48 protein-coding genes (2 of these 48 running past the window's edge) are annotated in these 57,671 nt (G+C 71.4%); 15 read left to right on the top strand and 33 right to left on the bottom strand.

Features of this window, described 5'->3' with window-relative positions; translation table 11 throughout:
- Positions 1-1,895: the 3' portion of a transglycosylase domain-containing protein gene (locus ACIBVQ_RS03340; RefSeq protein ID WP_399175299.1), read on the top strand. Its footprint begins 442 nt before the window's first position; only the last 1,895 of its 2,337 coding nucleotides appear in the window; its start codon lies off the left edge, out of view; it ends in the stop codon at positions 1,893-1,895.
- A gap of 41 nt (positions 1,896-1,936) precedes the next feature.
- Here ACIBVQ_RS03340 and ACIBVQ_RS03335 read toward each other — a convergent pair whose 3' ends face one another.
- A complete protein-coding gene (locus tag ACIBVQ_RS03335) occupies positions 1,937-3,193 on the bottom strand; it encodes a serine hydrolase domain-containing protein (protein ID WP_399175297.1) in 1,257 nt (418 codons plus the stop codon).
- A gap of 703 nt (positions 3,194-3,896) precedes the next feature.
- On the opposite strand from ACIBVQ_RS03335, the gene ACIBVQ_RS03330 reads away from it, so the two are divergent.
- The 3 genes from ACIBVQ_RS03330 (at position 3,897) to ACIBVQ_RS03320 (ending at position 6,356) form a co-directional block, all read left to right on the top strand.
- Complete coding sequence (locus ACIBVQ_RS03330; protein WP_399175295.1) at positions 3,897-4,481, top strand: class IV adenylate cyclase; 585 nt, start codon at positions 3,897-3,899, stop codon at positions 4,479-4,481.
- A 144-nt stretch (positions 4,482-4,625) separates the two neighbouring features.
- Complete coding sequence (locus ACIBVQ_RS03325) at positions 4,626-6,005, top strand: amino acid permease (RefSeq protein ID WP_399175292.1); 1,380 nt, start codon at positions 4,626-4,628, stop codon at positions 6,003-6,005.
- Between the two features lie 24 nt (positions 6,006-6,029).
- Positions 6,030-6,356 (top strand): PadR family transcriptional regulator, encoded by a 327-nt coding sequence (locus ACIBVQ_RS03320; protein WP_399175290.1) that lies wholly within the window; start codon positions 6,030-6,032, stop codon positions 6,354-6,356.
- 7 nt (positions 6,357-6,363) lie between these two features.
- Here the strand turns inward: ACIBVQ_RS03320 and ACIBVQ_RS03315 are convergent, their stop codons facing one another.
- Positions 6,364-7,305: a chorismate mutase gene (locus tag ACIBVQ_RS03315; RefSeq protein ID WP_399175288.1), complete on the bottom strand. Its 942-nt coding sequence runs from the start codon at positions 7,303-7,305 to the stop codon at positions 6,364-6,366.
- A 332-nt stretch (positions 7,306-7,637) separates the two neighbouring features.
- On the opposite strand from ACIBVQ_RS03315, the gene ACIBVQ_RS03310 reads away from it, so the two are divergent.
- The 6 genes from ACIBVQ_RS03310 (at position 7,638) to ACIBVQ_RS03285 (ending at position 15,482) form a co-directional block, all read left to right on the top strand.
- The gene (locus ACIBVQ_RS03310) at positions 7,638-9,779 is read left to right on the top strand and encodes a protein kinase (protein ID WP_399175286.1); all 2,142 of its coding nucleotides are present in this window, start codon (positions 7,638-7,640) and stop codon (positions 9,777-9,779) included.
- Between the two features lie 51 nt (positions 9,780-9,830).
- Positions 9,831-11,954 carry a protein kinase gene (locus ACIBVQ_RS03305; RefSeq protein WP_399175284.1) on the top strand — a complete coding sequence of 708 codons (2,124 nt, stop codon included), beginning with the start codon at positions 9,831-9,833 and terminating at the stop codon, positions 11,952-11,954.
- A gap of 50 nt (positions 11,955-12,004) precedes the next feature.
- Positions 12,005-12,880: an AraC family transcriptional regulator gene (locus tag ACIBVQ_RS03300; RefSeq protein ID WP_362916531.1), complete on the top strand. Its 876-nt coding sequence runs from the start codon at positions 12,005-12,007 to the stop codon at positions 12,878-12,880.
- A gap of 10 nt (positions 12,881-12,890) precedes the next feature.
- Positions 12,891-13,571: an AzlC family ABC transporter permease gene (locus ACIBVQ_RS03295; protein WP_352009015.1), complete on the top strand. Its 681-nt coding sequence runs from the start codon at positions 12,891-12,893 to the stop codon at positions 13,569-13,571.
- The gene (locus tag ACIBVQ_RS03290) at positions 13,568-13,882 is read left to right on the top strand and encodes an AzlD domain-containing protein (RefSeq protein ID WP_362916533.1); all 315 of its coding nucleotides are present in this window, start codon (positions 13,568-13,570) and stop codon (positions 13,880-13,882) included. The genes ACIBVQ_RS03295 and ACIBVQ_RS03290 overlap by 4 nt, the downstream gene beginning before the upstream one ends.
- A gap of 106 nt (positions 13,883-13,988) precedes the next feature.
- On the top strand, positions 13,989-15,482 hold the full coding sequence (locus ACIBVQ_RS03285; RefSeq protein WP_399175281.1) for a protein kinase: 1,494 nt from the start codon (positions 13,989-13,991) through the stop codon (positions 15,480-15,482).
- Positions 15,483-15,493: 11 nt separating this feature from the next.
- Here the strand turns inward: ACIBVQ_RS03285 and ACIBVQ_RS03280 are convergent, their stop codons facing one another.
- Genes ACIBVQ_RS03280 through ACIBVQ_RS03270 form a run of 3 tightly spaced genes read right to left on the bottom strand, consistent with a single transcriptional unit; the run spans position 15,494 to position 17,437 of the window.
- On the bottom strand, positions 15,494-16,426 hold the full coding sequence (locus tag ACIBVQ_RS03280; protein WP_352009460.1) for an RluA family pseudouridine synthase: 933 nt from the start codon (positions 16,424-16,426) through the stop codon (positions 15,494-15,496).
- Positions 16,419-17,054, bottom strand: coding sequence for a signal peptidase II (lspA, locus tag ACIBVQ_RS03275; protein ID WP_362916537.1), 636 nt, complete (start codon positions 17,052-17,054; stop codon positions 16,419-16,421). Before lspA ends, ACIBVQ_RS03280 begins: the two co-directional genes overlap by 8 nt.
- A complete protein-coding gene (locus ACIBVQ_RS03270; protein WP_352009011.1) occupies positions 17,018-17,437 on the bottom strand; it encodes a TraR/DksA C4-type zinc finger protein in 420 nt (139 codons plus the stop codon). The genes lspA and ACIBVQ_RS03270 overlap by 37 nt, the downstream gene beginning before the upstream one ends.
- A 472-nt stretch (positions 17,438-17,909) precedes the next feature.
- Between ACIBVQ_RS03270 and ileS the strand changes: the two genes are divergently transcribed.
- Entirely contained in the window at positions 17,910-21,083 is a 3,174-nt protein-coding gene (gene ileS, locus ACIBVQ_RS03265) for an isoleucine--tRNA ligase (protein WP_399175279.1), read from the top strand.
- Positions 21,084-21,200: 117 nt separating this feature from the next.
- Here ileS and ACIBVQ_RS03260 read toward each other — a convergent pair whose 3' ends face one another.
- The 18 genes from ACIBVQ_RS03260 to mraZ all read right to left on the bottom strand — a co-directional run bounded on the left by ACIBVQ_RS03260 (position 21,201) and on the right by mraZ (position 42,237).
- On the bottom strand, positions 21,201-22,766 hold the full coding sequence (locus tag ACIBVQ_RS03260; protein WP_399175277.1) for a hypothetical protein: 1,566 nt from the start codon (positions 22,764-22,766) through the stop codon (positions 21,201-21,203).
- Between the two features lie 58 nt (positions 22,767-22,824).
- Positions 22,825-23,682, bottom strand: coding sequence for a DivIVA domain-containing protein (locus ACIBVQ_RS03255; protein WP_352009008.1), 858 nt, complete (start codon positions 23,680-23,682; stop codon positions 22,825-22,827).
- A 48-nt stretch (positions 23,683-23,730) separates the two neighbouring features.
- A complete protein-coding gene (locus ACIBVQ_RS03250; RefSeq protein WP_386190056.1) occupies positions 23,731-24,000 on the bottom strand; it encodes a YggT family protein in 270 nt (89 codons plus the stop codon).
- A 103-nt stretch (positions 24,001-24,103) separates the two neighbouring features.
- Entirely contained in the window at positions 24,104-24,607 is a 504-nt protein-coding gene (locus tag ACIBVQ_RS03245; protein ID WP_352009006.1) for a cell division protein SepF, read from the bottom strand.
- 120 nt (positions 24,608-24,727) lie between these two features.
- Positions 24,728-25,432, bottom strand: a complete 705-nt coding sequence (locus ACIBVQ_RS03240) for a YggS family pyridoxal phosphate-dependent enzyme (RefSeq protein WP_399175275.1) — start codon at positions 25,430-25,432, stop codon at positions 24,728-24,730.
- A gap of 90 nt (positions 25,433-25,522) precedes the next feature.
- Complete coding sequence (ftsZ, locus tag ACIBVQ_RS03235) at positions 25,523-26,926, bottom strand: cell division protein FtsZ (RefSeq protein ID WP_399175273.1); 1,404 nt, start codon at positions 26,924-26,926, stop codon at positions 25,523-25,525.
- A gap of 224 nt (positions 26,927-27,150) precedes the next feature.
- Positions 27,151-27,819, bottom strand: a complete 669-nt coding sequence (locus ACIBVQ_RS03230) for an FtsQ-type POTRA domain-containing protein (protein WP_362778560.1) — start codon at positions 27,817-27,819, stop codon at positions 27,151-27,153.
- A 31-nt stretch (positions 27,820-27,850) separates the two neighbouring features.
- On the bottom strand, positions 27,851-29,257 hold the full coding sequence (gene murC, locus ACIBVQ_RS03225; protein ID WP_352009003.1) for a UDP-N-acetylmuramate--L-alanine ligase: 1,407 nt from the start codon (positions 29,255-29,257) through the stop codon (positions 27,851-27,853).
- Between the two features lie 271 nt (positions 29,258-29,528).
- The gene (gene murG, locus ACIBVQ_RS03220; RefSeq protein ID WP_352009002.1) at positions 29,529-30,617 is read right to left on the bottom strand and encodes an undecaprenyldiphospho-muramoylpentapeptide beta-N-acetylglucosaminyltransferase; all 1,089 of its coding nucleotides are present in this window, start codon (positions 30,615-30,617) and stop codon (positions 29,529-29,531) included.
- A 14-nt stretch (positions 30,618-30,631) separates the two neighbouring features.
- Positions 30,632-31,942 (bottom strand): putative lipid II flippase FtsW, encoded by a 1,311-nt coding sequence (gene ftsW / locus ACIBVQ_RS03215; RefSeq protein ID WP_352009001.1) that lies wholly within the window; start codon positions 31,940-31,942, stop codon positions 30,632-30,634.
- A complete protein-coding gene (gene murD / locus ACIBVQ_RS03210; protein ID WP_362916547.1) occupies positions 31,939-33,345 on the bottom strand; it encodes a UDP-N-acetylmuramoyl-L-alanine--D-glutamate ligase in 1,407 nt (468 codons plus the stop codon). The genes ftsW and murD overlap by 4 nt, the downstream gene beginning before the upstream one ends.
- Positions 33,327-34,385, bottom strand: coding sequence for a phospho-N-acetylmuramoyl-pentapeptide-transferase (gene mraY, locus ACIBVQ_RS03205; RefSeq protein WP_352008999.1), 1,059 nt, complete (start codon positions 34,383-34,385; stop codon positions 33,327-33,329). The genes murD and mraY overlap by 19 nt, the downstream gene beginning before the upstream one ends.
- On the bottom strand, positions 34,382-35,821 hold the full coding sequence (murF, locus tag ACIBVQ_RS03200) for a UDP-N-acetylmuramoyl-tripeptide--D-alanyl-D-alanine ligase (RefSeq protein WP_399175270.1): 1,440 nt from the start codon (positions 35,819-35,821) through the stop codon (positions 34,382-34,384). The genes mraY and murF overlap by 4 nt, the downstream gene beginning before the upstream one ends.
- 12 nt (positions 35,822-35,833) lie before the next feature.
- Positions 35,834-37,378 carry a UDP-N-acetylmuramoyl-L-alanyl-D-glutamate--2,6-diaminopimelate ligase gene (locus ACIBVQ_RS03195; protein WP_362916594.1) on the bottom strand — a complete coding sequence of 515 codons (1,545 nt, stop codon included), beginning with the start codon at positions 37,376-37,378 and terminating at the stop codon, positions 35,834-35,836.
- 40 nt (positions 37,379-37,418) lie between these two features.
- Positions 37,419-39,230: a penicillin-binding protein 2 gene (locus ACIBVQ_RS03190; protein WP_352008997.1), complete on the bottom strand. Its 1,812-nt coding sequence runs from the start codon at positions 39,228-39,230 to the stop codon at positions 37,419-37,421.
- Positions 39,231-40,042: 812 nt separating this feature from the next.
- Positions 40,043-40,516: a hypothetical protein gene (locus ACIBVQ_RS03185; protein ID WP_362916551.1), complete on the bottom strand. Its 474-nt coding sequence runs from the start codon at positions 40,514-40,516 to the stop codon at positions 40,043-40,045.
- Between the two features lie 70 nt (positions 40,517-40,586).
- Entirely contained in the window at positions 40,587-41,579 is a 993-nt protein-coding gene (gene rsmH / locus ACIBVQ_RS03180) for a 16S rRNA (cytosine(1402)-N(4))-methyltransferase RsmH (protein ID WP_386189973.1), read from the bottom strand.
- 226 nt (positions 41,580-41,805) lie between these two features.
- On the bottom strand, positions 41,806-42,237 hold the full coding sequence (gene mraZ / locus ACIBVQ_RS03175; protein WP_352008994.1) for a division/cell wall cluster transcriptional repressor MraZ: 432 nt from the start codon (positions 42,235-42,237) through the stop codon (positions 41,806-41,808).
- A gap of 509 nt (positions 42,238-42,746) precedes the next feature.
- Here mraZ and ACIBVQ_RS03170 point away from each other — a divergent pair.
- The 3 genes from ACIBVQ_RS03170 to ACIBVQ_RS03160 are packed head-to-tail and all read left to right on the top strand — an operon-like array spanning position 42,747 to position 47,382.
- On the top strand, positions 42,747-43,724 hold the full coding sequence (locus ACIBVQ_RS03170; RefSeq protein WP_352008993.1) for a MoxR family ATPase: 978 nt from the start codon (positions 42,747-42,749) through the stop codon (positions 43,722-43,724).
- Entirely contained in the window at positions 43,721-44,977 is a 1,257-nt protein-coding gene (locus ACIBVQ_RS03165) for a DUF58 domain-containing protein (protein ID WP_399175266.1), read from the top strand. The genes ACIBVQ_RS03170 and ACIBVQ_RS03165 overlap by 4 nt, the downstream gene beginning before the upstream one ends.
- Positions 44,974-47,382 carry a transglutaminaseTgpA domain-containing protein gene (locus tag ACIBVQ_RS03160; RefSeq protein ID WP_399175264.1) on the top strand — a complete coding sequence of 803 codons (2,409 nt, stop codon included), beginning with the start codon at positions 44,974-44,976 and terminating at the stop codon, positions 47,380-47,382. The genes ACIBVQ_RS03165 and ACIBVQ_RS03160 overlap by 4 nt, the downstream gene beginning before the upstream one ends.
- A 225-nt stretch (positions 47,383-47,607) precedes the next feature.
- Here ACIBVQ_RS03160 and ACIBVQ_RS03155 read toward each other — a convergent pair whose 3' ends face one another.
- From ACIBVQ_RS03155 to ACIBVQ_RS03120, 8 genes are all read right to left on the bottom strand, one after another.
- A complete protein-coding gene (locus ACIBVQ_RS03155; RefSeq protein WP_352008990.1) occupies positions 47,608-48,006 on the bottom strand; it encodes a DUF3040 domain-containing protein in 399 nt (132 codons plus the stop codon).
- 147 nt (positions 48,007-48,153) lie between these two features.
- Positions 48,154-49,392: a DNA polymerase IV gene (locus ACIBVQ_RS03150; RefSeq protein WP_362778577.1), complete on the bottom strand. Its 1,239-nt coding sequence runs from the start codon at positions 49,390-49,392 to the stop codon at positions 48,154-48,156.
- 45 nt (positions 49,393-49,437) lie between these two features.
- Positions 49,438-50,196 carry a methyltransferase domain-containing protein gene (locus tag ACIBVQ_RS03145; protein WP_352008988.1) on the bottom strand — a complete coding sequence of 253 codons (759 nt, stop codon included), beginning with the start codon at positions 50,194-50,196 and terminating at the stop codon, positions 49,438-49,440.
- Between the two features lie 229 nt (positions 50,197-50,425).
- Entirely contained in the window at positions 50,426-50,836 is a 411-nt protein-coding gene (gene nusB / locus ACIBVQ_RS03140) for a transcription antitermination factor NusB (RefSeq protein ID WP_352008987.1), read from the bottom strand.
- The gene (gene efp / locus ACIBVQ_RS03135; protein WP_352008986.1) at positions 50,836-51,396 is read right to left on the bottom strand and encodes an elongation factor P; all 561 of its coding nucleotides are present in this window, start codon (positions 51,394-51,396) and stop codon (positions 50,836-50,838) included. Before efp ends, nusB begins: the two co-directional genes overlap by 1 nt.
- A gap of 26 nt (positions 51,397-51,422) precedes the next feature.
- Positions 51,423-52,493, bottom strand: a complete 1,071-nt coding sequence (locus ACIBVQ_RS03130) for a M24 family metallopeptidase (RefSeq protein ID WP_399175261.1) — start codon at positions 52,491-52,493, stop codon at positions 51,423-51,425.
- A 118-nt stretch (positions 52,494-52,611) separates the two neighbouring features.
- A complete protein-coding gene (locus ACIBVQ_RS03125) occupies positions 52,612-53,907 on the bottom strand; it encodes a dicarboxylate/amino acid:cation symporter (RefSeq protein ID WP_399175259.1) in 1,296 nt (431 codons plus the stop codon).
- 236 nt (positions 53,908-54,143) lie between these two features.
- Positions 54,144-55,184, bottom strand: coding sequence for an LLM class F420-dependent oxidoreductase (locus tag ACIBVQ_RS03120; protein WP_399175257.1), 1,041 nt, complete (start codon positions 55,182-55,184; stop codon positions 54,144-54,146).
- A 197-nt stretch (positions 55,185-55,381) separates the two neighbouring features.
- Here ACIBVQ_RS03120 and ACIBVQ_RS03115 point away from each other — a divergent pair, with 197 nt between their 5' ends.
- A complete protein-coding gene (locus ACIBVQ_RS03115; RefSeq protein WP_352008982.1) occupies positions 55,382-56,284 on the top strand; it encodes an endonuclease/exonuclease/phosphatase family protein in 903 nt (300 codons plus the stop codon).
- A 2-nt stretch (positions 56,285-56,286) separates the two neighbouring features.
- Here the strand turns inward: ACIBVQ_RS03115 and ACIBVQ_RS03110 are convergent, their stop codons facing one another.
- Positions 56,287-56,865 (bottom strand): nucleotidyltransferase family protein, encoded by a 579-nt coding sequence (locus tag ACIBVQ_RS03110; protein ID WP_362778585.1) that lies wholly within the window; start codon positions 56,863-56,865, stop codon positions 56,287-56,289.
- Positions 56,862-57,671, bottom strand: the 3' portion of a protein-coding gene (locus ACIBVQ_RS03105) for an XdhC/CoxI family protein (protein ID WP_352008980.1). 297 nt of this gene lie beyond the right edge of the window; the window shows 810 of its 1,107 coding nt (coding positions 298-1,107); its start codon lies beyond the right edge, outside the window — the gene reads right to left on this strand; its stop codon occupies positions 56,862-56,864. The genes ACIBVQ_RS03110 and ACIBVQ_RS03105 overlap by 4 nt, the downstream gene beginning before the upstream one ends.

Genomic DNA, 57,671 nt, shown 5'->3' with positions numbered 1-57,671 from the left:
ACATCCTGGTCGAGAGCGCCGAGACCGACGCCGAACGGGACAGGGCCCGCGAGCCGAGCCTCAGACGTAAGATCACCGAGCTGCGCTACGCGCTGGCCATGGAGGACAAGTACTCCAAGGCGGAGATCCTGGAGCGCTATCTCAACATCGCCTACTTCGGCGCCGGGGCCTTCGGGGTCGAGGCGGCCGCCCAGCGGTTCTTCTCCGTCTCGGCCGCCGACCTGACCCTGAAGCAGGCGGCGACGCTGGCGGGGGCGGTGCGGACGCCGTACTCGACCGACCCCTCTCTCGGTCCGCAGCGCAGGCACCGCCTGCGGGAGCGCAGGGACATCGTGCTCGACCGGATGGCCCAGCTCGGCGACATCCCGGTGGCGCAGGCCGAGGCGGTCAAACGCACCCCGCTGGACATCCGCATGCGGCCCGAGCCCGGCGGATGCGCCGGGAGCGCCTACCCCTACTTCTGCCTCTACGTCCACAAGGAACTGGTGACCAACCCCGCCTTCGGCCCCACCAGGGCCGCGCGGGAACGGCTGCTGGCCAGGGGCGGCATCGTGCTGCGCACCACCCTCGACCCGACGGCCCAGCGGGCCGCGCAGCGCGCCGTCTCCTCCCACGTCTCGCCGAAGGACACCGAGGTCGCCGCGGAGGCCATGGTCGAGCCGGGAACCGGCCGGATCAGGGCGATGACGGCCAGCAAGAGGTACGGCGTCAACTCGGGCAACGCCAAGAACGGCCCGAGCACCACCTACAACCTCCCCGCGGACATGGCGCACGGCGGCGGGCAGGGCTTCCAGGCGGGGTCGACCTTCAAGGCGTTCACCCTGGCGACCGCCCTGGCCAGGGGCTGGCGCTTCGACGACGGCTTCATGACACCGGGCAGGTTCGTGCCCTCGGGGGGCTACTTCGACTGCCGGGGACACCGGGTGAACGACCCGCACAGCCAGATCTTCAACGCCAGTGGCGAGGGCAGCGGTGGGCCGCAGAGCATCTCGACGGGCACCTGGAAGTCGGTGAACATCTTCTACATGATGCTGGAGCGCCGGGTCGGCCTGTGCCAGGTGGTCAAGACCGCCAAGGCGCTCGGCGTGGTCCGCGCCGACGGCACGCCGCTGCGCGAGGTGCCGACCTTCACGCTCGGGGTCAACGAGATGGACCCGGTGACGGTCGCGGCGGCGTTCGCCGCGTTCGGCGCGCGGGGCCGTTACTGCAGGCCGATGGCGATCGTCGACATCGTCGAACGGGACGGCACGCACGTCCCGGTGCCGCCGAGCTGTGTGCAGGCGATCGAGCGTGACGTGGCCGACGCGGTCAACCACGTGCTGTCCGGGGTGTTCAGCAAGGGAACCATGACGGGGCAGGACATCGGGCGCGACGCGGCGGGCAAGACCGGCACGAACAACGGCTACACCTCCGCCTGGTTCGCCGGATACACCCCCGACCTGGCCGCCGCGGTCAGTGTCGGCGACATCAGGGGCGCCTACCGCTACCCGCTGCGTGACGTGACGATCGGCGGCGAGTACTACGGGCAGGTGCAGGGCGCCTCCCTGCCGGGCCCCATCTGGGTCTCCTCCATGGAGGCCGCCCTGCGCGACGTCGAGGCGTCCTCCTTCCACCACCCGGACATGTCACGCTTCGGTGGTGGATACACCCCGGGCATGGACAAACTGCTGGAGGCCGAGAAGAAACGCGACGGCCGGAACGGGGGCGGTGACGGGGACGGCGGGGCGGACGGGCAGGACGCCGGGGAGCCGGACGAACGGCACAGCCTCGGCGCCGACCACGGCTACCGGGGCGGCAGGGCCCACTGGAGGAAACCCCGCCACCAGCAGCGGCAGCAACAGCCGCACCGGCGGCAGCGACATCACCGGCCCGGTCCCGGCCACCGGGCCCGCTGAGGGGCCCCGGGGCCGCCCCCGCACGGGACGGCCCCGAAGGCCTACCTCTTGACCAGGACCTGCTGGGTCGGGAAGGGCACCAGGGCCGTTCCGCGGGCCAGGGCGGCACCGGGACCGCACAGCGCCCGCAGCATGTGATCACCGAGCGCCTGGTCGATCGGATGCTGCTGCGGAATCCCCTGGGCGTCGAGGCGCTGGTACTTCATCAGGTTGATCCCGAGGGAGATCTGGCGGCGGCCGTCCTGGCTGGACAGGGAGAAGGTGCCCATGCCGAAGACCCCTCCGTCGTGGCCCCAGAACCGGCCGCAGGGCAGATCCTGGGCGTAGACGCCCAGACCGTAGTTCACCAGGACGTTGCCCTGACCGTCGGTGACGGGCACCGTGGTCTGCATCTGGGCGAGCTGGGCCTTGGGCAGCAGCCTGCCTTCGAGCAGCGCCCGGTAGAACCGGTCGAGGTCGCCGGTCGTCGAGACGACGGCGCCCGCGGTGTACGCCCACGACATGTCGTAGACGCTGTAGTCACGCGGCGGGTCGATGAGCCCGTAGAGCGACTCGTAGGCCTTGGAGTGCGGCCCGGGGATCACCGGCGTGCGGGGGAAGGAGGTCTCGCGCAGCCCGGCCCTGTGGATGACCTCACGGGTGATGTACCGCTGCGCCGGTTCGCCGGTCACCGCCTCCAGCAACAGCCCCGCGATGACGTAGTTCGTGTTGGAGTAGGACCAGCGCTCCCCGGGCTCCCCCGTCGGCTGGGCCTGCAGGCCGAGCCTCACCAGTTCCGCCGGCGCGATGGAACGGAAGCGCCCCTCGTCCAGGCTCGCGGCCGACCCCTGGGCCAGGGAGGGGAAGGCGCCCAGGACGTAGTCGCCGATGCCACTGGTGTGGTTGAGCAGCATCCGCACCGTGACCCTCCGCCCGAGGTCGGCGGGAAGCAGCCTCGGCAGATGACGCGCGACGGGCGCGTCCAGGTCGAGGCGCCCCTTCCCGGCCTGCTGGAGGATCGCGACCGCGGTGAAGGTCTTGGTGATGCTGCCGACCCGGTGGCGCATGCCCGGCCGTACCGGTCTGCCGGTTTCCACGTCGGCGACCCCGGCCGCCCCGTCCCACGCCTGCCTGCCGTTCCGGACGCTGGAGTAGAGGCCGTACATGCCCGCGTCACGGACCGCGTTGAGGGTCGCCTCCAGTCCCTCGCGGTCGAGACCCTGCGGCGCCACCGGGCCGGGCTCCGGCGGCCCCGCCGCCTGCGCGGGCAGGGCGGCGCCCGCCACGAGCGCGGCGCTCAGCCCAAGCCCAACGATCACAACCCCACGACGCCTCATGAAGGCCGCCATTCGCCATCTCCTCGGAACCGGGAACACGACCTCATCACGATCACAAAATCACCGCCCCGGGGCCTCCCCTTTCTGGACGAATTGACGTTCGTTCTCAGGAATGACAATCGCCGCCGAACGACCGCGTACCGGTCCGCCCGCGACTCGTCGCGTGTCTGGCCGAATGCCGTGGCGGGCGAAACGGATGCCACCGGCCTCGTGGCCGGTCACCGGTTCACCACGGGTGGCCCCGCATCGTCGGCGCGGGCGGCGATGCGCACCTCCCACGGCGTCCGGGACCGCGCACCGAGCGGCGGCCTCTCCTCGAAGCCAGAGAAGCCGCGAGGGCAGAATCCGCTTTCTCCTCCCGGATATTCCGCCCGGTCAAAATCGAAGACTCCCACCGTGCAATCGGTGCACGACGGGAAAAGGAAAACACGTATACGTGGTGACACGGCCCCGCCCCGTACTTCACCGTTTACCTCCGGCCAGGAGAGCCAGGAGAGCCAGAGGAAACCGCCGGGACCATCGGATTCACGCGACGTCCGGCACCCGGTCTGGAGTCGCTCCGCCCTCCCATGGCCGTGAGATCCTGCTGATCTTGAGAACGGACGGGTTCCCCGGGCGAGCCCCATCAGACCGCCTACCGCAGGGACCCGCGCGTCCGGACGACCGGCACCGGAGGAAAGAGACCATGAAGCACGAGTACGAGGCCACGTTCCTGTCCGTCGAAGTCGCCGGCCTCCGGACCAGGCTGATCTCCCTGGGGGCCGTCCAGGTGTTCCCCCGCACCCTCCTGACCAGGAAGATCTTCGAGAGCGACGTCTTCGGCGACGGCCAGTGGCTCCGGCTGCGCGACGAGGGGGGCCGTTCGACCCTCACGCTCAAGCAGGTCACGGACGCCACCGTCATCGACGGCACCGTCGAGGTCGAGACCGAGGTGGGCGACGCGCGGGCCATGGCCGAGATCCTGCGGCGTCTCGGCCTCCGGGAGGCCCGCTACCAGGAGAACTACCGGGAGGAGTGGAAACTCGGCGACGTCGTCTTCGACATCGACACCTGGCCCGGCCTGCCGACCTTCGTCGAGGTCGAGGGGCCGGACGAGGCCGCGGTCCGCCAGGCCTCGGCCCTGCTCGGATTCGACTACTCCACGGCCCGTTTCGGCAGTGTCGACGTGATCTACCGCAGCGAGACGGGCCGGGACATCCTCTCCGAGCCCACCCTCCTGTTCTCCCCGGAGGACCGGCAGGAGAGCGCCGGGCCCTCCGCGAAAGACTGACCTCCCGGAAACCCTCGCGCAGAACGTGAGAGCGAGGGGAGGCCGGCGTCCTTCTCCGGCCTTCGGGGCACCCGGCGCGAACACCCTGAGCGACGATTGGATACTGTCCGTAACGTCGTTTCCTGGTGACTGGCGGGGGGACCCATGAAGACGGACGAGGGCTACGTCCACGCGCTCGGCAATCGCCAGGTGCAGATGATCGCGATCGGCGGCGCGATCGGCGTCGGCCTCTTCCTCGGGGCGGGCGGGCGGCTGCAGGCGGCCGGTCCCGCCCTTGTGCTGTCGTACGCCGCCTGCGGGCTCGTGGCCTTCTTCGTCATGCGGGCCCTGGGCGAACTGGTGCTCTACAAACCGTCCTCCGGGTCGTTCGTCGAGTACGCAGGCGACTTCCTGGGCCCGTGGGCCGCCTTCGCCAGTGGCTGGATGTACTGGGTCAACTGGGCCTTCACCGGCATCGCCGAACTGACCGCCATCTCCACCTACGTGGGACTGTGGGCCCCGCACTTCCCCCGCTGGCTCACCGCGCTCATCGCGCTGGCGTCCGTGCTGATCGTCAACCTGCTGTCGGTACGACTCTTCGGCGAGCTCGAGTTCTGGTTCGCCATGCTCAAGGTCCTGGCCATCTGCGCCTTCCTGGTCGTCGGCCTGGCCCTGGTCGCCTTCGGCACCTCGCTGGGCGGCGGCACCGCGGGCCTGGGCAACCTCGTCGCGCACAAGGGCTTCTTCCCCAACGGCTTCCCCGTGGTCCTGATGAGCATGCAGTCGGTGATCTTCGCCTACTCCGCGATCGAGCTGGTCGGCATCGCCGCCGGTGAGACGAAGAACGCCAGACAGGTCATCCCGAGGGCGATCAACGGTGTGATCTGGCGGATCGCGATCTTCTACGTCGGCTCGGTGCTGCTGCTGGCCATGGTCCTGCCGTGGACCGCGTACGGCCCCGGCCAGTCGCCGTTCGTGACGGTCTTCGCCGCTCTCGGCGCCCCCTGGGCCGCCGACGTCATGAACCTCATCGTGATCACCGCGGCCCTGTCGTCGTGCAACTCCGGCCTGTACTCCACGGGACGCATCCTGCGGGCCATGGCCGTCAAGGGCGAGGCCCCGGCGTTCGCGGGCCGGATCGGCTCCCGCCACGTCCCCTACGGGGGCATCCTCATCACGGCGAGCGTGTTCGTGGCCGGGGTCGTCCTCTACTACTTCGTTCCGGAGCGCGCCTTCAACATCGCGACCGCGGTCGCCTCCCTCGGCGTCGTCACCACCTGGGGGACCCTGCTGCTGTGCCAGATCCGCCTGCGTGAGGCGGCCGGGAAGGGCCTGCTCGTGCGCCCCTCCTTCCGGATGCCGGGCGCGCCGTACACGGGCTGGGGCAGTCTGGCCTTCCTCGGCCTGGTGGTGCTGCTGATGCCGTTCGCCGACGACGACCAGCGGGTGGCCTTCTTCTGCGTCCCGCTGCTGGTCGCCGGGATCGCCGCCGGGTGGCGGATCGTCGGCTCGCGCCGTTCCACCGGAACACCTCTTGATCAATAGTACGTTGCACGATATATATCGACCGTGGGCTTACGCGAGCAGAGCTATCTGATCCTGCTGGCCCTCTCACAGGGGCCTCTGCACGGATACGGCGTGACCAAGACGGTGCGGGAACTGTCCGAGGAACGGGTACGACTCGGCGCGGGCACGCTGTACGGCGCCCTGGACCGGCTGGCCACGGACGGTCTGGTGACCATGGCGGGCGAGGAGGTCGTCGACGGCCGTCACCGCCGTTACTACGACCTGACGGAGCGCGGCCGCGAGATCCTCACCGAGGAGACCGCCCGCCTGATCCGCCTCACCGCGACCGCCCGCCGCCGTCTCGCCCTCCGTCCCACGCCTGAGCCGTGAGTCCCGGTCAGTCCCGGCGCGTCCCGGCGCGTTCCTCGGCGAGGTGGAGCCCCGCCTCGATGACGGCGTTCATGATGGGGGCCAGGCGCTCCTCACCGAGGGTGGGGGCGCGGCGGGCCATCTCGGCGACGAGACGGCGCTCACGGTCCATGTCGCGCCCCGCGAAGCCGCCGACGGGCTTGAGCCGCTGGATGGTCCCCGCCAGCTCGGCGCGCCGTTCCAGCAGGACGGCCAGGACGGCGTCCACCCGGTCGATGGCGCCACGCGCCTCGGGCACCGAGCGCGGCGTCTCCCTGCGGACGACCACGCCGACGATCCGCGCGACCTCCCCGGCGTCCAGGGCGGCCTGTTCCGGAGCGCCGGGGTCGAGCAGGAGGCCGTCGGCCCCCGCGGCGACCGCCGCCGCGGCCAGCGAGGGGTCCTCTCCGAGGCCGACCAGCACCGGGCGGCCCGAAGTCCGCCGCGCCGCCCGCATCAGGGCCAGGTCCAGGGTCGTGTCCGCCTGGTGCGTACGGCTGCCGCTCTCGCACAGCACCACCTGGTCGTTGCCCTCGGCCACGCAGTAGTCGGCGATGGCCAGCCACTCCTGGAGGGTCGCGGCGGGCCCCCGCTGCACGAGCACCGGGAGCCCGAGTCTGGCCACCGCCCTGACCAGCTGGAAGTCCTGCATCCATGCCGCACCGATCACGATCCCGTCGGCGTGGGCCGCGATCTCCGGCAGATCGGCCGCGGAGAAGGGCTCGACCAGCAGCGGCCCGGACCACCCGGCGCGTGCCTCGGCCACGGTCTGGGCCGCGGGCACCCGCCCGTGGTGGTCGCGCAGGCTGATCCAGCGGGCGTCGGCACCCTCTCCGCCGATCACCACGGCCGGTCCCGCTCCCACGCTGAGCGTCCCCACCCGTACGGCTCCGCGTTCCAGGTTTCGCTCCAGGTCTGCGGTCAACGACATCTCGGCTCCCATGCTCAGCCGGCACGCATCCCCGGGCCGGCGAATCGTAAGAAACAAAAAAGGCAGAGACCTTGTCTCTGCCTGGTGCCGGCTCCGAACGGTCGCTACGTCACGCTGTCACGACCGGCTCCCCGGAGCCGGCTCGGTAAACACGAAGTAGAACGTCATGAAAACGACGATAGGGCATCCTCGCCCCAGGCGCCACTCGCAGGCCAGGGGGCTGCAGGGGGGGGGAGGGAGATCCAGATCTCCGGAGAGTCGATCACCCTCCTCGGCCTATGAGAGTATTCGGTGGTTCCGGAAAGGGGCCAAGAGAGGGGGAGGTGCGATCGATGGCCGAAGCACAGCCTGAGGGACGTCGCGTCGCCTCCCGTTACCACCTGCTCGAACCCATCGGCCGTGGTGGCATGGGCATCGTCTGGCGGGCGCACGACGAGTTCCTCGACCGTGAGGTCGCCGTCAAGGAGGTCCGCTACGCCGACATGCTCGGCGAGGACAGCCAGGAGGACTTCAACCGCCGCACCAAGCGGGAGGCCAGGGCGGCGGGACGGCTGACGCACCCGAACGTGGTCGTCGTCCACGACGTGGTCGAGGAGGACGGCAGGCCCTGGATCGTCATGCAGCTGGTCGAGTCCCGCTCGCTCGGCAAGGTGCTGCGCCAGGAGGGGCCGCTGCCGTACCGGCGGGTGGCGGAGATCGGGTCGCAGGTGCTTGAGGCGCTGCGCGCCGCCCACGCCCAGGGGGTGCTGCACCGGGACGTCAAGCCGGAGAACGTGCTGCTGGCCGACGACGGCCGGGTGGTCCTGACCGACTTCGGCATCGCGACTCTGGAGACGGAGACCGCGCTGACCATGACGGGGATCGCGGGCACGCCCGCGTTCATCCCGCCGGAGCGGATCAAGACCGGCACCGCGCAACGCGAGTCAGACCTGTGGTCCCTCGGGGCGACGCTGTACGCCGCCGTGGAGGGCAAGCCCCCGCACGATCGGGGCGGGGCGCTGCCGACCATGCACGCGGTGCTGAACGACGAGCCGGAGCCCCCCGTCCACGCCGGGCCCCTGGCGCCCGTGCTTGAGGGGCTGCTGCGCAAGGACCCCGAGCTGCGGATGTCCTACGACGAGGCGGCCCGGCTGCTGCGCCAGGTGGCCGAGGGGCCTCAGGAACGGCGGCAGCCCGCGAGGACGACCGTCATGCCCGCCGTCGCGGGTGAGGCGGGTGCCGAGACCGATCCGGACATCCGGTACCGCCCGGAGGGGGTGCCCGCGACGGGGCTGAAGCTGGGCTCCGCCGCGCCCGCCCCGGCCTCCCCCGCGGAGGAGCCTCCGACGCAGGCGCGCAGGGACCGGCCATCCGGCACGGGACAGGGAGCCGCCGCGCAGGGAGCGCGGAAACCGGCCGCCGAACCCGCCCAGAAGGCCCCGCGGCAGGCCGTGCCGAAGGCTTCGCAGCAGGCCCAGCAGGCCGCCGCGACGCGGAAGGTCACGCCGAAGCCCGCCGCGAAGCCGGTTTCCGCGACTCCGGCGCCGCCGCGTGCCCAGGCCGGGAAGGTGGCTCAGCCGCCGCTCTCCAAGCCCTCGGCCAGACGTGAGCCCGCACCGGTACGGCCGCCGGTCCCCGTCTCGCGGCCCGAGCCCTCCTCCGCTCCCCCCGCCGTTCCGCCCGTCACTCCGCCGCCCTCGGCGGCGGAGTTCTTCCCCACGTCGCCCTCCGGGGCGGGGAAGCCCTCCTGGAGCTGGGACTCCATGCCACCGCTGCGGCGGTGGTCGCTGCTGCTGGTGCCCGTACTGGTGATCATCGTGCTCGTCGCGGGTTATCTCGGAATGCGCTACGGCAGGGAGGTCGGGCTGCCGGAGCCCAGGACGAGTGAGTCGAGTGAGACCGTGGGGGCGGCCGACCGGCCCGCGGAGACGACCACCGAGCCGATCTCCGAACACTCCCCCTCCCAGAGCGCGAGTCCCAGCCCCGTCGAGAGTCCCACCAAGGACGACGAAGACGATGAGGACGACAAGAAGGAAGACAAGGAGAAGGACTCCGGGCTTCCCGAGGGCTGGCGCACGCACAAGGACTCCAACGGGTTCTCCGTCGGCCTGCCCAAGGGGTGGGACGTCGACAGGCGCTCCGGCCCTTCGGTGTGGTTCCGCGGCCCCGACCGGGTGAGCTACCTGCTGATCGAGTACACCAACACTCCCAACTCCGACCCGAAGAAGGACTGGGAGGACCAGGAGCGCTACAGCAGGGGCAACTTCAACGGTTACAAGCGCATCCGGATCGAGAAGGTCGACTACATGAAGAAGGCCGCCGACTGGGAGTTCACCTGGGACACGAGCGCCGGTAAGGCGCGGGTGATCGACCGGGGCTTCGTGACCGAGGGCGGCAGGGGTTACGCCATCTACTGGCACACCATGGCCGACGAGTGGGACAAGAACCTCGCCCTCTTCAGGGGATTCACGGAGACCTTCTCCTCGAAAAAGTAGGCGAGCCTCCCGACCGGCTACGATGCGTGGGTTTGGGAGGGGCTGGAGAGAATGACCGAACGGAAGGTCGCGGGCCGGTACCGCCTGCTCGAACCCATCGGCGAAGGCGGGATGGGCGTCGTCTGGCGTTCCCACGACGAGCTTCTCGACCGGGTCGTGGCGGTCAAGGAGGTTCGTTACCGCGGGATCGACGAGGCCGCGCGGGCCGACCTGAACCGGCGGACGATCCGGGAGGCCAGGAGCGCCGGACGGCTCGACCACCCCTCTGTGATCATCGTGCACGACGTGGTCGAGGAGGAGGGCAGACCCTGGATCGTCATGCAGCTGGTCCGTTCGCGCTCCATGGGCGAGGTGGTGCGCCGGGGTGGGCCGCTGCCCCCGTCGCGGGTCGCCGAGGTCGGGCTGCAGGTGCTCGGCGCGCTGCGGGCCGCGCACACGGCCGGGGTGCTGCACCGGGACGTCAAGCCGGAGAACGTGCTGCTCGCCGATGACGGCCGGGTGGTGCTGACCGACTTCGGCATCGCCTCGATGACCCAGGAGACCGGGATCACCCGCACCGGGGGGATGGTCGGCACCCCGGCCTTCCTGCCCCCGGAGCGGCTGCACGGCATGCCCGCCACCCCCGAGTCGGACCTGTGGTCGCTGGGGGCGACGCTGTACGCGGCGCTTGAGGGACGTCCGCCGTTCGAACGGCCGACGGCCGCGGCGACCATGATGGCGGTCCTGAACGGCGAGCCGAGCCCCATGTCGCACACCGGCTCCCTCGTCTCGGCGATCCTCGGCCTGATGGCCAGGGAGCCCGCGGCCCGGCTGACCGCCGACGCGGCCGAGGCGCTGCTCACCCGCGCCTGCACCGAGGCCCCGGGGGGCGCGGCGGGTACGGACGACCGCCCTCCCCAGGCGGGCCCGGCCCCCCGGCACGGCCGCCCCCACACGGCGGAGGCGCCCCACACCGGCAACGACGCCTTCCCCCACCCGAACGAGGGCCCGTACACGGGAGGGCACACAGCCGATCCTCGCCACGGCGGCGAGCCCTGGCGGCAGGCGGCACCCCAGCCCGGCCCGCAACCGATGCCGCAACCAGGACCCCAGCCGGGAACGCGGCCGGGCGCGGCCCCGTGGGACGCCTCCCCGTGGACCGGGCAGCCGGCCGGGCAGCCGGTGGGACCGGGACAGGCGGCCTCGTGGCACACCGGCCAGGCCGGGGCCTCTCACGGCGACCCGTCGTCCGCCGGGCAGGCGCCATATCCGGGAGATCCGGCACATTCCCCCTACCGTGACGACGCGACCCGGGTCGGGCGGCCGTCCTACCCCAACGACCCCTTCCAGGCCTATCACCCGGGTGGCCAGGCTCATCCCGGCGATCCGTCCTCGCACGGCCAGGGCGGACACCCGCTGCCCGAAAACCCGTTCGGCGGCCCCCTTCCCGGCCTCCCCCACGGCACCGAACCGGCCTACCAGGGGCCCGGCAGACGGCGGGGCAGGCGTGCCGCGCCCGGCTCGCAGGCGTCCCCGCGACGGCCGGCCGTACGACGGGCGGTTCTGATCGTGGGGATACCGGTACTGGTCGCGGGGTTCGGCGCCGGAGGGTGGCTGCTGGCGGACAACTTCGGCGCCGGCCGGACCGCGACCCCGACGCCCCCCGCCACCTCCGCCCCGTCGATTCCGTCCGCCAAGCCGTCGAAGAGCCCGCGCCCGTCCCCCACCGCCTCCCCAACGGTGCGCCCGTCCAGGCTGCCCGAGGGCTGGCAGTACTACAAGGACCCGGTGATGGGCTTCACCATGGCCCTGCCGCGCGGCTGGACGAGCAAGCGCTTCTCCGGGCGTGACCGGGTGGAGTTCAGGAGGCCCGGCTCGTCCGCCCTGCTGTGGATCGAGTCGACCGCCGATCCGGAGAAGGACCCGGTCAAACACTGGGAGAACCTTGAGAAGGACCGCGTGGTCAAGAAGCTCTGGCCGGGCTACGAACGCATCGGCATAACCCCGCTGCGATACCGTGGTGTGGAGGCGGCCGACTGGGAGTTCACCTACCTGAAGAACGGCGTCCGGACACACGTCCTGGACCGGGGGTTCCACACGATCACGGGCCGTCCTTACGCGATCTACTGGGAGAGTCCTGAGTCCGAGTGGGACCGGGCGTTCTTCGACAGGTTCACCGAGACCTTCCGTCCGTGACCGGCCGGGGGTCGGGCCGGGAGACACCACTGGAGACACGACCGCGGTCCTTGGAGACGGAGACGGGGCTGGAGCCGGGGAGCGGAAGCCTGGAGGCGGCACGCTTCTGGCGCAATCCGGCGCTGCCCGGGGTCGATCTGCTCAAGGCGAGATACGTGACCCATCGGTTCACCCGGCACGCCCACGCGGGCTACGCGATCGGGGTGATCCTGACCGGGATCGAGGAGTTCGACTATCGGGGCGCCCGGCACCGCGCGGGCGCGGGAAGCGTGGTGCTGGTCGACCCCGACCAGGCGCACAACGGTCACGCGGGTGAGCCGGACGGCTGGGCGTACCGGATGCTCTACCCCTCCGTCGAGGTCCTGTCCGGGATCGCCGAGGAGCTGCTCGCCGGGCGGGGCACGCCGTACTTCCCCGAACCCGTCGTCTCCAGCGCGCGTGGTGCCGCGCTGCTCAGGAGGGCGCACGACGCCGCCGAGCGCGGCGACAGCCTGGCCTCCTCGACGCTGGCCCGTACGGCCTTCGGCACGCTGCTGCGCCTGCACGCCGCCCGGCGTCCGCCGGAGACGCGCTCCGTCGGCAACGACCTGGCCGTACGGCTCGCGCGGGAGATCCTGCACGAGAGGCTCATCGATCCGCCCACGATCGAGGACCTGGCGCTGGCCGTGAAGGCGAAGCCGTTCGGGCTGATCAGGGCCTTCAAGGCGGTCACCGGGCTGCCGCCGCACGCCTACCTGAACACGCTGCGGGTCAGCCGGGCGCGTGGCCTGCTCGACGCCGGGGTACCCGCGGCCCAGGTCGCCGCGGACGTCGGTTTCACCGACCAGGCGCATCTGACCAGGCATTTCAAGCGGGTCGTCGGTGTCCCCCCGGTCGCCTACCAACGTGCAGGAACGTACAAGACCGAGGCAGAAAACTCCACATAACCTCACCATCATGGAAATATCCACTCGTTCCTCAGCGACAAGGGACGGACTGGGAGTGGGGATCGCGGTCGGGCTGTCCGGCGTCGCGTTCGGCGCCAGCGCGGTCACCGCGGGGCTGAGCGTCGCCCAGGCATGCGTGCTGAGCCTGTTCGCCTTCACCGGAGCCTCACAGTTCGCCCTGGCGGGCGTCATCGCGGGCGGCGGCAACCTCGTCGCGGGCACCGCGGGCGCCCTGCTGCTGGGGGCCCGCAACAGCCTGTACGGCCTGCGCATGGCCGACGTGCTCGGCGCCAGGGGCGGTGCCAGGTTCGTCACCGCCCACGGCGTGATCGACGAGACGACGGCGGTCGCCCTGGCCCAGCCCGACGAGGAGTCGGCCAGGACGGGCTTCCTCGTCACGTTCGCCAGCCTCTACCTGACCTGGAACCTCACCACCCTGCTCGGCGCGGCGGGCACCTCCTGGGTGGCCGATCCCGCGCTGCTCGGCCTCGACGTGGTCGGGCCCGCGACCTTCCTGGCGATCCTGTGGCCCAGGCTCACCGGCGGCGGCCGGGAGACCGGCGCGCTACGACTGGTCGCGGGGACGGGCGCCGCGATCGCACTGGCCGTGACTCCCTTCGCCCCGCCCGGGGTTCCCGTGCTGATCGCCGCGACCGCCGTACTCGCGGTGACCCTGAGGAGGCCCCGATGAGTGCCGTGTGGTGGGCCGTGATCGCCACCTGCGCGGGGTGCTACGCGCTGAAGCTGGCCGGAATCTCCGCGCCGCGCAGGCTGCTCGACCACCCCAGGGTGCAGCGTTTCGCCGCGTTGGTCCCGGTCGCGCTGCTCGCCGCGCTGATCGCGGTGCAGATGTTCGCCCACGGTCAGTCGCTGCATCTGGACTGGCCGCGCACCGCCGGGCTGGGCGCCGCCGTCGTCGCGCTGCTGCTGCGCGCGCCCTTCCTGGTGGTGCTCGCCGGCGCGGCCGTCGTCACCGCGGCACTGCGGTGGCTGATCGGCTGAGCGGGAACCGTACCCGGAGCGTGACGGTGATCCCCGGCGCCGACTATTGCGGTGATCTGCGTAGTTCATCCTGAATACCGGGACACATCACGGGTAGACGAGGCCCATGTCCGACTCTGGAGAGGTCATCGGCACGCGTTACCGGCTGATCGCACCCATCGGCCGCGGGGGAATGGGCACGGTCTGGCGGGCGAAGGACGAGGTACTCGGCCGTGACGTCGCGGTCAAGGAGGTCATCCCCTCTCCCGACCTGACCGGCCCGGAGCGTGAGGTCTTCACGATCAGGACGCTCAGGGAGGCGCGGGCCGCAGGCAGGATCGGCCATCCCGGCGTCGCGACGGTCTACGACGTGATCGAGGAGCGCGGACGGCCGTGGATCGTCATGCAGCTCGTCGAGTCCAGGACGCTCGGGGCGGTGGTCCGTGAGGACGGGCCGCTGCCCGCCTGCAGGGCGGCCCGTGTCGGGCTCGACGTGCTCGGGGCGCTGGTGGCCGCCGGTCACGCGGGTGTGCTGCACCGCGACGTCAAACCGGACAACGTGCTGCTGGCCAGGGACGGCCGGGCCGTGCTGACCGACTTCGGCATCGCGGTGCTCGAAGGAGACTCCTCCGTCACCAGGACGGGCGCCCTGATCGGCACCCCGGCGTTCATCGCGCCGGAACGGGCGGGCGGAGGACCTGCGGTGTTCGCCTCCGACCTGTGGTCACTCGGGGTGACGCTCTACGTGGCGGTCGAGGGACGCTCCCCCTTCGAACGCGCCCACCCGCTGGCCACCCTCAGCGCGGTCATGCACGAGGAACCCGCCCCGATGCGGCTCTCCGGGCCGCTCGGGCCGGTGATCCACGGACTGCTTCGCAAGGACCCCGCCGAGCGGATGTCCGCCGAGGAGGTGCAGGTCGGCCTGCGCTCCATCGTGAACGGAATCGCCCCGCAGGAGACGATGCCGATCGACCTGCCCGTCCCCGCGCCGCCTTCACCGCCCTCACCGTCCTCACCGCCGGAGACCGGACCGGTGGCCGGGCCCGCGGGCGTGGCCGTGACCGGACAGGCCGCCGCGTCCGGCCCTCCTGCCCCCCGGAGACGGCGGAGAGGGGCGGCGGTCGTGGCCGCGGCGGCGCTCGCGGTCACCGCCACCGCGAGCGCGGCGGCCTGGGTCGCCATGAACTCCGTTCCCCCGGCGACCCGGGGACCGGTCACCCCGGCCGGGGTCTCTCCGAGCGGACGCACCCCCGCGACGAAGCCGGAGCAGGCACGGCTGCCGGCCAGGAAGGACCCCGCCCCCGAGCGGACGCAGGAGAGCGACGAACGCCGCACCGTCCCCGAGGCGCCGCCCGAGAAGCCACAGAACCCACAGAGCCCGGAGAAGCCCGAAAGGACCGAGAAGCCGAAGCCGAGCGAGTCCCCCGCCCCCCCGAAGAAAGAAAAGCCCCTAAAAGATGACAAACCAGACAAGGGTGAGGACGAGGGCCAGGAGGCCGGTCCGCCCGAGGAAGGCGGCCAGGACACTCAGGAGCCTGCCCCCGAGGACGACCAGGAGCAGGAGCCGGTGGGCGAGGTGGCCCCGGGCGACGCCCTGAACGCCCTCGCCGTGCTCTCCTGACCCCTACCTGGCTACCGGGACTCTTCGCCGACGACCTTCAACGCGTGCGCGAGATCGTCGGGATAGTCGGTGGTGAAGGTCATCCACTCGCCCGTGACAGGGTGTTCGAAGGCCAGGGAGACGGCGTGCAGCCACTGGCGGGAGACACCGAGCCGCGCGGCCAGCGTGGGGTCGGCGCCGTACATCATGTCGCCGACGCACGGATGGCGCAGCGCCGACATGTGGACCCTGATCTGGTGGGTCCGCCCGGTCTCCAGCTTGATGTCGAGCAGCGAGGCGGCCCGGAAGGCCTCGATCGTGTCGTAGTGGGTGACCGAGTCCTTGCCGCCCGCCACGACCGCGAAACGGCCGTCCCCCGCCGGGTGGCGGTCGATCGGCGCGTCGACGGTGCCGCGCAGCGGGTCGGGGTGCCCCTGGACCAGCGTGTGGTAGCGCTTGTCCACGGTGCGCTCCTTGAAGGCCCGCTTCAGCCGTGAGTAGGCGTGCTCGCTCTTGGCCACGACCATCGCGCCGGTGGTGTTGGCGTCCAGGCGGTGCACGATGCCCTGACGTTCGGCGGCGCCGCTGGTCGCGACCCGGTGCCCGGTGCCGAGCAGGCCGCCGATCACGGTCGGCCCGGTCCAGCCCGTGGTCGGGTGGGCGGCCACCCCGATCGGCTTGTTGACCACGACGATGTCGTCGTCCTCGTAGACGATCGTCATTCCGGGGACCGGCTCGGCGACCGGGGTGGGCGCGCTCGGCGGAGGCGGGAGCGTGACGTCCAGCCACGCGCCGGCGTGGACCCGGTCGGACTTGGCCGCGGGCGAGCCGTCGACCAGCACGTCCCCGTCGACGATCAGCTCCGCCGCACGGGTGCGCGACAGCCCGAACAGCCGGGACAGGGCCGCGTCGAGGCGTTCGCCCTCAAGCCCGTCGGGGACGGGAAGACTCCGCTGTTCAGCCATCATTCCTGCTCTCCGCCCTGTCCTTGGAACCTTCCTCGGCCTTGTGGGTCTCCGGCGCCGTCTCCTGCCCGCCGTCGCGCGTGCCGTCGAGCTGGTAGCCCCGCCAGGCGAGGAAGACCGCCAGGATCCCGCCGCAGACGATCGCCGAGTCCGCGACGTTGAACACCGGGAAATGGCTGGGGAAGACCTCGACGAAGTCGACGACGTGCCCCTGCAGCCCGCCGGGAGCACGGAAGAGCCGGTCGGTCAGGTTGCCCAGCGCCCCGCCGAGCATCAGGCCGAGTGTGACGGCCCACGGCAGGCTGCGCAGCTTGCGCGCGGTACGCAGGATGGCCACCACGACGCCGGCCGCGATGATCGTGAAGACGATGGTCATGCCGGTGCCGATGCTGAACGCGGCCCCCGCGTTGAAGATCACCCGGAACTGCAGCAGCCCGGGGATCAGTACGAGCGGGTCCTTGCCCTCCAGGGTCCGCAGCACGGCCGTCTTCGTCGCCAGGTCAAGGCCGTAGACGACCACCGCGAGAGCCGCCAGCAGCGCGACACGCCGCCTCCTGGGCGGAGGCGTCCGCGAGCCGGCGGCCTCTCCCGTCAGCGCCGCTCCTCCCGCTGCTTGCAGGCCACGCACAGCGTCGCCCTCGGGAACGCCTGAAGGCGCTCCTTGCCGATCGGCTTGTGGCACGATTCGCACACTCCGTAGGTCCCTGCGTCGATCCGGGCGATCGCCCGTTCGTTCTGCGCGACCAGGTCGCGCGAATTCAGGGTAAGGGCGATCTCACGTTCCCGCTCATACGTCCGGGCGCCCGCGTCCGCCTGATCGTCTCCGGCTCCGTCCGTGACGTCACCCGAGGCGATCTCGCTCTCGGCCTTGAGGATCTCCTCGTTCAGCTCGTCGATCTCCACGCTCAGCCTCGTGCGGACCTCGGCGAGCTCCTCGGCCGTCCAGGTGACGGTGCCGCCGTTCCCCGACGGGGCTACCGCGCTCTCGTCCGCGCGTACGGTCGCGGCCATGGCGGCCTCCTTGCTCGATCGGACCGTATCCGGTGTGGTAAACGGTGCGGGCAGCTTAGGTCCCCCATAACGGAACGGCAAACGACCCGCCGGGATGTTTACCACTCCCGTAACATCCGGTCCCCCTCACCGGATTCCGCCCGCGCCTTGACATCGCAGGAGAAAATCGGGAAGTTTCGCGCGGGGACGTACGTTAGGGTGTGAGCCTGCAAGGCGTTGATGGGGACGAGTACCTCCGAGCCCCTCGCACGAGCGACCCGGGGACGGTGCGAGCCCGGGGCGATGCCCGGAGGGAAGATCACCCCTGAGCCGCCGGAGGAACGGCCGCGCGAACGCGCCGCCCAGTAGAACCGGCAGCAGACTCAAAGGAAGAGGGCCTTCTCGCGAAGGTCAAGGAGGGTGGTACCGCGGGGCCGTACGGTCTCGTCCCTCCACGCCACTGCCAGCACCAGCGTGGAGGTCCAGCCCGGTCATGTCCGCCTATTTCCGCTCTCTTCCCGCGCAGGTCGATCTGCCCGCGCTCGAACACGAGGTGCTCGGCCGCTGGCGGGACGGCAAGGTCTTCGAGCGCTCGGTCGAGCAGAACGCCGACGGCCCCAACTGGGTCTTCTACGAGGGCCCGCCGACCGCCAACGGCATGCCCGGCGTGCACCACGTCGAGGCCCGCGTCTTCAAGGACCTCTTCCCCCGCTACCGCTCCATGCTCGGCTACAACGTGCCCCGCAAGGCCGGCTGGGACTGTCACGGCCTGCCGGTCGAAGTCGGCATCGAGAAGGAACTCGGCCTGTCCGGCAAGAAGGACATCGAGGCGTACGGCATCGCCGAGTTCAACGCCAAGTGCCGCGAGTCGGTGCTGCGGCACGTGGACGCCTTCGAAGAGCTGACCGAGCGCATGGGCTACTGGATCGACCTCTCCCAGGCCTACCGCACGATGGACCCCTCCTACGTGGAGTCCGTCTGGTGGTCGCTCAAGGTCATCTTCGACAAGGGCCTCCTCAGCCGCGCCTTCCGGATCACGCCGTACTGCCCGCGCTGCGGCACCGGCCTGTCCGACCACGAACTCGGCCAGCCCGGCGGCTACGAGACCGTGACCAGCCCGTCGGTCTACGTCCGCATGCCCGCGACCTCCGGCCCGCTGGCCGAGCTCGGCGCCTCGCTGCTGATCTGGACCACCACCCCGTGGACGCTGGTGTCCAACACCGCCGTGGCCGTGCACCCCGAGGTGACCTACGTCGCGGCGCGCCCCGCGGGCTCCGACGAGGTGCTGGTCGTCGCCGAACCGCTGCTGACCGCGGCTTTGGGCGAGGGCGCCGAGGTGCTGGCCTCCTTCCTGGGCGGCGACCTTGAGCACACCACCTACTCACGCCCCTTCGACCTGGTCGACATCCCCGGCGCGCACTACGTGGTGCTCGGCACCTACGTCACCACCGAGGACGGCACGGGCCTGGTCCACCAGGCGCCCGCCTTCGGCGCCGACGACATGACCACCTGCAACCGGTACGGCCTGCCCGTGGTCAACCCGATCGGCCCCGACGGGCGTTTCCTGGACGACGTACCCCAGGTCGGCGGCCAGTTCTTCAAGGACGCCGACGAGGGCCTGACCGCCGACCTGCGGGAACGCGGCCTGCTGTACCGGGGCGATCACTTCGAGCACAGCTACCCGCACTGCTGGCGCTGCCACACCGCGCTGCTGTACTACGCGCTGCCCGCGTGGTACATCCGCACCACCGCGGTCAAGGACCAGATGCTCGCCGAGAACGAGAAGACCAACTGGTACCCCGAGACGATCAAGTGGGGCCGCTTCGGCGAGTGGCTGCGCAACAACGTGGACTGGGCGCTGTCCCGGTCACGTTACTGGGGCACGCCGCTGCCGCTGTGGGTCTGCTCGGCCGACGACTCCCACATCACCTGCGTCGGCTCGATGGAGGAGCTCGGCAGACTGGCGGGCCAGGACGTCTCCGCCCTCGACCCGCACCGCCCCTACGTGGACGACGTGACGCTGCCCTGCCCCACCTGCGGGGCCGAGGCACGCCGGGTACCGGACGTGATCGACGCCTGGTACGACTCGGGCTCCATGCCCTTCGCCCAGTGGGGCGCGCCGTACCGCAACGAGGAGATGCTCACCCAGGCCTACCCCGCGCAGTTCATCTGCGAGGCGACCGACCAGACGCGTGGCTGGTTCTACTCGCTCATGGCGGTCGGCACGCTGGTCTTCGGCAGGTCGTCCTACGAGAACGTGCTCTGCCTGGGCCTCATCCTCGCCGAGGACGGGCGCAAGATGAGCAAGCACCTGGGCAACGTGCTGCAGCCCATCCCGCTGATGGACAAGCACGGCGCCGACGCGCTGCGCTGGTACATGGCCTGCTCCGGCTCCCCCTGGGCCGCCCGGAGGGTCGGGCACGGCGCCCTTGAGGAGATCGTCCGCAAGGTCCTGCTGACCTACTGGAACACCGCCTCCTTCTTCACCCTCTACGCCAACGCCGAGTCCTGGTCGCCGTCCCAGCTCCCCGAGGCCCTGCCGTACGGCGAGCGCCCGCTGATCGACCGCTGGGCGCTGGCCGAGTTGCACCGCACGGTGGCCGAGGTCACCGCGTCGATGGAGGAGTTCGACACCGCCAGGGTCGGGCGGCGGCTGGCCGACTTCCTCGACGACCTGTCCAACTGGTACGTACGCCGCTCGCGCCGCCGTTTCTGGTCCGGCGACACCTCGGCGTTCGCCACGCTGTACGAGTGCCTGGAGACCGTCACCCGCCTGATGGCACCGGTGACGCCGTTCGTCACCGACTACGTCTGGGACGTGCTCCGCGACGCCGGGGCCCCCTCCTCCGTCCACCTGGCCACCTGGCCCGCGGTGAAGGAGGAGCTGCTCGACGGGGAGCTGTCGGAGCAGATGGCTCTGGTGCGCCGCCTGGTCGAGCTGGGCCGTTCGGCCCGGGCCTCCAGTGGGGTGAAGACCCGCCAGCCCCTCGGCCGCGCGCTGGTCGGGGCCCGTGGCTGGGGCGCGCTCTCCCAGGAGCTGCGCGACCTGATCGCCGACGAGCTGAACGTGCAGCGGCTTGAGGACCTCGGCGCCGTCGGAGCCGATCTGGTCTCCTTCACCGTCAAGCCCAACTTCCGGGCCCTGGGCAAGCGGTTCGGCTCGCAGACCAAGCTGGTCGCCTCGGCCGTCGGCGCGGCCGACGCGGCCGGGCTGGCCCGCGCGCTGCGCTCCGGATCGGCCGTCACGGTCGAGGCCGGCGAGCTGGGCACGGTCGAGCTGACGACCGAGGACGTGATCGTCACCGAGCAGCCGAAGGCCGGCTGGGCGGTGGAGACCGGGGCGATCGGCACCGGCACCGGCGAGACCGTCGCGCTCGACCTGGCCATCACCGACGAACTGCGCCGGGCGGGCCTGACCCGCGACGCCATCCGTCTGTTCCAGGACGCCCGCAAGTCCACCGGTCTGGCCATCACCGACCGGATCGAGGTGTGGTGGTCGGCCGCCGACGCCGAGCTGGCCGAGGCCCTGCGGGCCCAGGGCGCGACGGTCGCCGGTGAGATCCTCGCCGACTCCCTCACCGAGGGCACCGAGGGCACCGCCGAGGACCTCCCCGTCCACCACGACGCCGACCTGGGGTTGACCTTCAAGCTCCGCCGTAGCGTCTGATCCGGCTCGGGAAACCAAGGGGGCGGGTGGCGTCATACGCCACCCGCCCCCTTGTCCGTCTCACGGGAGACCATGCCTTCCAGGGTTTCCGGGGCCTTCCGGGGACCCTCAGGTTCTTCAGGTGATCGGCCGGCAGACGGAGCAGCTGCGCATGCCCGCCGCCTCGGCGTCGGCAAGGGAGATGGTCTCAAGGCCGCTGCCCTCGACGCCCTTTATGGCGTCCAGGCCCCTGATCAGGGGGCAGGTGGGGCTGTGGAAGCGGCGGGTGCCGACGATGATCTTGACCATCTCGGGCTCGCCCGCGTCCGGCTTCTTCTCCGGCGCGGCACCGCCTTCTCCGGTCTCCTTCGCGTCCGGCGCCTGGGCCTCCGGCTTCGCGGGACTCTCGGGTACGGCGGCCTGCTCGGGGGCCGCCGAGGTGGAGCCGACCGGCACCGGCCGCCCGGCGCGCCCGGGTCCGGTCTCGGCCGGCTCCACCGGCTTGGTTCCCTCCGCGGGGGCCTGTCCGGCGTCGGCGGGCTTCGTGACGGCCGGTTCCGTGGAGGCGGGCTTCACAGGAGCGGACTCGGTCTGGGAGGGCTCGGCCGCCTTGGCCGGGGACGTCGTCTTCCGGGCGGGCTCCGCGGGCTCCTTCTGAGCCTCGGCCGCTTCCCGGTCGCCTGCCTCGGCGGGGACGCCCTTCTTCTCCTGGCCGGTCGCGGGCTCCTTGGACTCAGCCGAGGCGTCGTCGGGCACCAGGTGCCGGACGATGTCACGGCTGAACCAACTGGTGGCGTTGGGGTCCTCCGCCTCCCCTGAGTCCTGTGTCTTCTCGTGACCGGAGGCGGGGGCCTGCGAAGGCTGGGGGTGGACGGGTGCTTCCGCGGCGCGAGGCGGTACCACCCGTTCCTCGGTCTGTGGCCGATCCGGCTGTCCTGCCGAGGGCGGCTGCGCGGGGCCCGGCTCCGGCTCCGTCCTGCGGGTCTGCTCGGCTGGAGCCGAGGGACTCTGGACGTAGGGGCGGGTCACCGGGGTGTCGCGGACGTCCGGCGGGACCGCGGCATGGGAGGCGAGTCCGGCCGGGTCACGGACGCCCGCCTCTGCGGCGTCCGCCCGGTCGGAGGAGCCCGGCCCCCGGGGGGAAGGGGACACGGGTTCCCGAATCTCCGGCGGGGCTCCCTGCTGGAGTCCTCCGGTGAACTCGGGCAGGCACGTGGTGCAGGGCGTGAAGCCCTCCTCCCGCGCCTCCTCGTGAGTGAGTTCCTCATGATCCCGTCCGGCCAGCTGACGGCACCCGGCGACGTGGTACCGCTTACGGCCCGGGATCACCAGGACGATCGCGTCGTCACCGAGGTGACCCCGCCTCGCGGCCGCCGTACGGCCCGGCCCCTGCTGGGGGGCGACGGGAACCGTCTGCCTGACACCGTGCGGCACCGTAGGCGGCGGTGTCCGCATGACGGGCTGGTTCGGCACGGGCGGCCCCGGAGGGACCGCTCCCCTCGGCGGGGGCGGCGGAGCTGCCCCGCCGCGTCCGCCAGCGGGGAACAACTCGTGGCGGCGTAGCAACGCACCGATCACCAGGAAGACCGCGGACAGCACACTGACCGCGATCGACCACATGACCAGGAACGGCTGGGACATCACGAACCCTGCGATGAGCAGGACTATGGCCGTGAGCACCAGCCCAGCGCTGATAAGGATCACAGAGGAACTCCTGGATACGGGTCAGACGGATGACCCGAAACCCTAGCGGCGGCGGTCGTCAGCGGCGGTCGTTGTGCGGGCCGTCGACTCCCTGGAAGGCGCCCGAGTGCTGCGCGGGCTCTCCGCCGAACGGGCTGGCGGCGGCCGGAATGGACGGCTGGACACCGGGGGCGCCGGCGTGGGACATCGCAGGCGGGCCGCCCACGATCGGGAACCCACCACTGCCCTCAGCGGCGACGGTCAGCTCGGCGAGCTGGTTCTCCAGGTACAGCTTCAGACGGCTGCGGTACTCCCGCTCGAAGCTGCGCAGCTCCTCGACCTTGCGCTCAAGCTCGTCACGGGTCTGCACCAGCGACCCCATGGCCTGCCTGTGGCGCTCCTGGGCGTCACGCTCAAGCGTCTCGGCGCGGGCGCGGGCGTCGCCGATGACCTGCTCGGCCTGGCGGCGCGCCTTCCCGAGGATGTCGTCGGCCTCGCGGCGGGCCCTGGTCACCGTCTCGTCCGCCTCCCGGCGGGCGTCGGCGATCGCCTGGTCGGCGGTCTGCTGGGCGAGGGCGAGGACGCGCGCGGCGGTGTCCATGTTGTCCTCGGCGGGGGGCATGCCCATCGCGACGGGGACGGGCTGCTGGTGCGGCGCCGGCTCGGGGGGCCTGATCGGCTCGGGCTGCTGCATCATCATCTCGGGCTTGGGCTCGGCCACCGGGGCGGGCGCCATGGCCATGCCCATCCCGCCGGGCACCTTGCCCCTGAGGCACTCCGCCAGTTTGGCGCGGAGCTCCTCGTTCTCCTGGATGAGGCGGTCGAGCTCGGACTCGACCTCGTCGAGGAAGGCGTCAACCTCCTCCTCGTCGTAGCCCGGCCTCAGCCGGGTGGTACTGAATTGCTTGTTCCGCACATCAGCGGGCGTCAGCGGCATTTCGGTCTCCTTGGCGCGCTTGGAGTCTGTCCGGAGGACGGTACCCGATCAACGAAGCGCGGACACGAGTTGGATCAAGCCCAAGACCCCAATGAACAGCATGGTGAAGCTTAGGTCAAAGGCCACCGTACCCAACCGGAGTGGTGGAATGAAACGTCGGAGGAACTTGAGGGGTGGGTCAGTCAGTGTGTACACGACTTCCGCCAGGACCAGGACGACCCCGGTGGGACGCCACTGGCGGGCGAACGACTGCACCATCTCAAGCACGATCCTGCCGATCAGCAGAACCAGGTAGAGGGACAGGACGGCGACCACGATCTCGCTAATGATCCCCACGGCCCGTACCCACCTCCATTCCGCTGCTCCGCCGCCCCCGGTCTCGTACGGACCCGTCCGGCCGGTAACTGTTCATGGTGGAACTCTAGCTCTGGTTGAAGAACCCGCGTTCCGCTATTCGAGCCTTGTCCTCAGCGGTCACCTCGACATTGGCAGGGGACAGCAGGAACACCTTGTTGGTAACACGTTCAATGCTGCCGTGTAGGCCAAAGACAAGACCTGCCGCGAAATCCACAAGGCGCTTCGCGTCACTGTCAACCATCTCGGTCAAATTCATGATGACCGGAGTACCGTCGCGGAAATGCTCACCGATCGTACGGGCCTCGTTGTAGGTCCTGGGATGAAGCGTGGTGATGCGTGCCAGATCGGTCGTACGGCGCTCCAGAACGGCCGTCGAGGGCCTCGGGGCGGGAACCCCCGGGTCGGTCTCGTCCTCACGGTCGTGGACCGTGCCAGGCCTCTCCTCGCCGGGTCTACGCGAGTCTTCGAAATCCTCGTACTCGTCGTCGGGATAGCTGTCGTACCTCTCATAACGGTCGTCCTCGACAAGACCGAGGTAGACCGCCATCTTGCGCATCGCGCCGGCCATCGCTACTTCTTCCTCCGCCTTACCTCGACCTGTCTGGGGCGGTAGCCGCACCCCCTTGGAGCTCACCACCGAACGACCTCTGTGTGGGCATGTGGACGCCAAGGTCCACTTGGAGGGACATTACCTGACGAAGGGCTTTCTACGACCGAGCAACGCCGTACCGACACGCAGGTGTGTCGCGCCGTTCGCGACGGCCTCCGCCAGATCACCGCTCATCCCCGCGGAGATGACGACCGCCTCCGGGTGGTCCGCCCGTACGCCCTCCGCGATCTCCCGAAGCCTCGCGAACGCCCTGCCGGGCTCCTGCCCCAGCGGTGCCACGGCCATCACCCCGCCGAGGCGTATCCCCCCGGCCTCTGCGACGGCGTCCGCCAGGGTCGTGACCTGGGCGGGAACGACCCCGCCTCGCCCCGGGTCGTCGTCCAGGGCCACCTGCACCAGACATGTGATCTCCCTGCCCGCCCGGACCGCCTCGTGGCTGAGCGCGGTCACCAGGCGTGGGCGGTCGACCGAGTGGACGACGTCCGCGTAGCCGACCACGGAACGGACCTTGTTGGTCTGCAACTGACCGATGAAGTGCCAGGTCAGCCCAAGGTCCGCACACTCGCGGGCCTTGGCGGAGGCCTCCTGGTCACGGTTCTCCCCCACGTTCCGCACCCCGAGTGACGCCAGCAGGCGCACGTCGGAGGCGGGGTAGGTCTTGCTCACCGCGACGAGCGTCAACTCCTCGCGGATACGGCCCGCGGCCTTGCAGGCCTCGGTGATGGTCGTCTCGACCACGGCCATCCCGGCCGCGATCTCGTCACGTCGTGTTGTCTCCGTCACATCTCCGCCGCTCGAACGCTGGGAAACCGGCGGAGCCCATTCTTCCCGCCACGGCCAGGTGGCCCGTCGCCCGCCTGGCCGTGAGCAATGTCACTTCAGGAAGTCGGGGACGTCGAGCTCCTCCTCCTGCTCCTCGAAGACCACCTGACGCCGCCTGGCGGGGTCGGGGACCCTGGCGGAGATAGGGGTCGGCTGAGGCGGCTCGGGCGCCGGACGCGGGATCGACACCGGCGGGGTGAGAGGCTCCTCCGCCCTGGGCGGCTCGGCCTGCTCAGCCGCGGGCGGCGTGTGGGGAACGTGCTGGACCGGCTGGGGCGTGTGGTGCGGCGGGGTCTCCACGACGGACGGCGGAGGCGTGCTGACCACCGGCCTGACCTGGGCGGCGGGCTGCTCGGCCCTCGGCTCCACCCTGGGCTCGGCCTTCACCGTCGGCGCGGGCGGGCGCATCTGCACGCCCACGGAGGGAGGCGGGGAGGCCTGGGCCGGGCGTGCCTGGGGCTGCTGACGCGGCGGTGGCTGAGCCGCGGCCTCCTTCTTGTCCTCCGCCACGGGCTCGTCGAACCCGGCCGCGATCACCGTGACACGCACCTCGTCACCCAGGGCGTCGTCGATGACCGTACCGAAGATGATGTTGGCGTCGGGCGCCGCCGCGTTCGAGACGAGCTGGGCCGCCTCGTTGATCTCGAAGAGACCGAGGTCGGAGCCGCCCGCGATCGACAGCAGCACACCGTGCGCGCCGTCGATGCTGGCCTCAAGCAGCGGGCTGGAGACGGCCATCTCCGCCGCCGCGACCGACCGGTCGTCGCCACGCGCGTGCCCGATGCCCATCAGGGCCGAGCCCGCCCCGGACATGACCGACTTCACGTCGGCGAAGTCCAGGTTGATCAGACCGGGGGTGGTGATCAGGTCGGTGATGCCCTGGACACCCGAGAGCAGCACCTGGTCGGCCGCCTTGAAGGCGTCGAGCACGCTCACCTGCCGGTCGGAGATCGACAGCAACCGGTCGTTGGGGATCACGATGAGGGTGTCGACCTCCTCGCGGAGCGTCTCGATGCCCGCCTCGGCCTGCATCGCCCGGCGCCTGCCCTCGAAGCTGAAGGGCCGGGTCACCACACCGATGGTCAGCGCGCCGAGGGAGCGCGCGATGTTGGCCACGACCGGAGCGCCGCCCGTGCCCGTGCCACCGCCCTCTCCGGCGGTGACGAACACCATGTCGGCGCCCTTGATGACCTCTTCGATCTCCTCACGGTGGTCCTCGGCCGCCTTGCGCCCGACTTCGGGGTTGGCCCCCGCGCCGAGGCCGCGGGTGAGTTCGCGTCCGACGTCGAGCTTGACGTCGGCGTCACTCATCAGCAGCGCCTGGGCGTCGGTATTGATGGCGATGAACTCGACGCCCTTGAGTCCCTCCTCGATCATCCGGTTGACGGCGTTGACTCCGCCTCCGCCGATTCCTACAACCTTGATGACCGCGAGGTAGTTCTGCGGTGCTGCCACGACGAGGGGCCTTTCCGCTCGTTGACTTGCCATTTCATGCGGCACGGGGCCCGTGCCGTCGTTTCCAAAACCCTCACCCTCAAGTTGAGATTTAGATTTATGTCAACCTGAGGAGTGATACGGACAGTAGGAGTTGCCTCCAGGTGGGTCAACTAACCGCGCCGCAAGGCGTGTCCGGCGTGTCGCGGGCCGTCCTTTTCCCGGAAGGCCCGTCCTGCCGTGGATCACTTCACCGTCACGACGTCCGGGGAGCTCACGTCGTAGCTGTCGGCAGGACGTTTCAGCAGCGTGAGGAGGATGTCCGCCTTGTCGGCCGGACGGTCGGGACCTCCCCACACGACCTCCCTGCCGTCCTTGAGGCGCAGCGAGACCGTCTCCGACGAGGGCGCGAGAACCTCCGCCACCCTCGGGGCCAGACTCGGCGGCAGCGCGCCTATGACGCTCAGCGCGGCCAACGTGGCCGGGTCGCCCGTCTGCGGACGGTCGACCCGCAGCAGCGGAAGCATCGGCGGCCTGGTGGCCGCGACCTCGGTGACCACGCCGTGCCGGTCCACGACCGCGAACTTCCCGCCGACCGGGATCGCCGCCACCGGCTCGCGCTCGACCACCTTCACCCTCAGGGTGCCCGGCCAGTCCCGGCTGACCGAGGCCGACTCGATCTGCCTGATCCGCCTGAGCCTGCCCGTGACCTCGGCCACGTCGACGGTGGCCAGCGGCGCGCCGTCGGCCACCCCCGTCGCCTGCCGGATCTGCTCGGCGGGGACGGTCAGGTTGCCGACCACCTGGATGTCCCGCACCCCCAGGACAGGGGAGAGGAACACCAGCCAGGCGGCGCTGCCGACCACCCCCGCCGTGAGCAGCGCCAGGAAGGCGGGCCGCCACACGCCGTTCACCGCCTCACCCCGTCCCGCCCCCCGGCCCGGGTCACCGTACGGCCAGCTCCGCCACGATCAGGGGGCCGAGTTCGGTCACGTCACCGGCGCCCATGGTGAGCACGATGTCGCCCGGCCTGGCACGCCCGGCGACCAGGGCGGGGACGCTCTCCCGCTGCGGCGCGTAGACCACCTGTTCCCCGGGGAGCGGCACCCTTTCCGCGACCATGGCGCCGGAGACACCCGGTTCCGGATCCTCGCGGGCGCCGTAGACGTCCAGGACGACCGCCTCGTCGGCCAGGCCGAGGGCGACGCCGAACTCGTCGGCGAAGAACCTGGTGCGCGAGTAGAGGTGGGGCTGGAAGACCGCGATCACCCGCCCCGAACCGGAGAAGGACGCCACGACGTCACGTGCCGCCCGCAGGTCGGCCGCCAGCTCGGTCGGGTGGTGGGCGTAGCTGTCGAAGACCGCTACTCCCCCCGCCTCGCCCTTGGCCTCGAAACGGCGCTTGGCCCCGGTGAAGGCGGCCAGCCCGTCCCGGATCTCGTCGAAGGACACCCCGAGCTCCGCCGCGACCGCGACGGCCGCCGCGGCGTTGAGCGCGTTGTGACGGCCCGGGACTGAGAGCCTGACCTCCCCGTGGCCGACGATCGTGAAGCACACGCCCAGACCGTCGGGGACGACATCGGTGATCCTGAGGTCCGCCTCCTCCGCCACGCCATACGTGGTCACCTTCAGGCCGCGCGCGCGGGCGATGGGGATGAGGGCCGCCGAGCCGGGGTCGTCGGCACAGACGATCATCGATCGTCCTACCCGCTCGGTGAACCTGGCGAAGCTGTCGTACACCGCCCTGGGGTCGCCGTAGTTGTCCAGGTGATCCGGCTCGACGTTGGTCACCACCGCGATGTCGGGGGCCAGCATGAGGAAGGAGCCGTCGCTCTCGTCGGCCTCGGCGACGAACACCCCGCCCGCGCCCTCGTCCGCGCCGAGACCGGTGGTCACCAGCTGGCCGCCGACGCAGTAGGACGGGTCGGTGCCGCACTTCTGCAGCGCGACCGTGAGCATCGAGGTCGTGGTGGTCTTGCCGTGGGTCCCCGCGACGGCGATCCCGGTACGGCCCGCCATGACGGAGGCCAGCGCGGCGGCCCTGGGGATCACCCGCAACCCCTGCCGCAGCGCCTCGCCGAGTTCGGGGTTGGAGTCGCGGATCGCGGTCGAGACCACGACGGTGTCGACGTTCTTGATGTGCGAGGCGGCGTGACCGATGTGGATCCTGCCACCCAGCTCGCGCAGCTCGGTCACCAGCTCCGAGCCGCGCGAGTCGCTGCCCGAGACGGGCACGCCGCGCTTGAGCAGGATGCGGGCGATGCCGGACATCCCCGCGCCGCCGATCCCGATGAAGTGCACCCGGCCGAGATCCTCGGCCGCGACCGGGTCGACCAGTTTGACCAGGCTCATCGCTCGTCCGCCCCTCCTCGTCCGCCGCGCGGGCGTTCCCGCCCTTCGAGGACCCGCCTTCCCGCCATGAACCGCTCCCCCCGCTCGCTCACTCCGCGGCCGGCCTCGTCCCTCAGCCGACCACTCCACTCACTCCGCCGGGCTCGTTCCCCTCCCATGGGTCACTCCCCCCGCTCGCTCGCTCCGCGGCCGGCCTCGTCCCTCAGCCGACCACTCCACTCACTCCGCCGGGCTCGTTCCCGCCCATGGGTCACTCCCGCTCGCTCCCGGCTCACCGCTTCGCCTCTGCCGCGATCTGCAGCACCCTGCGGGCGAGCGTCACGTCGGCGTCCTTGCGGCCCATCCGCACCGCGGCCTCCGACATGGCGACCACGCGCTCGGGGTCGGACAGGATCGGCAGCACGTTCTGGATGATCCACTCCGGCGACAGGTCCGCGTCGTCGACCATGAGACCACCGCCCGCCTGCACGATCGGCTCGGCGTTGAGCCGCTGCTCGCCGTTGCCGTGCGGAAGCGGGATGTAGGCCGCGGGCAGGCCGACGGCGGTCAGCTCGGCACAGGTCATCGCGCCGCTCCGGCACAGCGCGAAGTCGGCCGCCGCGTAGGCCAGGTCCATCCGGTCGACGTACTGCAGCACGACGTACTGCGGGTCACCGCGAGGCGGCTCGTACTCCAGTGTGTTCTTCGGGCCGATGACGTGCAGCACCTGCACCCCCGCCCGGCGCAGCGCGGCGGCGGCGCCCAGGGCGGCCCCGTTGAGGGACCGCGCGCCCTGCGAGCCGCCGGTGACCAGCAGCGTCGGCAGGTCGGCCTCAAGACCGAACCAGGAACGCGCCTTGTCCCCCATGGAGAGCCGGTCCAGCCCCACGATCTCCCGGCGAAGCGGGATGCCCACGTGCTGCGCCTTGGGCAGCGGCGTGTTCGGGTGCCCGGTGAACACGTGGTCGGTGAGCCGGGCGCCCAGCCGGTTGGCCAGGCCCGGCCTCGGGTTGGCCTCGTGGACCACGATCGGCACACCACGTCTGCGCGCCCCCAGGTAGGCGGGGGTCGCCACGTAACCGCCGAAGCCGACCAGCACGTCGGCCTGGACCCGCTCCATGATGCTCGCGGCCGTGTTGATGGCCCCGGCCAGGCGTCCCGGCACGGTGAGCAGCTGGGGCGTGAGGGCCCTGGGCAGCGGGACGGCGGGCACGAGCTGTAGCTCGTAGCCCCGGGCGGGCACCAGCCTGGTCTCCAGGCCGCGCTCGGTGCCGAGGCAGGTGATCCCGATGTTCGGGTCCAGTTGGCGCAGCGCGTCGGCCAGAGCCAGCGCCGGTTCGATGTGACCGGCCGTCCCGCCGCCTGCGAGGACCACCCTCATGTCGGTCCTTTCACTTATCGTCTCTCTCGGGCCGGCCGTCGTTTCCGCGCCGGACCACCCAGGCCAAGCCAGCTTAGGCCCCGCGCAACCGGTCCGGGGCCACGCAGGGCGAGAGCCTCGCGCGCTCCGGGTTCCTGTTTGGCGAAGGAGAGCAGCATGCCGAGGGCGGCCAGGGTCGGCAGAAGCGCCGACCCTCCGTAGGACACCAGGGGCAACGGGATGCCGGTGATGGGCAGCACCCCGATGACCGCCCCGATGTTCACGATCGCCTGCCCGGCGATCCAGGCGACGGCGGCCGCGGAGGCCAGACGGACGAAGGGGTCCTTGACCCTGGTCGCCACCCGCAGTCCCGCGTAGCCGAGCAGACCGAACAGGGCGATCACCACGAGGGTGCCCATCAGGCCGAGTTCCTCACCGAGGATGGAGAAGATGAAGTCGCTCTCCGCGTGCGGGAGTCTGCCCCACTTCGCCCTGCTCGACCCGAGTCCCAGCCCGAACCAGCCGCCGCTGCCGATCGCGATCTGTCCCTGGACCGCCTGGTAGCCGGTCGTCTGCGCGTTGGCCCACGGGTTGAGCCAGCCCTCGATGCGGTCCGAGCGGTAGCCCTCGGTGCTGATCATGATGACGGTCGCGAGCGAGGCGACCGCCAGTACGCCGCCGAACAGCCGCAGCGGGGCGCCGACCACCCACAGCAGCGACAGGAAGATCAACAGCAGCACCAGCGTGGTGCCGAGGTCGCTGCCCAGCATGACCATGACGGCCAGGATCACGGTGCCCGGCATCAGCGGGATGAACAGGTTGCGCCACTCGATCATCCCGCCCCGCGCCTTGCGGGCCAGCAGGTCGGCGCCCCACAGCAGCAGCCCCAGCTTGGCCGGCTCCGAGGGCTGCAGATAGACGGGGCCCAGGTCGATCCAGCGCTGCGCGCCGAGCTGGGAGGTGCCGACGAACAGCACCAGGACCAGCGCGAGCACCGACAGGACCATCAACGGGTATCCGGCGAGCCTGAAGAACCGCTGGGGCAGCAGCGAGCAGATCCACATGAGCGGGATGCCGAGGCCGACCGAGATCGACTGCTTGAAGAACCAGTAAAACGGGCTCCCCATCTCCTGCATGGCCTCGATGCTCGACGCGGAGAGCACCATCATCAGACCCAGGGCCAGCAGCAGCGCACTGCAGCCGAGGATCAGATAGTAGGAGGTCAGGGGACGGTTGAGCAGCTCACGGAAGGCGGTCAGGTGCTCGTGTGTCCTCGCCGTCCCCCCGGCCTCCGCGCGGCGCGCGGTCCTGCGGCGCCCGACGTCCTCCTGCGCCGCGGTGCTCACTCCGGCCCGCCGTCACGTCCGTCCGCGAGCCGGTGTACGGCCCGCGCGAACGCCTCCCCCCTCGCTGGGTAGCCGGCGAACATGTCGAGGGAGGCTCCCGCCGGAGCCAGCAGCACGGTGTCCCCGGGGGCTGCGAGCCTGGCGGCTTCGGTGACGACGCGGTCCATGACCCCAGTGTCTTGCCCCGCCACCTCAACCACCGGAACATTCTCGGCGTGTCGCGCCAGAGCCTGACGAATTCGCTCACGGTCGGCGCCCAGCAGCACCGCGCCACGCAGACGGGGGGCGGCCCGCCGTACCAGGTCGTCCACCTCGGCGCCCTTGAGCTGCCCTCCGGCGACCCAGACGATCGACGGGTAGGCGGCCAGGGAGGCCGCGGCGGCGTGCGGGTTGGTCGCCTTGGAGTCGTCCACGTAGTCGACCTCGCCGACCCGGGCGACGTGCGCGATCCTGTGCGGGTCGGGGACGAAGTCCAGCAGGCCCCGCCGTACGGCCTCGGGGGGGACCCCGTAGGACCTGGCCAGCGCCGCGGCGGCCAGGGCGTTGGCCACGTTGTGCGGCGCGAAGGGCCTGACGTCGGACAGGGAGGCGAGTTCCTCGGCCGCACGGACCGGGTCGGCCACGAAGGCCCGGTCGACGAGCAGGTCCTCGACCACCCCGACCTGTCCCGGCCCCGGCACGCCAAGGGTGAACCCCACCGCCCGCCCCTCCCCCAGGTACGGCAGCGCCAGCCGGGCGGGCCAGTCGTCGTCGGCGTTGTAGACGACCGTGCCCGCCCTGGCGAAGATCTCCCCCTTGACCCGGGCGTACTCCTCAAGGGAGCCGTGCCAGTCGATGTGGTCGGGGGCGACGTTGAGCAGGGCCGCGGCGTGCGGGGCCAGACCCGGCGAGCGGTGCAGCTGGAAGCTGGACAACTCGACCGCCAGTACGTCCCAGGGGCCGGTGACCGCCTCGACGACGGGGGTGCCGACGTTGCCGACGGCCAGCGCCCGGTGCCCGGCGGCCTTCAGCATCGAGGTGAGCATCCTGACCGCGGTGGTCTTGCCGTTGGTGCCGGTCAGCGCCAGCCACGGCGCGGCGCCCTCGGGCCGCAGCCGCCAGGCCAGCTCGACCTCGCTGACGACCTCGACGCCCGCCCGCGCCGCGGCGAGCATCAACGGGTGACCCGGCGGCCAGCCGGTGGTGACCACCAGGCCGGTGCCTTCGGGAAGCTCCTGCGTGGAGGCGCCGAGGCGGACCTCGACGCCCGCCTCGGCCAGCTCGGCCGCGGTCTTCCTGACCCGTTCGCCGTCGCCGCTCTCGACGACGACCACCTTCTCTCCCCTGGCGGCCATGGCACGGGCGGCGGCGGCGCCCGAGACTCCGAGTCCGGCGACGCAGATCATCACTGCTTCGGCATCCATTCCACGTAGAACAGTCCGAGACCGGCGGCGGCGCACAGGGCCGCGATGAGCCAGAAACGGACCACGATGGTCGTCTCGGCCCAGCCGGACAACTCGAAGTGGTGCTGGAGGGGGGCCATTCTGAAGACGCGTTTACCCGTCATCTTGAACGAACCCACCTGGATGATCACCGACAGGGTGATGAGCACGCACATACCGGCCAGGATGATCAGCAGGAGCTGGGTGCGGGTGGTGATGGCCAGGCCCGCGATCACACCGCCCAGCGCCAGCGACCCGGTGTCGCCCATGAAGATCTTGGCGGGCGGGGCGTTCCACCACAGGAAGCCCAGCAACGCGCCGAGCACGGCCGCCGCGACGACGGCCACGTCCAGCGGATCACGGACCCAGTAGCAGTTGGGACCGAGCTGGGTGGTGCAGTTGTTGCGCAGCTGCCAGTTGCCGATCAGGACGTAGGAGGCGAGCACGACGCCGGTCGCGCCGCTGGCCAGGCCGTCCAGGCCGTCGGTGAGGTTCACCGCGTTCGAGAAGCCCACGATCATGATGAGCACCCAGATCGTGAACCCGACGATGCCGATGGAGGGCCCGAAGTCCCGCAGGAACGACACGCGGGTGTCGGCCGGGGTGATCAGGTGGCCGTCGGGGAAGCGGGTCACCAGGATCGCGAAGACGGCGCCGACGATGAGCTGGCCCAGGGCCTTGGCGCCGCTGCGCAGGCCGAGGCTGCGCTGCTTGTAGATCTTGATGAAGTCGTCGAGGAAACCGACCGCGCCCAGGCCCGTCATCAGGAACAGCACCAGGCTCGCGGAGGGGGTCGGCAGGGTCCTGCTGTACAGGTGGGCGCAGGTGAAGCCGAGCAGCGCCGCGATCACGATGACGGTTCCGCCCATGGTCGGCGTGCCGCGCTTGTCGTGGTGGCCGGAGGGCCCCTCCTCACGGATGCTCTGGCCGTAGCCTCGCCTGGAGAACAGACGGATCGCCAGCGGAGTGCCGAACATCGACAGCAGCAGTCCGACCGCCGCCGCGATGAGGATCTCCATCATTGGCGCTCACCCCCGGTCAGGGCCTGCGCGACGCGTTCGAGGCCGGTGACGCGCGGCCCCTTGATCAGCACCACGTCCCCTGGGGCGAGCAGCGCCTCAAGCCCGGCCGAGGCCTCCTCGACGTCGGCCACGTGAACGACTCTGGTCGGTCTTCCCGGCAGCGCCTGCCGAGGTGCCCCCGGTGGTGCCCCCGCCTCGGGCGCGTCCGTGACGGACGCCGCGCCCGCCAGGACCGGGGCGGCGTCGGAGCCGACCACGAACAGGGCCTCCAGACCTGAGCTCGCGGCCATCCGCCCGACCTCGGCGTTCAGCGCGTCGCCGTCCTCACCGAGCTCCCGCAGGGCGGCGATGACCGCGAACCTGCGCCTGCCGCCCGCCAGGGCGTCCAGGGCGCCGAAGGCCGCGCGCATGGAGTCGGGGTTGGCGTTGTAGGCGTCGTTGATCACGGTGACGCCGTCCGGCCTGTCGCTGACCGCCATCCGCCAGCGGCTGCGCGGCTCGGCCTCTGACAGTTCCTCGGCGATGGCGGCGACCGGCAGGCCGAGCTCGTAGGCGACGGCCGCGGCGGCCAGCGCGTTCTCCACTGCGTGCTCGCCGTACAGACGCAGGGCGACCGGCGCGGTCCCCGACGGGGTGCGCAGCGTGAAACGGGCACGGCCCCGCTCGTCGAGGGTCACCTCCTCGGCGCGCACCGCCGCCCGCGGCCCCCTGCCGAACCAGGTGACGCGGGCGGCGGTGCGCCCGGCCATCCCGGCGACCAGCGGGTCGTCGGCGTTCAGTACGGCCACGCCGTCCGCGGGCAGTGCCTCGACCAGCTCACCCTTGGCCTGCGCGATGGCCTCCTTGCCGCCGAAGACGCCCAGGTGGGCGGTTCCGACGTTGAGGACGACACCGATCCTGGGCGGCGCGATGCGGGCGAGGTCCGCGATGTGACCCGCGTGCCTGGCGCTGAGTTCGAGCACCAGGTAACGGGTCTCCTCATCGGCCCTCATGACGGTCAGGGGGTGGCCGATCTCGTTGTTGAACGACTCGACGGGGGCGATCGTCGGACCGAGCCTGGCGGCGAGCCGGGCCAGCAGGTCCTTGGTCGTGGTCTTGCCCGCCGACCCGGTCACGCCGATGACGGTCGCCAGCGGCAGCTCGGCGGCCACGGCGGTGGCCAGCGCGGCGAGCGCCGCCAGGATGTCGCCGACGACGACCGCGGGGGCGTCGACGGGCCTGGAGGCCAGAACCGCGGTGGCTCCCGCCTCGACGGCCCCGGCTGCGAAGTCGTGCCCGTCCGCCCGCGTGCCCTTGATTGCCACGAACAGCGACCCCGGCTCCACGGCCCGGGAGTCGATGACGACCGGGCCGCGCACCACGGCACGGGGATCGGCCATGCCGGCGAGGGCGCCCGAGGTGATCTCGGCGATCCTGGCCAGCGGCAACGGGATCATGATGAGTCTTCCCTACTCTCCATACGTGCTTGCGTGCCCGGGCCGGTCGCGTCGCCTGACGATCGCGTCGGCGACGACCCGCCTGTCGTCGAACGGGAGCACCTGGTCCCCGACGTACTGGCCCTGTTCGTGCCCCTTGCCCGCCACGACGACGACGTCGCCGTGGCCCGCCCCGGCGACGGCGAGGTCGATGGCGGCGGCCCGGTCCGGCTCAATGATCACATGTGCGCGTTCGTGCGGGGACACGGCGAGGGCCCCGTCCAGCATCTCGGCGAGGATCCGCAGCGGGTCCTCGGAGCGCGGGTTGTCACTGGTGAGGATGGCCACGTCCGCGAGCCTGGCCGCCGCCTCCCCCATCATCGGCCGTTTGCCCTTGTCGCGGTCACCGCCACAGCCGAGCACCACGGTCAGCCTGCCCGTGGTGACCTCGCGCAGGGCGTTCAGCACCGACTCGACCGCGCCGGGTTTGTGGGAGTAGTCGACGATCGCCTGGAAACCGTCGCCGCCCGGCACCCGTTCCATCCGGCCCGGCACCCCGGTCAGCGTCGCGACGCCCGCGATCGCGGCGCGCAGCGGCGCCCCCGACTCGACGAGGGCGACGATCGCGCCCAGCGCGTTGGCGACGTTGAACGGCCCCGGCAGGGCCACCGTCGCCTCCTCCTCGACACCTCCCGGGCCCACCACGCGGAAGGCGCTGCCCTCGGCGTCCAGGCGGACGTCCACTGCCCGCCAGTCGGCCTCGGCCGCGCCCGACGCGGAGAAGGTGGTCATCGGGATCTTGCCGACGGCCAGGAGCTCCCGGCCGTGGGCGTCGTCGATGTTGACGACACCCACCCGGCTCATCTCCGGGGTGAAGAGCCGGGTCTTGGCGGCGAAGTAGTCGTCGAGGTCCTTGTGGAAGTCGAGGTGGTCCTGCGACAGGTTGGTGAACAGCGCGACGTCGTAGAAGACCCCGTCGACGCGGCCCAGCGCCAGGGCGTGGCTTGAGACCTCCATCGCCGCCGCCGTCACGCCCTGCTCCCGCATGAGGGCGAACAATCCCTGCAGGTCGCTGGCCTCGGGAGTGGTGAGCTTCGGGGTGAGGCACAGCTCGCCCGCGTGGATCTCGACGCCGCCGATCAGGCCCGCCCGGTGGCCCGCGGCCCGCAGCCCCGCCTCCAGCATGAAGGCGATCGTGGACTTGCCGCTTGTCCCGGTCACACCGATGACCGTCACGGCGTCGGCGGGCCTGCCGTACACCCAGGCGGCGACCCTGCCGAGGACGGCGCGTGGGTCCGGCACGACGAGGACGGGCAGGCCGGTCGCGGCCGCCGCCTCACGCCCGTCGGGGTCGGTCAGGATCGCGCAGGCTCCCGCGGCCAGAGCCTGCGCGGAGAAGTCCGCGCCGTGGGAGGTGTTTCCCGGCAGGGCCACGTAGAGATCGCCGCGCTGGACCTGACGCGAGTCGATGGTGACCCCGGAGACCGGGGCCAGCGGCGCCCGTGACGCGCCCGAGGGCACGCCGAGCAGGCTCGCCAGTCCCGAGAGCGGGCGGGATGAGTTGTTCGAAGGTCGCATGGACGACGGGAAACGCACGGCGAGAGCGTACCTTCCCTGCTCATTCCCCGGCGCGTATCCGCACCGCGGGCGGCTTGGTTCCGGTCGGCGGGATCTTCTTGCTCTTCAACGCGAACGTCATCACTTTCTTGAAGACGGGAGCGGCGATCTCCCCACCGTAGTACCCCCTGTGGGGGTCCTGGACCACCGCGAGAACGACCAGGCGGGGCTTGTCCGCGGGGGCGAAGCCCACGAATGTCGCAGTGTATCCACAGTAGCCCTGACATTTGGCGTCATAGCGCATCGCGGTACCGGTCTTACCGGCCACGCGGTAACCGTCGATGGCGGCGAGGTTACCGGTGCCCTCCTCGCTCACGGCGGCCTCGAGCATGCCCGAGATCTGCGCCGCGGTGTCCTGCCCGATCACCCGGGTCCGCCCGGCGGGCGCGGCGGGGGTGAAGGCGCCCTCTGCGCCGGTCGTCCCCGCCACGATCTGCGGGGTCACGCGTACCCCGCCGTTGGCGATGGTCTGGTAGACGCTGGCGGTCTGCAGCGCGGTCACCGAGACGCCCTGGCCGTAGGCGACCGTGCAGCGCTGGCTGCCCGACCACTTGCGCCAGTCGGGCAGCAGTCCCGCCTCCTCGCCCGGCAGGCCGGTGCCCGGCCTGGTGCCGAAGCCGAAGCGCTTCAGCATCTCGTAGAGCTTCTGGTCGCCGACCTTCTGCGCGGCCAGGATCGTGCCGACGTTGCTCGAAGTGGCCACGACACCGGAGAAGGTCAGCCGCTCGACCGGGTGCGGATGGGAGTCCCTGAGCACCTGGTCGGCGCAGCGGATGTTGTCCCTGACCGAGAACACGCTGTCCGGGTTGACCGCCCCGGACTCCAGGGCGGCCGCGGCCGTGATGACCTTGTTGGTGCTGCCCGGCTCGAACACGTCCGTCACCGAGCGGTTGACCCAGTCCTCCGGAGCGGTCTTCTGCCAGTTCTTCAGGTCGAGCTCGGGCGCGTTGGCCATGGCGAGCACGTGCCCGCTCTGCGCGTCCAGGACGATGGCGCTGCCCGTGCGCGCGCCGACGGCCTTGACCTGGTCGGCGATGGCCTTCTGCGCGGCCCACTGGATGTCGCGGTCGATGGTCAGGCGCACGCTACCGCCGTCCACCGGCGTCTGCAGCGTGCTGCCGGTCATCGGGATGCGCTGCCCCCCGGCGCCCGTCTCGACGAGTTGCTCCCCGTCACGGCCCGCGAGCAGTTTGTTGTAGGTGCTCTCCAGCCCGCTCAGGCCGCTGCCGTCGGCGCCGATGAAGCCCAGCAGGGTGCCCGCGAGGTTACCGCCCGGGTAGTCGCGCCGGTAACGGTGCTTGCTGCCGACGCCCTTGAAGTCACGGTCCATGATCCGCTGGGCGACGACGGGGTCGACCGCCGCCGCCACCTGCTGGTAGCGGCCGCCCGCGGCGAACTTCGCCATGATCTGCTCTTTGGGCACACTGAGTTCCGCGGCCAGGGCCGTGGCCACCCGGTCGCGCTGCTGCGGGGTGGTCACCACGCCGGGGTCGACGAAGATCTCGCGCGCCTCCAGGGTCAGCGCGAGTTCGTGGCCGTTGACATCGGTGATCGCCCCACGCCGTGCGGGCAGCTTCTCCGGCCTGATCCGCTCGGCCGCCTTGGCCGCGTAGACCTTGGAGTCGAGGCCCTGGAGCTGGATCAGCCGCCCGGCGAAGATGGACAGCACGAAGGTCATCCCGATCAGGCCGATGCTGATCCGCCGTCCCGGGTTGCCCAGGCGCAGTACGGCCGGCGGACGCGCCGGAGGCCTGCCCCTGCCGGAGCCGGGATCACCCGTCCAGCCGGCTCTGGAGACGAGCCCCTGGACCATCTGGGAGAAGGGTGAGGGTCGCGGAGGCCTGGGGCCTCGCGGCGGGCCCGGTCTGCCCGGTGCCTCCGCGCGTGCCTGCCCCGCCGCCCTCGGTCGCGCGGGGCCGCCGCCCACCGGCCCCGGCCCGGACGCCAGCGTCCGGCGCGCCTGGCGTGCCTGCCCGGGGGGAGGGGCCTCCGCCCGTGACCCGGTCGTTCTGGGGCCCGCCGGCCTGCCGCCCCGCGTGGAGCCGTCCTGGGGGGTTGCCTGGCGCGGACGGCCCGGCTGCCCGTTCGCGGGCCTGCCCGCAGACCCACTCTGAGGTCCGCCCCGGCCGGCCGCCGGCCGTTCCTGACGCGGCCTGCCCGCCGGCTGGGACCCGGTGCCCCTGTTCGGGGAAGCGCCCTTGGAACCGCCCTGCTTACCGGGAACACCCGGCCTGCCCGATGCGCCCTCCGGGCGGCCCTGCCTGCCGGAGCCGCCCTGGGCTCCCTGCCCGCCCTGCCGTGCCGTACCGCCCGGCCTGCCGGTCGAGCCGTCGGGGCGTGGCCTGCCCGTACCGTCCTTACGGCCGGGGGCGCCTGGCCGTCCTGAGCCCTGCTGCCTGCCGCCGTCGTGGCCGCCCTGTCCCTCCGGGCGCCGGGGGCGGCCGGGCTCATCCTGCCCGTCCTGGCGGGGAGGGCGGCCCTGCGGCCCCGGCTTCCCCGCGCCGTCCTGGCCCGAGGGTCTGCCGGTACGGCCCGGCCCGCCCGGTCCCCTGCGGCCCGGGTTTCCGGCGGAACCGCCGCCCGAGCCGCCTCTGCCGGGTCTCGGACCCCGCCCGCCGGCCTCTCTCACCGGCCCGTGCCCGGCGCTCGCTCCTGCCCCGCGGGCGTCTGGCCGTCGTTTCCGGCGGCGCCCACGGGGCTCTCCCCCGCGGCCCCCACCGGGGCGCCCTCCTTGGGCGTTCCCGGAGTGGGGCGGCCGGGGACCATGACGTTCGGGTTGTCCCAGTCGGGTTCGAGTCCCTGCTTCTCGGCGTTGCCCGCGAGCCACTCCGGGGTGTCCATCAGGGCGTTCTGGTGCTTGAGCGACTCCTTCTTCTGGCGGAGCTGGTTGTTGCCGTTACGCAGCTCGGTGGCCCTGAAGGAGTCCTGGTTGAGGATCGTGTTCAGCAGCTGGAGGCTGACCAGGCCACCGCAGAGCAGGCCGATGACGAGCAGCACGAACGGCGTGCGCGGCGCCTTCCGCCCGCGGGCCGCGGACGGTTTGGCCGCCCCCGCCGCTGCCGTCGCGGGAACGTTCCTGGACGGACGCGTCCTGCGCACCTGGGGCATCGTGCGGGGAACGCGCGTGGGCCGCCCGCCGCGGACCGGTGCACCGCGGCGGACGTCTTGCTCACTCCTCGTCAACTGCCTCACGAATCCTCTCTGCCGCCCGGCACCGGGCGGAGGCGGCCCGCGGGTTGCGGGCGACCTCCTCTTCGCTCGGGAGCTCGGCTCCCCTTGTCAGGAGGGCGAACCGCGGCTGGTGAGCCGGCAGCGGGACGGGCAGCCCTGGAGGGCCCGTCTCCTTGGTCCGCGCCGCGAGGACCCGTTTGGTCAGCCGGTCCTCAAGGGAGTGGTAGGCGAGCACGACCACGCGCCCGCCGAGCGTCAGCGCGTCGAGCGACGCGGGGAGGGCGCGTTCCAGTGCCGTCAACTCCGCGTTCACCTCGATCCGCAACGCTTGGAAGGTCCTTTTGGCGGGGTTGCCCCCGGTTCGTCGAGTGGCGGCGGGGATGGCCTCACGGACAATCTCCGCAAGCCGCTTAGTCGACGTTATGGCCTCCTTGGCCCGTTCCTTGCCGATTAGGTGCGCGACACGCGGGGCGAATCGCTCCTCGCCGTAATCCCGGAGAATCCGGATCAGCTCGGGGATCGGGTAGGTGTTGACCACGATCTCCGCGGTCAGCTCCTGCCCCCCGTCCATCCGCATGTCCAGCGGCGCGTCGTAGGAGTAGGCGAAGCCGCGCTCGGCCTCGTCGAGCTGAGGAGAGGAGACACCCAGGTCGAACAGCACCCCGTTGACCCGGGGGCGCCCGAGGTCGGCCAGCACTTCGGCCAGCTCGTCGGAGACGGCCTTGACCAGCGTGATCCTGTCGGCGTACGGCGCGAGCCTGGCGGTGGAGCGTTCGATGGCGGTGGGGTCCCGGTCGATTCCGACCAGGTGCAGCGCGGGGTGGGCCGCGAGCAGTGCCTCCGCGTGACCGCCGAGGCCGAGGTTGGCGTCGACCACGACGGCGCCGGGTCCGGAGAGCGCGGGCGCCAGCAGCTCAAGCACCCGGTCGAGCATCACGGGAACATGGCCGCCCCGGCCCTGGGAATCCCTCTTGTCGTCTTCGGCGCGCATGAAGCGCCAACCCCCCTCTCGCCGCGTCTCCCGCGCGGTCACGCGGCGGACGCCCATCGGTGTCTTTCTCCTGGCTCCCACCCCCGGGGGCCGTCCGGCCAGGTCCCCATCCGCACCCGCTTTCCGTCGCCACCTGACACCGGGGAAGGTGCATCAGCTGACGAACATGTGGTTGCGGGTGGAGACCTCGCCGAACGACGTTTTCACCGATGAGTCGACCGTGCAGTCACAGAATCCCTGGCAGCACCTCCTCCGACAGGTCGGAGAATGCCTGTTCCTGGTCGGCCAGGTACTTGTCCCAGGCCTGGGCGTCCCAGATCTCCAGCCGGGTGTTGGCGCCGATGACGGCGCAGTCACGGCTGAGTCCGGCGTAGTCGCGCAGGGCCTGCGGGACGGTGACCCGACCCTGTTTGTCGGCGACCTCGTCGGAGGCGCTCGCGAAGAAGACGCGGCTGTAGTCACGGACCGCCTTGGCGGTCACCGGCGCTGTGCGCAGAGCCTCGGTTATGCGCTGGAACTCCTCTACGGGGAAAACGTAGAGGCAGCGCTCCTGGCCTTTGGTGATCACCAGACCCTCCGCCAGCTCCTCACGGTACTTCGCCGGCAGGAACAGCCGTCCCTTGTCATCGAGGCGCGGGTAGTGGGTGCCGAGGAACATCGGCCTCACCTCCCGTGCCTAGCGGAGCACCTGGCGCTGTGGCCCCTGCCCTCCACTGCGCACCACCATACTCCACTTCTCTCCACCGTCAACTGATTCCGCGGCTCTTAACGACGGGTTTCGCCGCCATTTTCCCAGCTCAGAACAGGTGGAGCGGAGTGGAGGGGCAAGGCGCCTCCGGTATGTCACGGGCGTGTCGAGAAGGTAAGCGATAGTCGGACAATCGAGGAATGAACCAATCGGCGGCACCGCAGAGGGAAAGTGGAGCGCGCGACCGCCGGAAGGCCTTGCCCCACGGCCCGTCACAAGATCCGGACACGTCCTCCACACGAACAGAACGCTCAGCTCACACACTGTGGCTGTCCACCCGGAAACAGCCCTAATACCCACATAGAGTCGCTCTGGAACCTCGGGCGTCGTAGTGTCGGTACGCACAATGGAAAAGGGCCTATAAAGACCCCCAAATACCAACCCCCGGCGTGAAACCGCCGCAGCTTCATGGAGGCCTGGTGGCAGTAACCCATGACATCTCACCTCGGCTCGATGATCTGGTCGTCACGGCGCATCGCATCCGCCAGGCGATCGAGTCGGTGATCGAGGGCAAGGGGGACGCCGTCCGCCTGACCTTGACCGTTCTCCTCGCGGAAGGGCACCTCCTCATCGAGGACGTGCCCGGTGTCGGCAAGACGATGCTCGCCAAGGCCCTGGCCCGTTCCATCGACTGTCCGGTCCGCCGTATCCAGTTCACCCCCGACCTGCTGCCAAGTGACATCACGGGGGTCAGCGCCTACAACCAGCAGACCCGGGAGTTCGAGTTCAAGCCCGGCCCGGTCTTCGCCAGCATCGTGGTCGGGGACGAGATCAACCGCGCCTCGCCGAAGACGCAGTCCGCGCTGCTCGAATGCATGGAGGAGCACCAGGTCACCGTGGACGGCGCGACCTACGCGCTGGAGAGCCCCTTCATGGTGATCGCGACGCAGAACCCCATCGAGATGGAGGGCACCTACCCCCTCCCCGAGGCGCAGCGCGACCGCTTCACCGCCAGGATCGCGATGGGCTACCCCGAACCCGGCGCCGAGCTGGAGATGCTCGACGTTCACGGGGCGGCCTCGCCGCTGGACAAGCTGGAGCCGGTCGCCACGACCGCGGAGGTGCGGGCGCTCATCGAGGCGGTGCGCGCGGTCTACGTCTCGCAGCCGATCAAGAAGTACGCCGTCGACCTGGTGACCGCGACCCGGCAGAGCCCCGAGCTGCGGCTGGGCGCCTCCCCGCGCTCGACCCTGCAGCTGGTCAGGGCGGCCAGGGCGCACGCCGCGCTGGCCGGGCGTGACTACGTCATTCCCGACGACCTGCAGGACCTGTGCGTCCCGGTGCTGGCGCACCGGCTGCTGCCCAGTGTCGAGGCCCAGGGGCAGCGCCGCATGCCGGAGCAGGTGGTGGCAGACCTGGTTCGCCGGGTGCCCGTGCCCGAGGTCCAGACGAAGTGACCTCGGGCCTCAGAGCGCTCACCGCCCGCGGCTGGTCATTTCTCGCCTCCGGCGCCGCGGCGCTGCTGTGCGCCTTCTTCCTCGGCGAGCACGACCTGCTCAGGATCGGGGTGCTGATCATCTCGCTGCCGCTGCTCGCGGCGATGGTGGTCAGCCGCACCCGCTACCGGCTGAGCTGCGCGCGCCGCCTTGACCCGCCCCGGGTCCCGGTCGGCGGCGAGACCACCGTGACGCTGCGCCTGGAGAACGTCACCCGGCTGCCCACCGGTCTGCTGATGATCGAGGACACCGTCCCGTACGCCCTGGGCGCCCGTCCAAGGTTCGTCCTGGACCGGGTGGAGGCGCTGGGAATCCGCGAGATCGACTACCGGGTCAGGTCCGACCTGCGCGGCCGGTTCGGCATCGGCCCGCTCACCGTGCGGATCACCGACCCGTTCGGCCTCGTCGAGCTGACCAGGTCCTTCACCATCAGCGACACGCTCGTGGTGACGCCCCAGGTCGTCCCGCTGCCCCGGGTCCGCCTCTCCGGGGAGCTCGCGGGCGGGGGCGAGAGCCGTACCAGGAGTGTGGCGGCGGCCGGTGACGACGACGTCGCGCCGCGCGAGTACCGGCAGGGCGACGACCTGCGGCGGGTTCACTGGCGCTCGACCGCCAGGTACGGCGAGCTGATGGTGCGGCGTGAGGAGCAGCAGTGGCAGAGCAGGGGCGCGCTGCTGCTGGACACCCGCAGGTACGCCCACCGGGGTGAGGGACCCCGCTCCTCCTTCGAGGTCGCGGTCTCCGCCGCGGCCTCCATCGGGCTCCATCTGGCGCACGAGGGGCTCGGCCTGCGCCTGGTCACCGACCAGGGCGCGGAACGGCTTCCGGAGACCGGGCTGAGCTGGGCGCTGCTCGACACCCTCGCCGAGATGCGCACCAGTTCCGCCCGCTCCCTGGAGTACGGCGTGGCCGCTCTTCGGCAGGGCGGCGGCGAGGGCCTGATCGTCGCCGTGCTCGGCACGGTCGACGCCGAGCAGGCCCGGGAACTGGCCCGGCTCAGGCACGGCAACATGACCGGGGTCGCCGTGCTGCTGGACGTCGCCGGCTGGGAACGGCCGGAACTCGGCGAGGATGCGGGCCACCAGGCGGCCCAGGCCGTGCTGGCCGGGGCCGGATGGCGTGTCGTGCCACTGCCCTCTGGCGCGACGATCGCGAACGTGTGGCCGAAGGCGGCGCAGGGCGGGCGATTCGTACTCAGTGGGGGCGGCTCATGAGACTTCCGATCGCGGCGGGCGCGGCGACCATGGCGGTCACCGTCTCGCTCTACCCCCTCTTCCAGGGGGGCGCCTGGTTCTGGGCGAGCCTGGGGGCCGTCGTCGTCGTGACGGCGGTCGGCGTACCGGCCAGCCGCTACAGCCTGCCGGGCTGGCTGGCGCCGCTCGGCCAGGTCGTCGCTATCTGGATCTATCTGACGGCCGTCTTCACCCCGGAGAAGGCGTGGGGCAGGGTCGTCCCGACCAGGGAGTCGGTCGTCGCGCTGGCCAGGATGCTGGTCGCCGGCTTCGCCGACATCCAGCGCTTCGCGGCGCCCGTGCCCGCGACGACCTCCATCACCCTGCTGACCTGCGGGGGCGTCGCCCTGATCGCCGTCCTGGTGGACCTGCTCGCCTCCCGCGCGCGCAGGGCGGCGCTGTGCGGGCTGCCGCTGCTGGCGCTGTTCACCGTCCCCGCCGCGGTGGCGACCGAGCCGGTCAGCTGGCCCGCGTTCATCGTCGCGGCCGCCGGCTACCTCGGGCTGCTGGTCGCCGACGGCAGGGAACGCGTGGGTCACTGGGGCAGGGCCGTACTGGTGCGCCGTGCCTCGGTGACGGCGCGGACCGTCGCCGACGTCGGCCCGCTGCGCCTGTCCGGCAAGCGCATCGGGCTCACCGCGGTGGTGCTGGCCGTCCTGCTGCCCGCGCTGCTGCCCACACTCGAACCCTCCCCGCTGTTCGGCTTCGGCGTCGGCAACGGCAGGGGGAAGGGCAACAACTCGATCAGCATCTCCAACCCGATCGTCGGCCTGCGGGGTTCGCTGTCGCTGCCGGCCAACGCCGACGTCCTCAGCTACACCACCAGTGACAACCTGCCGCGCTACCTGCGGATGTACTCGCTGGACATCTTCGACGGCCAGCAGTGGACGATGGCGGGGCCCAGCGGCCTTCCCGAGGACCGGATCTCACGCGGGCCGCTGCCCCCGCCTCCCGGTCAGAGCCGTGAGACGCCCGTCGCGACCGTGACGACCAGGATCACGGTGAGCAAGACCCTCAAGGGGCTGGAGTTCCTGCCGCTGCCGTACCCGCCGAGCCGCATCGGGATCGAGGGCGACTGGCGGCCGGACCGTGACTCCCTGATGGTCTTCTCCACCGAGGACACCGCGGAGGGGATGACCTACACGGTCGTCAGCGACGAGCCCAGGCCGACCGCGGAGAGGCTGAGGTCGGCCGCGGCCGCGCCCCAGCAGATCACCGACCGTTACCTGCAGCTGCCCAGGGACCTGCCCAGGGAGGTCAAGGAACTGGCGGCGAGGGAGACCAGGGACGCGAGGACCCCCTACGACCGGGCGGTCCGGCTGCAGGAGTTCTTCACCAGCAAGGGCGGCTTCGTCTACACCCTGGCCGCTCAGGGACACGGCGGGCAGGCGCTGACGGACTTTCTGATCCGCAACAAGGCCGGATACTGCGAGCAGTTCGCCGCCGCGATGGCGGTGCTGGCCAGGGTGCTCCACATCCCGGCCAGGGTGGCCGTCGGCTACACCGGCGGCAGCAGGGTCGGCGACCACTGGCAGGTGGGCACGCACGACTCCCACGCCTGGCCCGAGCTCTACTTCGAGGGGACGGGGTGGCTGCGCTTCGAGCCGACCCCCACCGGTCTCACCGGGCAGGGCAGCGCCACGGTTCCCTCCTACAGCCGCGCGCGGGCGGCGAACGAGCCCGGCGACCAGCCTTCGGCCGCTCCCGCGATCGGTTCCGGCTCCTCCGACCTGGCCAACGGGTCGGCGAGCAACCCCCGCAACCGCAGGCCCGAGCTCGACTACGGCGGCAGCGGGCCCATCGTGGTCGAGGAGGAGACCCCTCTCGCGGTCAGGATCGGCCTCGGTGTCGCGGCCGTGGCGTTCATCGTGCTGATCCCGGCGATGCTGCGGCTGCGGCTGCGCGGGCACCGCCGCCGGATCTGCTCCCGCGCGGCACGACCGGCCGTCGTTCTGGCGGAGGCGCCGGGAACCGTCACGGTCAGGACGGGACTGTGGAAGCAGGCGACGACGGCCGTCTGGGCGGAGCTCGGTGACACGCTGTACGACTACGGGGTGTCCCGCGCGCCCAGTGAGACCCCCAGGGCACTGGCCGTACGGCTGAGCGCCCAGCACGGGTTCGACGCGGACGCGGAGGCCGCCGTGACGCGGATCGCCGCCTCGGCCGAGCGGATGCTCTTCGCCAGGACCCCCGGCGAGACCGGCTCCCCGCGTGAGGACCTGCGCGTGGTACGGCGGGCGCTGGCGGCCTCCGCGCCCCGGGGCAGGAGGATCCGCGCGGTGCTGCTGCCGCCCTCGACGCTGACCGGGATGCGGACCCTGGGCACACGTCTGCTGGACGTCTTCGACCGGCTGGAGAACCTCCGCCTCACCGGCAGGAAGGCCTGACCCCCACCGCGGAGCGCCCACACGCCCGCGTCCGGACAGACCCGGGCGCGGGCGTGGTCCGTTCGGCGGCACCGGCCGGGGACCGGTCGCAGGGAGGCGGTCACGGGGGACGGTTCGGGGAGACGTCCGGACGGCATGACCCAGGTGGCACGGTCCAGCCGGCACGGGACCCGGCCGGACTCCGTGCCCCGAGGGCGTGCCGTCCCAGAGGGTGCGGGGAGAGGCTCAGCGCTCGTCGTTACGACGGCGCCAGCGCTCCTCCATCCGCTCCATGAAACTCGGTTTGGGACCACTCCTGCGGCCCGCCCTGCCCGTCTGGCGGGAGGGGCCGCCGGCCCCTGAGGTCTCACCGAAGCCGTTCATGCGCTTCCAGCTGGACAGACCCCACAGACACGCGGCGAGCATGACCACGAAACCGCCGACTCCGAGCGGGATGTAGTTCACGACGCCGACCATCAACAGGACGACGCCCAGGACGAAGCCGATGGAGGCCTTCACCAGGCGGCGCTTGTAATGGCTGCGTGGATCACTGATCCTTACGGTATTGGCCCACTTCGGGTCCTCGGCGTAGAGGGCCTGCTCGATCTGGTCGAGCAAGCGCTGCTCGTGCTCAGAGAGCGGCACGGCGCCTCCCAAGGACAGCCCCAGTACGGGGAAGACGGTGACGGACGACACGGGGTGTCCGAACCTCGCGGTCGGTTATCCCCAGAATACGAGGCTGTAGACGTAGACGAAAGAAAACGTCCAACGTAGTCCAAACCGGAGGCGGTGTCATAGATCTATTTCACCAAACGACGGGCGAACAAGCGACGCCGGGAGCACCGCATCCTGACCGAACCTGCGGGCCGCCCTGTCCATCGCCTGCTCGGCCTCCCGCCAGCCCGTCTCGCGCTCCCCCAGGCCGAGTTGCCTGGTCACCCCGGCCGCCGGCACGAGGTTCTCGACCCGCACCCCGACCAGGCGCAACCGCACTCCCAGCAGGCCGGAGGCGCCGTAGAGGTCGCGGGCCGTGGCGTACAGGACGCGGGCGACGTCGGTCGGCTCTCTGAGGGTGCGGGACCTGGAGATGGTGGTGAAGTCGGCCCTGCGGAGCTTGACGCTGACCGTGCGGCCCGCGTGACCGGCCTGTCTGAGCCTGGCCGCGACCCGCTCCGACAGGCGCAGCAGCTCCCGGTGGATCCGCTCCGGGTCGTCGACGTCTGTGGCGAATGTCTCCTCGGCGCCGATGCTCTTGTCCGGCGTGTGCGGGGTGACCCGGCGCTCGTCACGGCCCCAGGCCAGCGCCGCCAGGTGGGTTCCCACGGCCTGGCCGAGCTCGTGCTGGAGGGTCTCGACGGGGATCCTGGCGAGGTCGCCGACCGTCCTGACGCCCAGGCGCGCCAGGGAGCGCTCGGTGCGCTCCCCCACGCCCCACAGCGCCGCGATGGGCAGCGGGTGGAGGAAGTCGACGACCTGGTCCGCGGGGACGACCATCAGGCCGTCCGGCTTGCAGTGCTGTGAGGCGAGCTTGGCCACGAACTTGCTGTTGGCGACCCCGACGGAGCAGGTGATCCCGTGCTCACCGGCGACCCGTTCACGGATCATGGCGGCGATCGCGGCGGGCGGGCCGAGCCTTCTGCGCGCTCCGCCGACGTCCATGAAGGCCTCGTCGGAGGCGATCGGCTCGACCTCGGGGGTGAAGGTCCGGAAGATCTCCATGACGCCCCTGGAGACCTCGGAGTACTTTCCCCGGCTCGGCGGGATGATCACGGCCCTGGGGCACAGGCGCCGGGCGCGGATCATGGGCATGGCCGAGTGCACCCCGAACCGCCTGGCCTCGTAGGTGGCGCTGAGCACCACCCCCCGCGGGCCGGGGGCGCCCACGATGACGGGCAGGCCGCGCAGTTCGGGGCGTTCACGCAACTCGACGCTGGCGAAGAAGGCGTCCATGTCGACGTGGAGGATCGGACAACCGGTGTCGTCCGTGCCCAGCGCCGAGACCGGACGCGGCACCTGCTGTTTCCTCGACACGAGGCCATTGTACGAGACACATGGGAACACACGTTCGGCGAGAACTCACTTTCTGCCGAGGACGTGGAGCTGGGTGGCGATGTCCCTGAGCACGGGGTGGGCCGCGGCGGCCTGTTCGAGGGCCACCAGGGCGCGCGCGGCCCCCGGCTCCCCGTCCAGCAGGCGGCTGGGCACCAGGTCGGCGAAGATCCGCACACCGTGGACCTCACCGGGGGTGAGCCCGGCGGCGGACAGGAGCACGGCCAGGGTCTCGCGGGTGAACCGCCGCGGCGTGGGGTCGCGGTCGCCCCAGCGCCCCTGCGGGTCGTCCAGGACCTGCAGTGCCTCCTCGAACCGGCCCGCGATGGAACGATGCAGGGCCGCGGCGAGCGGATTGGCGGCCAGCACGCTGATGGCGCCCCCCTCGCGCAGCAGGCCCGCGATGGCGCCCAGGGCGCCCGCCGGGTCCTCGACGTACTCCAGGACGCTGTGGCACAGCACCAGGTCCGCCCCGTCCGTGGGGAGGATCTCCTTCAGGTCGGCCGCGTCCCCCTGCAGGGCGCGAACGCCGACCCCGGCCTCTGCGGCCCGGCGTTCGAGCGCGGCCAGCGAGTCGGGGCTGGGATCGACGACGGTGACGGCGTGCCCGAGCCCGGCCAGCGGTACGGCGAAGCCGCCCGTGCCCCCTCCGGCGTCGACGATGTCGAGCCGATCCCTGCCGGTCGCGGCCACCCGGTCGGCGAGCACTGCCCGCAACACGTCCCACACGACGGCGGTGCGGACCGCCGGAGTGGCCGACGGGCGTGAGATGCCTACGGCGCGCAACTTAAGATCGCCTCCTCTTTCGCGGTACGAGCCCCAGCCTACGCCGGGCCGTACCCGGTGCCGTCCGGGGAGGAACCGGGGCCGGGCTCGATCTGCTCTTTCCCCGGCGCGGAAGGAGTTCGGACCGGGGCCGCGTGGTTCAGGAGGCCGGAGCGGAAAGGTCCGTTCACGGCTCCCGCGGGCGCGTCCATGGAGAGGACCGGAGAGAGGTCCTCCCCACGGATGTGACCTACAGCGCCAGGGACGGCTTGAGCTGCTTGAACCGGGCCATGAGGCCGTTGACGAACTGCGGGGACTCGTCGGTCGACAGCTCGGAGGCCAGCCCGACCCACTCGCTGATGACGACGCCCTCGGGCACGTCGGGCATCCACAGCAGCTCGTAGGTGCCGCCGCGCAGGAGGTTGCGGTCGACCGCGGGCATGCGGTCGAGCGTCCATCCCTCGGCGTAGGTGGTGATCAGCTCGTCGATGCGCGCGCGGTGCCTGCACACGCCCTCGACGATGGTCGCGGTGTACTCGTTGACGGGCGGCTCCGCCCTTTCGAGACGCTCGGCCAGAACCGCGAGCGGGTCCTGGCTGCGCGCCTCGGCCTCGAAGAGGATGTCCAGCGCGCGCCTGCGCGCCTTACCCCGTGCGGACATCAGGCGCGGCCGAGGTATTCGCCGGTGCGGGTGTCGACCTTGACCTTCTCACCGGTCGTGATGAACAGCGGCACCTTGATCTCGGCGCCGGTCTCCAGCTTGGCGGGCTTGGTGCCGCCGGTGGAGCGGTCGCCCTGCAGGCCCGGCTCGGTCTCGGCGATGATCAGGTCGACGGCCGCGGGCAGCTCGACGTAGAGCACGTTGCCCTCGTTGACCGCGACGGTGGCGAGCATGTTCTCCAGCAGGTAGTTGGCGCTGTCGCCGACGGCCACCCGGGAGACGTTGAGCATGTCGTAGGTCTCGGTGTCCATGAAGACGAACTCTTCGCCGTCCATGTAGGAGAACTGCATCTCGCGCTTGTCGACGTTGGCCACCTCGACCTTGACGCCCGCGTTGAAGGTCCTGTCGACGACCTTGCCCGACTTGATGTTCTTCAGCTTGGTGCGGACGAACGCACCGCCCTTGCCGGGCTTGACGTGCTGGAACTCCACAACCGTCCAGAGCTCACCGCCGTCGAGCTTGAGCACCAGGCCGTTCTTGAGGTCGTTCGTCGTCGCCACTAGTTTCTCCTGCGTACGGCCGCTCTTTAAAGGACAAGCAGCTCTTTGGTCGTCCGTGTGAGAAGCTCCGGTCCGGCATCACGCGTCACGAGCGTGTCCTCGATGCGGACGCCGCCCATACCCGGCAGGTAGACACCAGGCTCGACGGTGACCGGAACTCGATCCTCTAGTCTAGCGTGCCCGGCATCACTGTCTGGCTTCGGCGGAGCCAGGAACGGCACCTCGTGGATCTCCAGCCCGACGCCGTGTCCCAGGCCGTGCCCGAAGCGCTCACCGTGCCCGGCCGCGGTGATCAGGTCGCGGGCCGCGGCGTCCACCTCGTGGGTGAGCGCGCCCGGCCGTACGGCGTGGCGGCCGGCCCGCTGGGCGGCCCTGACCAGGTCGTAGAGCTCCCGCTGCCAGGCGGCGGGCTCCCCGATCGCCACGGTCCTGGTCATGTCGGCGTGGTAGCCGTCGTACAGCGCCCCGAAGTCCATGGTCACGAGGTCTCCCCGTTGCAGGGGACGCTCCGAGGGCGAGTGGTGCGGGATCGAGCCGTTCGTGCCCGAGGCGACGATCGAGTCGAAGGCGGGCTTGTCCGCGCCCAGCTCGATCATCCGGGTCTCCAGCGCCCTGGCGACCTCCCGTTCGGTCACTCCGGGCCGCAGCCTGGGCAGCACGTCGCCGAAGGCCTGGTCGGTGAGCGCGCAGGCGGTGCGGATGAGGTCGATCTCCTCCTCGTCCTTGACCCTGCGCACCGACTCGACCAGCCCGCTCAGCCGCGGCAGGTCCCCGCCGAGACGGAAGTAGTCGGCCACGGACATGTGGTGCGCCTCGACGCCGACCCGGCCCGCCGCCGTCGCGACCAGGCTTCCCGCGACGTCGCGTTCCTGGCGCACCTCGACATCCGGGCACAGGCGCCTGGCGGTCTCCGTGTAGCGGGAGTCGGTGGCCAGCGTGGCGGTGCCGTCCGCCGTGACCAGCACCGCGGCGTTCGAGCTCGCCAGGCCGGTCAGGTAGCGCACGTTCACCCCCCGGGTGACCAGGACGGCGTCCACGTCGTGGGCGGGCAGCAGCTCCGCCAGACGCGTACGGCGCGTGGCGTGGGTGGCGGTCATGCCTCGCATGCTATTGACCTCCTCCGCCCCTGTCTCCACCCCCGCCCGCCACACCTTGGGCGGCGGCGGGCGGGAGAGGCGGTGGCGGGCCGCAGGTGCCGCCCGCCACCTCGGGGCGTCAGGCGGGGGCGGGGGCGCCCCCGGTGACCAGCGGTCTGGCGGACGTCTCGTCCAGGGGCAGCGGCGGGGCGTTCAGCACCGCCTCGTCGAGACGGCCCTCGGAACGGGCGACGAGCACGGGCACCACGATCTGCCCGGCCACGTTCGTCGCCGTACGGATCATGTCGAGGATCGGGTCGACGGCCAGGAGCAGGCCGACGCCCTCAAGGGGCAGGCCGAGCGTGCTCAGGGTGAGGGTGAGCATCACGACCGCGCCGGTCAGGCCCGCGGTCGCGGCGGAGCCGACCACCGAGACGAACGCGATCAGCAGGTACTGGCCGAGGCCGAGCGGGACGTCGTACACCTGGGCCACGAAGATCGCGGCGAGGGCGGGATAGATCGCGGCGCAGCCGTCCATCTTGGTGGTCGCCCCGAAGGGCACCGCGAAGGAGGCGTAGTCGCGGTCGACGCCCAGGCGTTCGACGGTGACCCGCTGGGTCAGCGGCAGGGTCCCGATCGAGGAGCGGGAGACGAAGGCCAGCTCGATCGCGGGCCAGGCGTTGCGGTAGAAGGTCAGCGGGCTGACCCGGCCGACGAGGGCGAGCAGCAGCGGGTAGCTCACCAGCAGCACCAGCAGGCAGCCGATGTAGACGCCCGCTCCGAGCTTGGCCAGCGGGGCCAGCAGGTCCCATCCGTAGGCGGCGACGGACTTGCCGATCAGGCCCGCGGTGCCGATCGGGGCCAGTCTGATGACCCACCACAGGGCCTTCTGCACCAGTTCGAGCACCGAGCGGCTGAGGACGAGGAACGGCTCGGCCGCCTCGCCGACCGCCAGGGCCGCCGCGCCGAGGACGACCCCGATGAAGACGATCTGCAGGACGTTGAGCTCGGTGAAGGCCGTGACGACGTTGGTCGGGATGATCCCGGTCACGAAGTCGAGCCAGGTCCCCGTTCCGTCGAGGTCGGGGGCCTTGGCCCCGGCGGTGGAGATCGTGACGCCCTCGCCGGGGTTGATGACCAGGCCGAGGCCGAGGCCGATGACCACCGCGATCAGCGAGGTGACCAGGAACCACAGCAGTGTCTTGCCCGCGAGCCTGGCGGCTCCGCCGACGTTGCGCAGGTTGGCGACACTGACCACGACCGCGGTGAGGACGAGCGGCGGGACGGCGAGTTTGAGGAGCTGGACGAAGAGCCTGCCGACCTCGGTCAGGGCGGTGGTCAGCCAGGCGATCTCGCCCGCGCGGGCGAGGAAGCCGAGTGCGGCACCGGCCACCAGGCCGAGCAGCAACTGCAGGGAGAAGGAGACTTTCTTCATGAACGCGACTCCGACGTGAGAACGTGCCCGCGCGGGGCGGGAGGGGAGCGGGAAATGCGTTCAGTGACAGAGCTGGCCGTTCAGGCGGCACAGATCCACATACGGCCGCCCGACGAGCAGAGGGGTCACCGGGGAGAACCTCACAGGGCGTGAAACCACCTATTCTGGTAGGAAATTTCATCTATACCTGTGATCAGTATCACGTTCTCCCCGGCCAGAGAAGGCCCGGGCAGGGCTCAGGAGGCGAGTTCCCCGACCTTCTCGACGAGCCGGACGCGCTCGGCGTGGGTACGGCCGAGCGGGGTGACGTTGACGGTCGTGACGCCGGAGTCGCGCATCGCCTGCAGGCGGTCGCGCACATGACCCTCCGGCCCGATCAGCGAGACGGCCTCAAGCAGTTCCCTGGGGACCAGCGCGGCCGCCTCCTCCTTCTTGCCCGCGAGGTAGAGGTCCTGGATCTCCTCGGCCTCCTTCTCGTAGCCGTAGCGGCGGGCCAGGTCGTTGTAGAAGTTCCTGCCCTTGGCGCCCATGCCGCCGATGTAGAGGGCCGCGACGGGACGTCCGAGGTCGACCAGGCCCGACACGTCGTCGCCGATGGCCAGCGGGGCCTGGGCGATGACGTCGAGGACTCCCAGCGAGGGGTCGCGCCTGGCCCCGCCCGCGGCCAGGGAGGCCCCCCAGACCTCGGCGGCCTTCTCCGGCATGTAGAAGATCGGCTCCCAGCCCTCGGCCAGCTCGGCGCACAGTTCGACGTTCTTCGGGCCGATGGCCGCGATCACGATGGGGATGCGCTCGCGGACGGGGTGGTTGATGAGCTTCAGCGACTTGCCCAGCCCCGTCCCCTCCCCCTCGGGCAGCGGAAGGGTGTAGTGCCTTCCCTCGTACTCCAGGCGCTCGCGCCGCCACACCTGCCTGCAGATCTCGACGACCTCCCGCGTGCGGCCGAGCGGCGCGGTGTACGGCACGCCGTGGAAGCCCTCGATCACCTGCGGCCCCGAGGCGCCGATGCCCAGGGTGAAACGGCCGCCCGAGACGTAGTCCATGCCGGCCGCGGTCATGGCCAGCAGGGCGGGGGTGCGCGAGTAGATGGGCAGGATGCCCGAGGCGATCTGCAGCCGCTCGGTCCTGGCCGCGATGTAGCCCATCTGGCTGACCGCGTCGAAGCTGTACGCCTCGGCGACGAAGACGATGTCCAGCCCCGCCCTCTCGTAGTCGGCCAGCTCGTCCACGGTCTCCTTGAAGCCCCCCGCGTAACTCAGGGCCATACCGATACGCATCGTCAGGATCGTCCTTCCCGCGCCACAGGAACCGAATGTTATTCCGTTCTCTCTGCCCAGAAGGCTATCGACTCCCTCCGGCCCGCTCCAAGACCCGCGCCGCCCGCACGAGGCCGGTAGCGTACGGGTCTCGGGCTCGGGAGGCCCGTGCGGGCGGGGGTGGACGGCCCGCGATGGTGGCGCGGACGAGGAGCGGTGTGCTGAGGCGGGCGATCATGGTGCTTGCGGGGGCGCTCGCCCTCGTTCTCGGCGGCCACGGACTCCTGCCCGACCTGGGAGGGTTCACCCCGGTGCTGGAGAGCCTGCTGCCCTGGCTCGGCGTCACCGTCCCCTTCCTGCTGCTCGGCGCCCTGGTCACCCGGTCGTGGCCGGTGATCGTCGCCGCGCTGCTGCCCGCGACCGTCTGGGGGATCATGTTCGGCCCCACGCTGCTGCGCGCCGTCCCCGGCGGCCCGAGCGACGTCTCGGTCGCCACGATCAACGTGGGGGCGGCCAACGGCGACTCGGCGCAGGCCGTACGGACCGTCTCCGGCGGACGGGACCTGGTCGCCGTGCAGGAGCTGACCGAGGGAGGTCCCGCGGCCAAGGAACTCGACAACCGCTTCCCGCACCGCTACCAGGTGAACACGGTCGGCCTGTGGAGCAGGTTCCCGATCCTGCAGGCTCGCCGGGTGGACATCGGCCTCGGCTGGGCCAGGGCGCTGCGGGCGGTCGTCCAGACGCCGAAGGGCAGGCTGACCGTCTACGTGATGCACCTGGCCTCGGCCCGTCCCGGCCAGACCGCCCAGCGGGACGAGACCCTCACCCAGGCGGGAAGGCTCGTCGAGCGCGACGGCAGCCGGCGCCTTCTCCTGCTCGGCGACCTCAACACCGCCACGACCGACCGTAAGCGCTCCGGCCTGGTGCCGCCGCTCCTGGACGCCCAGCAGGAGGCCGGGACCGGGTTCGGCTTCACCTGGCCCGCCTCCTTCCCCGTGACCAGGCCCGACCACATCCTCTACCGGGGCCTCACCGCGGCCACCGCGGGCGTCGAGGCCGCGGCGGGCAGTGACCACCGCGCCGCCGTCGCCTCCTTCCGGCTGCACCGGGAGACCCCCTGATCTCAGCCCCGCCGTCGCCAGGCCGCCAGGTCGCCGGGGGTGTCGATGTCGGCCGGGTCGCCCACGTCGTCGCAGGGCACCTCGACGACCAGTTCGGGGTGCGCCCTGAGGAAGGCCCTGGCGCCCACGTCACCGGCCGCGAGCCCGGCGACCTCGGCGAAGTGCTCCCTGGCGACCAGCACCGGGTTCCGCCGCCTGCCCGCGTAGGTCGCGACGGCCACGGAGGCCCCCAGGCGCGCGGCCTCGACCAGCCGGAGCACGGCCCGCGGCCCGATGGACGGCTGGTCGGCCAGGGCGATCACCACCCGCTCCGCGTCACCGGGAAGCGCCGCCAGGCCGGTCCTGAGTGAGGAGCCCATGCCGCTCCGCCAGTCCGGGTTGCGCACGACGACCGCCCCGCGCACCTGAGCGTCCGCGGCCCCGAGCACGACGACCACGGGATGGCAGCCGCCCTCACGCAGCAGCCTGACCCCCCGGTCGACCAGCCGCTCACCGTCCAGCTCGACCAGCGCCTTGGGGGTGCCGAGCCGGGAACCGCCGCCTGCGGCCAGCAGCAGCCCCGCGCTCGCCGCCCGCGTCATGTCCGGCGGCCGGGCGCGTGGATGCGGCCCGAGCCGTCGCTCAGCGGCCGTCCCGAGCCGCCCCAGCGCAACTGGATCAGCTCGGCGGCGATGGAGACCGCGGTCTCCTCCGGTGTCCGCGCGCCCAGATCGAGGCCGATCGGGGAGCGCAGCCGCCCGAGCTCCTCCTCCCCCAGGCCCGCCTCGCGCAGCCGCGCCAGCCGGTCCTCGTGCGTACGGCGTGAGCCCATCGCCCCGACGTAGATCGCCGGGGTGCGCAGCGCCACCTCCAGCAGCGGGACGTCGAAGCGGGGGTCGTGGGTGAGCACGCAGATCACGGTCCGCTCGTCCACGGTGACCGAGCTGAGGTAGTCGTGCGGCCACTTGACGACCACCTCGTCGGCCTCGGGGAAGCGCCTGGCCGTGGCGAAGACGGGACGCGCGTCGCACACCACCACGTGGTAGCCGAGGAACCTGCCGATCCTGGCGACCGCGGCGGCGAAGTCGATGGCGCCGAAGACCAGCATCCTGGGCGGCGGGGCGAAGGAGTGCACGAAGACCGCCAGGTCGTCGAGGCGCCGCTCACCGTGCGGGCCGTACCGGCGGATCCCGGTGAGGCCCTGGGCGAGCATGCCGCGGGCGTCGTCGTCGACCGCGTCGTCCAGCCTGGCCGGGCCCAGCGAGCCGGAGGCGCGCTCAGGGCCGACCACCCGGCGGGCCCCGACGGCGCCCGGGCCGGACAGCACGGTCGCGACCGCGACCGGCTCGTGTTCCCGCACCGCCGCGGCGACCTCCCCCAGCTCGGGGAACGTCCCGCGCGAGACCGG

This window comes from Streptosporangium sp. NPDC049376 (assembly GCF_044466505.1).
Lineage (GTDB): Bacteria > Actinomycetota > Actinomycetes > Streptosporangiales > Streptosporangiaceae > Streptosporangium.
This window is presented reverse-complemented; position numbering and strand designations above follow the sequence as displayed.

Coding starts and splice junctions, on each gene's coding strand:
- rsmH (WP_386189973.1), bottom strand. CDS start 41,579: ATGCGCGCCGAAGACGACAAGAGGGATTCCCAGGGCCGGGGCGGCCAT.
- mraZ (WP_352008994.1), bottom strand. CDS start 42,237: ATGTTCCTCGGCACCCACTACCCGCGCCTCGATGACAAGGGACGGCTG.
- ACIBVQ_RS03310 (WP_399175286.1), top strand. CDS start 7,638: ATGGCCGAAGCACAGCCTGAGGGACGTCGCGTCGCCTCCCGTTACCAC.
- ACIBVQ_RS03280 (WP_352009460.1), bottom strand. CDS start 16,426: ATGGCTGAACAGCGGAGTCTTCCCGTCCCCGACGGGCTTGAGGGCGAA.
- ACIBVQ_RS03285 (WP_399175281.1), top strand. CDS start 13,989: ATGTCCGACTCTGGAGAGGTCATCGGCACGCGTTACCGGCTGATCGCA.
- ACIBVQ_RS03245 (WP_352009006.1), bottom strand. CDS start 24,607: ATGGCCGGCGCGATGCGCAAGATGGCGGTCTACCTCGGTCTTGTCGAG.
- ACIBVQ_RS03270 (WP_352009011.1), bottom strand. CDS start 17,437: ATGGCCGCGACCGTACGCGCGGACGAGAGCGCGGTAGCCCCGTCGGGG.
- murD (WP_362916547.1), bottom strand. CDS start 33,345: ATGGATGCCGAAGCAGTGATGATCTGCGTCGCCGGACTCGGAGTCTCG.
- ileS (WP_399175279.1), top strand. CDS start 17,910: ATGTCCGCCTATTTCCGCTCTCTTCCCGCGCAGGTCGATCTGCCCGCG.
- ACIBVQ_RS03295 (WP_352009015.1), top strand. CDS start 12,891: ATGGAAATATCCACTCGTTCCTCAGCGACAAGGGACGGACTGGGAGTG.
- murC (WP_352009003.1), bottom strand. CDS start 29,257: ATGAGCCTGGTCAAACTGGTCGACCCGGTCGCGGCCGAGGATCTCGGC.
- ACIBVQ_RS03325 (WP_399175292.1), top strand. CDS start 4,626: ATGAAGACGGACGAGGGCTACGTCCACGCGCTCGGCAATCGCCAGGTG.
- mraY (WP_352008999.1), bottom strand. CDS start 34,385: ATGATGGAGATCCTCATCGCGGCGGCGGTCGGACTGCTGCTGTCGATG.
- ACIBVQ_RS03255 (WP_352009008.1), bottom strand. CDS start 23,682: ATGCCGCTGACGCCCGCTGATGTGCGGAACAAGCAATTCAGTACCACC.
- ACIBVQ_RS03120 (WP_399175257.1), bottom strand. CDS start 55,184: ATGCGTATCGGTATGGCCCTGAGTTACGCGGGGGGCTTCAAGGAGACC.
- ACIBVQ_RS03160 (WP_399175264.1), top strand. CDS start 44,974: ATGAGACTTCCGATCGCGGCGGGCGCGGCGACCATGGCGGTCACCGTC.
- ACIBVQ_RS03290 (WP_362916533.1), top strand. CDS start 13,568: ATGAGTGCCGTGTGGTGGGCCGTGATCGCCACCTGCGCGGGGTGCTAC.
- ACIBVQ_RS03195 (WP_362916594.1), bottom strand. CDS start 37,378: ATGCGACCTTCGAACAACTCATCCCGCCCGCTCTCGGGACTGGCGAGC.
- nusB (WP_352008987.1), bottom strand. CDS start 50,836: ATGTCCGCACGGGGTAAGGCGCGCAGGCGCGCGCTGGACATCCTCTTC.
- ACIBVQ_RS03315 (WP_399175288.1), bottom strand. CDS start 7,305: ATGTCGTTGACCGCAGACCTGGAGCGAAACCTGGAACGCGGAGCCGTA.
- ACIBVQ_RS03110 (WP_362778585.1), bottom strand. CDS start 56,865: ATGACGCGGGCGGCGAGCGCGGGGCTGCTGCTGGCCGCAGGCGGCGGT.
- ACIBVQ_RS03330 (WP_399175295.1), top strand. CDS start 3,897: ATGAAGCACGAGTACGAGGCCACGTTCCTGTCCGTCGAAGTCGCCGGC.
- ACIBVQ_RS03190 (WP_352008997.1), bottom strand. CDS start 39,230: ATGGTCCAGGGGCTCGTCTCCAGAGCCGGCTGGACGGGTGATCCCGGC.
- ACIBVQ_RS03130 (WP_399175261.1), bottom strand. CDS start 52,493: ATGACCGCCACCCACGCCACGCGCCGTACGCGTCTGGCGGAGCTGCTG.
- murF (WP_399175270.1), bottom strand. CDS start 35,821: ATGATCCCGTTGCCGCTGGCCAGGATCGCCGAGATCACCTCGGGCGCC.
- ACIBVQ_RS03305 (WP_399175284.1), top strand. CDS start 9,831: ATGACCGAACGGAAGGTCGCGGGCCGGTACCGCCTGCTCGAACCCATC.
- ACIBVQ_RS03125 (WP_399175259.1), bottom strand. CDS start 53,907: ATGAAGAAAGTCTCCTTCTCCCTGCAGTTGCTGCTCGGCCTGGTGGCC.
- murG (WP_352009002.1), bottom strand. CDS start 30,617: ATGAGGGTGGTCCTCGCAGGCGGCGGGACGGCCGGTCACATCGAACCG.